Raw genomic sequence first — 50,757 nt, 5'->3', positions numbered from 1 at the left:
GGTCAGCCGATGAGCTGCCTCGCCGCGCTCGCCGTGAGGATGAACCCGATGACGGCGAGGCCCGTAAGCAATGTGGGGCGGAAGCGCTCCGGCGCGATGCGCTCATAGACGCGCTTGCCGACCTCGACGCCCAACAGCGATGCGGGCAGCAGGATCGCCGACTGAAGGAGAATCTGCGAGCCGAGCCCGCCCGTCGCTCCGAGATAGCCAAGCGCGAGAATATCGATGACGAAGAAATAGAGGATGATCGACCCGCGCAATCTCGGCGCATCGGGAAGTCGCGCGGAGAGAAACAGCACCGCAGGCGGCCCGCCCATGGCGAAGGCTCCGTTCATGAAGCCCGATAGGCTGCCCGCGGCAAGCGGCATCCATCGCGCGGGCCCGAGCGTGAGCTGTGGCGCGGCGAGCATGGTAAGCGTCGAACCCAGAATGGCCACGCCGAGCAGCATCTTGCAGAGCAGCACCGGCAGGCTTTGCAGCATGATGATGCCGATGACGGTGCCCGCCGCCGCGCTGACGACCATGGGGCTGATGACCGGCCAGGCGGTGTTCTTGAGTTCTCTCGGAACGAGCTGGAGCCCGAGCGCCAGTTCGATCACCAGCACCACCGGCACGAAGACCTGCGGCGGCAAGAGGAGAGTGAGGCCCGCGCCGGAAACGATGGCGAAGGCGAAGCCCGACCAGCCCCGAACGATGCCTGCCACGAACACAACGGCCATGCAGGCCGCCAGTTCGATCATGCCGAAAGACCACATTTCTGGCTCCCGCCCTGTTTTTCGGCGCGACGACTATACCTCGTCGTGAAAATGTGCAACTATAATTTCATTCCCATGAAACGATTTTCATTCGAGATCGCGTGTCTGAGCCGAAAAAATCACAGCCCGGCCCCGGGCCATCGCCATCCGGCGATCCGCGCATCGGCGACCAGATCCGCGAGCTTCGCAAGGTGCGGAACTGCACCATCGTGGAACTGGCCGAGCGGATCGGGCGTTCTGTCGGCTATCTCAGCCAGGTGGAGCGGAACATCTCGTCCGTCTCGATCCCGACCCTGCAGAAGATCGCCGACGCGCTCGGCGTTCAGGTGAGCTGGTTTTTCCACGGCGGCAGCGAGGCGCCGGAAGAGGAGCGCGGCTTCATCGTCAGGCGCGGCAATCGCCGCTCGCTGACCTTCGGCGATACGGGGGTTCACGAGGAACTGCTCTCCCCCAACCTGTCGGGTCAGCTCGAACTCATCATGACGACCTTCCAGCCGGGTAGCTGGACGGGCGAGGAGGATCGCATCCGCAAGGGCGAGGAGGCGGGCCTCGTTCTGGAAGGAACGCTGGAACTCTGGGTCGAGGGCCAGCACTTCGTTCTGTCGGAAGGCGACAGCTTCGCCTTTCGCCGCTCCGGCCCCCACCGTTGTCATAACCCCGGCAAGGTCGATACGCGCGTCCTCTGGATCATGACGCCGCCCTCCTACTGATCCGCCCTCCTGCTGATGCGGCCGACGCTGCGCCCCCTATGCGGCCGATGGCGGGCCGGGTTACAAACACCGGTCATTCCCCTGCGGAGACCCACACATGCCCATTTCGCCGGAAATCAGGCAACGGGCCGAAGCCATGAGTGCAGCCGAACGCGCGGAGTTCGCGGCGCGGCATCCTGTCTCCCGCCGTCTGGCGGAGGAGGCGGGAAAGCATTTTCCGGGCGGCGTGCCGCTCCACTGGATGCTCGATTGGGAGACGCCGTTTCCCCTCTTCGTGCGCGAGGCGCGGGGCTCGACCGTCATCGATGTCGATGGCCACAGCTATGCCGATTTCTGCCTCGGCGATACGGGCGCCATGTTCGGCCACTCTCCCGCACCCGTGGCGAAGGCGATCGCCGAACAGGCGGCGCGGGGGCTGACGGCCATGCTCCCCTCCGATCTCACGGCGGAGGTGGGCCGGCTTCTCTCCGCGCGCTTCGGGCTTGCCTTCTGGCAGGTGACGGCAACCGCGAGCGATGCGAACCGCGCCGTGGTGCGCTGGGCGCGCGCCATCACCGGCCGGCGCAAGGTTCTCGTCTTCGACGGCTGCTATCACGGCCAGGTCGAGGACGCCTTCGTCAAGCTCGAGGGCGGTGTGACGAGGGTGAAGCCGAGCCTGCTCGGTCAGGTGCAGGACATTGCCGCGACGAGCGTTGCCGCGCCCTTCAACGATCTCGACGCGGTGGAGAGGCTGCTTTCGGCTGGCGACATCGCGCTCGTGCTCACCGAGCCCGCGCTCACCAACACCGCCATGGTACTGCCGAAGCCCGGCTTCATCGAAGGGCTCCTTGCCGCCGCCCGCCGCCACGGCGCGCTCGTCTGCCTCGATGAGACGCATACCATCTCGACCGGGCCTGGCGGCTTCACCCGCGCTCATGATCTCGATCCCGATTTCTTCGTTCTCGGCAAGCCGGTCGCGGGCGGGCTTCCCGCCGCCGTCTTCGGTTTCACGGCGCGTGTGGAAGCCGAGATGCAGCGCGTGCTCGGCACGAAGGCGCCGGGCTATTCCGGCATTGGCACCACGCTTTCCGGCAACATGCTGGCGCTTGCCGCCATGCGCGCCTGCCTCGCCGAGGTGATGACGGCCGATGCCTACGCGCATATGACGCGGCTCGCCGAGCGCATTGCGGAGGGGCTTCGCGGCGAGGTTGCCCGCCGCCGCCTGCCATGGACGGTGACGCAGATCGGCGCCCGCGCCGAACTCGTCTTCTCCGCGCGCCCGCTCGAAAACGGCGCCGAGGCCGCCGCCGCCATCGACCATGCCGTCGAGCGCGCGATCCATCTTTTCCTGCTGAACCGCAATGTGCTCGTGACGCCGTTCCACAACATGACGCTCGTCGCGCCGACGACGAGCGAGGCCGATGTGGAACGGCTCGTTTCCGGTTTCGGCGAGGCTTTGTCCGTGCTCTGCGGTGAAAGGGAGTTGTGAGGATGGCGCGTGCGAATGAGAAGGAAGCGGCGGATTTTCTCGCGGCTCATCCGGAGATCGTTCAGTTTCAGGCTTTCCTCACCGACCCCTCGGGTGTCGCGCGCGGCAAGGTGCTGCGGCCGGAGGAGCTTCCCGGCGCCTATCGCGATGGGCGGCCGCTGCCCTGTTCGATCGAGTCCCTCGACATTCTGGGCGCCGACGTGCTCGAAACGGGGCTCGTCTGGGAGGAGGGCGATTCCGATCGTCCCTGCTTTCCCGTCGCGGGCACGCTGACGCATGCGCCCTGGCACGATGTGCCGACGGCGCAGCTCATTCTGGAATCCTGGGAGCGTGATGGTTCGCCGACGCCGGCCGATCCGCGCCATGCGCTTGCGCGAACGGTCGCCGCGCTCGAGGCTAAGGGCCTCAGGCCCGTCGTCGCCATCGAGCTTGAGTTCTATCTGATCGACCGCGAGGCGGCGCTTGCGGGCAGGCCGAAGCCGCCCGCCGCGGCCAACGGCTTCGCGCCGTCCCATCTCCAGGCCTATCTCATGCAGGATCTGGAGGACTTCGCGCCCTTCCTCAATGACGTCTTTGCCGGCGCGAAGAAGATGGGGCTCCCCGCGCGCACGCTCATTTCGGAATATGCGCCCGCGCAGTTCGAGATCGTGCTCGAGCATCGCGGCGATGCGATGCGCGCGGCGGACGATGCCGTTCTCTACAAGCGGCTGGTGAAGGGCGTTGCCGACCGCCACGGCTATGTCGCCACCTTCATGGCGAAGCCCTATGCGGAGCTGTCGGGCAGCGGCATGCATGTGCATGTCTCGCTCGCCGATGACGGGAACCCAAATCTCTTCGCGGGCGAGGGCACGGCGCTCACGCCGCATCTGCGCCATGCGATCGGCGGGCTCGAGCAGACCATGGCGGAGAGCATGGCGATCTTCGCGCCGAACGCCAATTCGTTCCGCCGCTTCCGCCGCAATTCCTATGCGCCGCTCGCTCCCGCATGGGCTTTCGACAATCGCTCCGTGCCGCTGCGCGTGACGGCGGGCCGGCCGGAAACGCGCCATCTCGAGCATCGCGTCTCGGGCGCGGACGCAAATCCCTATCTCGGGCTTGCGACGGTGCTGGCGGGCATCGCGGAAGGCATCGACAGGAAGATCGAGCCGAGCGCGCCAATCGTCGGAGATGGCTATGGGCAAAAGGAAGCGACGCTGCCGATCAACTGGTGGCGGGCGCTCGAAGTGGCGCGCCGGTCCGATTTCCTGCGCGAGCGGCTGGGCGAGCAATTCACGAATATCTTTCTCACCATCAAGGAAGCGGAATGCGACCGCTTCTTCGCTTCGGTGAGCGATCTCGATTTCGACTGGTATCTGAGGAACGCCTGACGCATCAGGGCCGCATCTCGGCGGCAAGCGCTCAATGGCGCGAGGCCGCCTCGCGTTCCATCGCAAGTTCCGCCTTGAGGCTTTCAAGGTCGCGGTAGATCGAAGCGACGGCGAGCACGCGGCCCTTGTGCTTGTATTTCAGCAGGCAGTCTCTGGCCTCGATGCTGCCTTCGGTTTCGATCTCGTCCCATTGCTCGGCATGGCCGACATAGTTGATCGGCACGTCGTAATGCTGGCTCCAGAAGAACGGCACGGCATCGAATATCCGTGCCTCTCCGAGCATGTTGAGGGCGGCCGTCTGCCCCTGACGCTGGGCCACGGCCCAGTGCTCGACGCGAATCTTCTGCCTGGAATGAGGGTCGGGCCAGCGCGCGATGTCGCCTGCGGCGTAAATACCGGCGATGCTCGTTTCGAGATGGCCGTTCACCGCTATGCCCCGGTCGAGCGCGAGGCCCGCTTTCTCGGCGAGCGCAAGGCGCGGCCTGACCCCGACACCGGCGACGACGACATCGGCATCGAGCCTGCCGCCGCCCGAGAGCGTCACCCTTCTGCCCTCGATGGCAGCCACCGTCTCGCCGAGATGGAAGATCACGCCATGTTCTTCATGCAGGGTACGGACGAAATCGCCCATCGCCGGTCCGAGTACGCGTTCCATTGGCCGCTTCTCCGGCGCCACCACATGCACCTCGATGCCGCGGGCGCGCAGCGACGCCGCGACTTCGAGCCCGATGAAGCTCGCCCCGATGACGAGGGCACGCTTCGCGCCTTCGGCGGCGGCGATGATGGCGCGGCAATCGCCAAGATCGCGCAGCGTGTGCACATGGGACTGTTCCGCGCCGGGAATGGGGAGCCGCACGGGCTCGGCGCCCGTTGCAAGCAGAAGCCGGTCGTAGCCGATCCTTTCGCCGCCTGCGGTCATGACATGGCGCGCATTTGTGTCGATCGAGGCGATCTCGGTTCCGAGCCGCAATCCGATACGTGCTTCCTCATAGAAATTGTCGGGCTGTAGCGGCACCCATTCCTCGGGTGCGCTGCCGGCGAGATAGTCCTTGGAGAGGTTCGGCCGGTCGACGGGCGCTGCCGCCTCGCCGCTCAGTATGGTGATGGTGCCGGCGAAGCTCCGCCGCCGCAGCATTTCGGCCGCGGCAAAGCCCGCCGCGCCGCCGCCGACGATGACGATCTTTTCCGGGGCGGAGGCCGGGGCGTGCGCACTCGCACGGCGTTGGGGCTGCGCGAGCTTCTCTCTCACGAAGACGCGTCCGTCCCTCTGCTCGACCCGCCAGCAGGCGAGCGGGCCGAAGGCAGGCGCGCGCGTCGCCTCGCCCGTGCGCAGATCGAAACAGGCATGATGCCAGGGGCAGCGAATGCCCTCGCCATCGACGAGCCCTTCCGCCAGCGGCCCGTGATAATGGCTGCAATAGGCGTCGATCGCGAAAATCCCGTCGCCTGCGCGCACCAGCAGAACGTCCTGGTCACCGACATGGCCGAGCAGTTTTCCATCGGCAAGCGCGGAAAGCGCGACGCCGCGGGCGAGGTCGGGGCCGCTGGGTGTTGGCTGCTGCTCCGTCATCTTTTCCTCCCCTGGCGACCGGCGGGCGGTCCCTTCATGGCAGAAAGACGGTTGCGAAGGCGGAATGGTTCCCATGTCCTTCGCGCAAACGAGCATAGCCCCGCGACGGGCTGCCGCCATCACGGATTCGCACCATCACGGATTCGTATGGGAGAGGCGGCGCTTCCCCGCCCAGGGGTCAATGGGCGGGTGCGCCTTCGGCCCGCGCCGGGCTCTCGCCCTCGTCCCGCTCCGCCATGAGCGCCATGCGCAGCCCCTCCCGCGCCGTCTGCAGGGCGGGTGAATCCGGCTGGGCGGAAGAAAGCGCGTAAATGGAGAAGGAGAACTCAGGCGCGTTCGCCACGCGATGGAGCCTTCCGCTATCGAGATGGGGTTTGACGGCGCGTGTGCGGAAATAGCCGCTGCCGCCAATGGTGAGGATGTATTGAAGCGCGAGCGGCCCGAGCCCCACAAACATGCCGGCGTCGCGAAGATGCGGAAAGACGATCTCGTGATGCGCGGCGAAATCGGGGCCCCAGTCGACATGAATGTAGTCGCCGCTCTGCATGTCGCTCGCACCCCGCTCGGTGCTGACGGCGATGAGCTTTTCTTCCAGCAGCAATTCGAACTTCATGCCCGGCCGCTGTGAGGGCGCGTACATGATCGCAAGATCGAGAACACCGGTCTGAACCTTCTCGATCAGCCGCTCGCCGAGATCGACATGGGTTCTGAGCGCGATCTCCGGCGCGTTCCGGTGCATCCAGATGAGCCAGTTGAGGAGCAGCGGGTTCCAGAGGCTGAGTTCGCCGCCAATGGTGACGATGGCCTCGCGCCCCGGCGGCAGCGCGACCTGCTGGCGCGCCCGCTCCCAGATCTGCACCATCGAGGCCGCATAGCGGATGAATTCGTTGCCCGCAGGGGTGAGGCGCGCCCCCGCCTTGTTTCTCACGAAAAGGCTCCGCCCGAGCTGTTCTTCCAGTGCCTTGATGCGGGCGCTGACGGCCGTCTGGGTGATGTTGAGCCGCTCGGCCGCCCTGACGAAACTCCCCGTCGCAACGACGTCAAGAAACGTGCGTGCCAGGTCAATATCCATTTCTCACCAAAAATATTGAGCTTAAGCACGAATAATATTCGTTTGCGGGCCTATAAGCCAAGTGCCACTTTCCATTTCGCGACGGGGTATTGGTCATAACCGCCGGCGAGCGCAGACTGCACCCCAAAAATACATTATTTTTTTGTATATCAATACAGAAAAATAAATCTCGCGGAAAAATAGATTCTTTCCGCAAGCCGGAATGTGAATTTACCCAGAGCCGGAGTTGAGCCCCTTATGAACATGCCCCTGTCCATCCTCCCCGGCATTGGCCTCACCGATCGGCAAATGGAGCAGCTCGAAGCGCTGGCGACCGCGCTGAGGCCGGATCAGCAGCTCTGGGCGAGCGGCTATCTCGCCGGCGTGGCGCAGGCCCGCCTGTCGGGAGCGGGTCTCGTGACCGAGACTGCTTCCGCCCCGGCGGGCGCCGTTGGCGAGGCGTCGTCCGCCGATGCCGTGACGCTGACGATCCTCTATGCGAGCGAGACGGGAAATGCGGCGGAGCTTGCGCGGCGCATTGAGGCGCGGGCGCAGGGGCTCGGTCTCAAGGCGAGCGCGAGCGATCTCGCGGCCTACAAGACGCGCGGCCTCAAGGACGAGAAGCTCATTCTCCTCGTCTCGAGCACGCATGGCGAAGGCGATGCGCCCGAGCCCGCGGCGGGCTTCTTTGAATTCATCAATGGCCGCAAGGCGCCGAAACTCGAAGGCGTACGTTTCGCCGTTCTGGGCCTTGGCGATTCCACCTACGAATTCTTCTGCGAGGCGGCCAGGATTCTCGACCGGCGCTTCGAGGAGCTTGGCGCGACCCGCATCCATGAGCGCGTCGATTGCGACGTCGATTATGAAGAGCCGGCGGAAGCCTGGATCGAGGCCGTGCTGGAAAAGCTGCGCGCCGATGCTGCCCCGGCAAGCGCGGGAGCGGTGAATGTGGCGCTGCCGGCCGCGGGAGCGGCGTTGGCCTCCGCGATACATGACAAGCGCAACCCGTTTCCGGCGCCGGTCATCGAAAACCTCGCCATCACGGGACGCGGCTCCAGCAAGGAAACGCGCCACATCGAATTCGCGCTCGATCAGTCCGGTCTTGTCTATCAACCCGGCGATGCGCTCGGCATCGTCGCCCGCAACGATCCGGCTCTGGTCGAGGAGCTTCTGGAACTGGGCGGCCTGACGGGCGGCGAAGCTGTCGCATCGAAGGGGGGCGAGGTTTCGCTCGCGGATGCGCTCTCCCGCGACTACGAGATCACGGCGCTTACGCCGAAATTCATCCAGCACTGGGGCGAGCTTTCGGCTTCCGATGAATTGCGCGCCCTTTCCGATGCCGCGAACCGCGCCGCGCTGACGGCCTTCATGAAGGGCCACCACATCGTCGATGTCATGCGCGACTATCCCGTCCCGGGCCTTAACGCCGAACGGCTCCTCGCGGGCCTGCGCGGATTGCAGCCGCGGCTCTATTCGATTGCGTCGAGCCACCTTGCCGTGCCCGACGAGGTGCATATCACCGTGTCGGCCGTTCGCTACGATCTTCATGGCAGCGAGAGAACGGGCGTCGCCTCCTGCTTCCTCGCCGACAGGATCAAGCCCGACGATTTCGTCCCGGTCTATATTCAGCACAATGATAATTTCCGGCTGCCCGAGGACCGCGAAGCGCCGATCATCATGGTCGGCGCGGGCACCGGCGTCGCACCCTTCCGCGCCTTCGTCCAGCATCGCGAGGCTGAAGGTCCGCAGGGAAAGGCGTGGCTCTTCTTCGGCGAGCGGAATTTCCGCACCGATTTTCTCTATCAGACCGAGTGGCAGGGCTGGCTCAAGGATGGTGTGCTCGATCGGATGGATGTTGCCTTCTCCCGGGACCAGGCGGAGAAGCGCTACATCCAGCACGTGATGCTCGAGCGCGGCGCCGAGCTTTTCGCATGGCTCGAGGAAGGCGCGCATCTCTATCTCTGCGGCGATGCCGAAAAGCTCGCGCCCGATGTGCATGAAGCGCTGCTTTCCATCGTGGAGAGCAATGGCGCCCTGACGCGGGAAGGCGCCGAGGAATATCTGCGCGATTTGCAGCGCGGCGGGCGCTACCAGCGCGACGTCTATTGAGGATCACGTCATGAGTGCCGAAACGAAACTCCCCGCTATCGACCGCAGCCACGACATCTCGCAGCCGCTCGAGAAGCTCCATCCGAATGAGCGCCTGAAGGATCAGAGCAACTATCTGCGCGGCACGATCGAGCAGAGCCTCGCCGCGCCGCTCACCGGCTCGGTCACGAGTGACGATACGAAACTGATGAAGTTTCATGGCATCTACCAGCAGGACGACCGCGATCTGCGTGAGGAGCGCCGCCGCCAGAAGCTGGAGCCCGCCTATCAGTTCATGGTTCGCGTGCGTCTGGCGGGGGGCGTGTGCAGCCCACGCCAGTGGCTGAAGATCGACGAGCTTTCCGAGCTCTATGGCGGCGCCACGCTCCGCATGACCACGCGCCAGACCTTCCAGTTTCACGGCATATTGAAGCCCAACCTCAGAAACACCATTCAGGGGCTCAACGAGGTTCTTCTCGACACCATCGCGGCCTGCGGCGACGACACGCGCGGCGTGATGTGCTCGGTCAATCCGCATCTCTCCGCGCTTCATGCGGAAGTCTACGATCTCGCCCGGCGCACATCGAACCGCGTCATCCCCAAGACGCGCGCCTATCACGAGATCTGGCTCAATGGCGAAAAAGTCGCGGCCTCCGACGCGGATACGCCCCCGGAAGACCCGATCTATGGCCGCACCTATCTGCCGCGCAAGTTCAAGTTCGGTTTCGTGATCCCGCCCGTGAACGACATCGATGTCTATGCGCAGGATGTGGGGCTCATTGCGATTGCCGAGGGCGAAAAGCTCCTCGGCTTCAATCTCAGCGTCGGCGGCGGCATGGGCAACACCGACAATGCGCCGGAGACCTTCCCGCGCCTCGGCGATGTCGTGGGATATTTCCCAAAGGAAAAGCTCTTCGACATCGCGGTCGCGACCGCCACCATCCAGCGCGACTATGGCGATCGCGTCGATCGCATGCATGCCCGCTTCAAATACACCATCGAGGACAGGGGAACCGACTGGTTCAAGGCCGAGCTCGCGAGCAGGGTCGGCTTTCCGCTCGAGGAGGCGCGGCCTTTCGAGTTCACGAGCAATGGCGACACCTATGGCTGGGTGCAGGGCTCGGATGGCATGTGGCACTTCACCATGTTCATCGAGAACGGACGCATCAGGAACACGCCACAGCGCCCGCTCAAGACGGCGCTGCGCGAACTGGCGCTCGTTCACAAGGGCGAGCTGCGCCTGACGCCGAACCAGAACCTCATCGTCGCCAATGTCAGCGAAGCGGAAAAGCCGCATATCGCCGACATGCTTGCCGCCTATGGGCTCGATTCCTCCATCCATGTGAGCGCGCTCAGGCTGAACTCGATGGCCTGCGTCGCGCTTCCCACATGCGGCCTCGCAATGGCCGAAAGCGAGCGCTACCTGCCGACCCTCGTCACCAAGGTCGAGCGCATCCTCGCTGATCACGGACTTCAGGACGTGCCGATCACCATGCGCATGACGGGCTGCCCCAATGGCTGCGCGCGGCCCTATATCGCGGAGATCGGTTTCACGGGCCGCGCCCCCGGAAAATACAATTTCTATCTGGGCGGCGGCTTCCACGGTCAGAGGCTCAATCGCCTCTATCTGGAGAATGTCGGCGAGGCGCGCATCCTCGAGGAACTGGGCAAGATCATCGCGCACTTCGCCAAGGACCGTCACGACAAGGAACATTTCGGCGATTTCGTCATACGCGCCGGCTATGTGCGCGCAGTGACGGGCGGAAACGATTTCAATAGCTGACGGCACCGCCGTCGCAAGGAGGATCAAATGAGCGGTTACATGCTGATTTCGTCGCGCGATCCGTTCGAGTGCGGCGATACGGAGAGCTTCTACCGACTGGCCACCGATCTGAAGGCGAAAGGGCGCGATGTGACGCTCTTCCTCGTTCAGAACGGCGTTCTGCCCGCCCGCGTCGGCGCGGACAATGCGGCGCTCCGCCAGGCGATCGGCGCAGGCGTTCGCGTGCTCGCCGACGACTTCTCGCTTCGCGAGCGCGCCCTCGACAAGGGTGTCCTTGCCGACGGCGTCAAATCGGCTCCGCTCGAAAGCGTCGTAGACGCACTTGCGGCGGGCGCCAAGGCCCTGTGGCACTGAACGGCTTTTTACGTTGACGCAGTTCCGGGCGGAAAAACGCTGCCGCGCTTTCCCGGAACTGCTCTGGGAGAAATCAGATGAGCAATCCTAAGACACTCGCTTTTGCGATCATGGACCCGCCCTATGAGAGCGCGCGTTCCACAACCTTCTTCCGCCTGCTCGAGATCGCGGCCGGCCGCGGCTACAATCTCAACGTCTTCGCCTATGAGGGCGGCGTGCACCTGTCATTCGAGCAGCAGAAGCCGCATGGCAACGGCGTCCACGGCACCGATGTGGAGGCCGAGAATCATCCGCTTCCGAAGATCTGGGTGAGCGAGATCATCGCCAAGGCCGAGAAGAATGGCGGAACGGTCAACTGGGTGAATTGTGGCCTGTGCGCCGATGAACGCGGCATCGACAAGGTTGTGGCCGGCGTGCGGCGCGGCGGACCCGCCGATTTCTGGAAGCTCGCTGCGGCTTCCGACAATTCACTCGTCATTGGAACAAGGTGAATGCGATGAAGGCACTTCAGATCATAGAGGCCGCCTTCCGCGGCACTCTCGAGGAACAGGACGATACGATCATCTGGCTGACCCACTCCATGCGCGATGCGGGCGGCGATCTTTCCGTGCTCCTGACGGGCAATGCCGTCAATTACGCGGTGAAGGGACAGGATGCGAGCGGGCTCCGCTTCGGCGGCTGGACCCAGACACATCCGCCCCGCATCGGCCACGAGCTTGAGAAGCTCGCCGGCAAGGGCGTGCCGGTCTATGCTGTCCGCGACGATCTCGACCGCCGCGGACTTGGGCAGGCGGCTCTCGTGCAGGGCGTGAAGGTCGTCGCGCGTGAAGCGGTGGCCGGTCTCTTCGATGAGCACGATCAGGTCTGGCACTGGTAGGACGGACGAAATGAGCGGCACTGGCTCGGAACGGACGGATCGGGCGGGCGCGTCTTCCGCGCGCTCCATCATCGACAATGCGGGGTCCGTGTTCCGGACCAGGGCTTGCGACATTCTCGGCTGCGAAGTTCCGGTCGTGCTCGCAGGGATGGGCGGCGTCGCCCGCTCGGAGCTGGTCGCGGCGGTGAGCGAGGCCGGCGGTTATGGCTTCCTCGGCATGGTCCGGGAATCGCCGCGTTTCATCCGTAGGCAGATCAATGAGGTGAGGGCGGCGACGAAACACGATTTCGGCGTCAACCTCATTCCCGCCGCAACGCCGCCCGCGGTCTTTGAGGAGGAGCTCAAGGTCTGCATCGAGGAAAAGGTCCATTCGGTCTGCCTTTTCTGGGATGTCGACCCGCTCGCCATCGCGAGATTGCGCGATAGCGGGATTCTGGTCGTCTGCCAGGTCGGCTCCCTGCGCGACGCCGAAGAGGCGCTGGCGGCGGGCGCCCAGATTCTCATCGCTCAAGGCGTCGAGGCGGGTGGCCATGTACGCGGAGAGGAAGCCCGCATGAGGCTTCTCGCCGAAGTGCTGAAGATTTCGGGCGATGTGCCCGTCCTTGTCGCGGGTGGCATCGCGACGGGCAAGGACTTCATCGAGGTGCTGGATCACGGCGCCTCGGGCGTGGTGCTCGGAACCGCGCTCCTCGCCACGCGCGAGTCCTTCGCGCATGACTATCACAAGCAGAGGGTTGTGGAAGGCTCGTCGGCCGACACGCTGCGCACCACGGCATTTCACATCAACTGGCCAGCCGGCGCTTATGTGCGTGTGCTGAAGAACAGCGTGACCGAAGGGCGCCATGGCGATCCCTTCCAGCCGCGCCTTCAGACTGTCGGCGAGGATTTCGGCCGCGCGCTCTATCGCTTCAGCACGGATTCTCCCTTACGCTCAACGACCGGCGATCTCGAGACCATGGCGATCTATGCCGGCGAGGGAACGGGCCGGATCAACGACATCGTTCCGGCGGAGGAGCGCATCGCCGGAATTCTGGACGAGGCGCTCGCCTTGCGCGCGGCCGCGAGCAAGGCGGATGCTTCCGCCGGTGAGCCTGCCTCGCCCGTCTGCTATGCCCGCGAAGCCGATGACGCCTATATGGGATTTCTCTCCCATGCGGAGCTTGTCGCCTTCCTGAACATGCTTCTGGAGGCGGAGCGGGCGGGCGCGCGCGCTGCCGCCCGGCTCGCGGTCGATCTGGCGGACCCGGCCGCGCAGGCCGCCATGCGCGAGCTTCACGCCAATGAAACCTATTGCTGCCGTCTGCTGCTCGATGAGATCGCCGCGCTCGGCGAATTGCCTTCGCCGCGAACGGGCGAGTTCTATGTCAAGCTGATGGCGGTCGAGGGCAATGACGCGCGAGTGGCCTTCCTTGCCAAGGGGCAGCGATGGGTGGCGCGAAAGCTTCGCGAGACGCTGCCGAAAATCCGCGCCGATGGGCTCCATGCGCGCCTGACCGAGATGCTGGCGCTGCACGAAACGGCCGAAACGTAGCGTAACCGCGCGTCTCCCCGCCCGGGCGCCAGAGTCGGCCGCCCGGCCCGCCGGGAGCCCTCCCGGCAGGGTCTCCTTTGCCTCTAGGAATGGGGCCGCACTATCCCTTAAGCTTGTGTCCATCGCTCATGGAGCGGACAAAACAACAAGACTTTCGGGAGGAGATCATGGGTGGCAAGCCGTCAGTGGCGGTGATCGGAGCGGGTCTCGGCGGGTTGTGCGCCGCGATCAAGCTCAAGGAAGCCGGCTTCGAGGACATCGTCATTCTGGAAAAGGCCGACAAGGTCGGCGGCACCTGGCGCGACAATTCCTATCCGGGCTGCGCCTGCGACACGCCGGTGGCGATGTATCAGTTCTCCTTCGCGCCGAGCCTCGCCTGGAGCCATATCTTCCCCCGCGCGGCCGAGGTGCAGCGCTACTCGGAATATCTGGTCGATAGTTTCGGCCTCGCCCCGCATCTGAAACTCGGCACGGAGACGAAGAAGGCCCAGTGGGACGATACGAAGTCGCTCTGGCGGATCGAGACGGGCGCGGGCGAGACGATCGAGGTGCAGGCGATCGTGCCGGCGCTCGGCCAGCTCAACCGCCCGACCATCCCCGAGATTGCGGGCCGCGAGAGCTTCGCGGGCCCGGCCTTCCATTCCGCGCGCTGGGACCATTCGGTCAGCCTCAAGGGCAAGCGCGTCGGCGTCATCGGTTCGGCGGCAAGCGCCGTGCAGCTCATTCCCGAGGTCGCCAAAGAGGCGGCGCATCTCACCGTCTTCCAGCGCACGCCGAACTGGGTGATCCCGCGCCTCGACCGCCCGATCACCGAGGAAGAGAAGGCGCTGATGATGACCGAGCCGCATGTCGCGCAGCTCGGCCGCGAGCAGATTTACGCGGGTGCGGATTATCTTTTCTGGCAGGTCTTCAGCTGGACGAAGGAAGGCCGTGCCGCCTATACGCGCGTCGCGCTCAACCATCTGGAAGAGCAGGTGCCCGATCCCGAGCTTCGCAAGAAGCTGACGCCCGACTATCCGATCGGCTGCAAGCGCATCCTCATCACCGATGATTTCTATCCCGCTCTCATGCGCCCCAACGTGTCGCTGGTGACGGAGGGCGTCTCGCGCATCACGCCGAAGGGCGTCGAAACCGCCGATGGCGCGGCCCATGATCTCGACGTCATCGTCTATGCGACAGGCTTCGAGACGACCGGCTGGCACTGGTCGATGGATGTCGTCGGCCGCGAGGGCCAGCGCCTCAACGATGTCTGGAACGAAGCGCCCGAAGCCTATCTCGGCATCACGACCGCGGGCTTCCCCAACATGTTCATGCTGTACGGGCCCAACACCAATCTCGGCCACAACACGATCACCTTCATGATCGAGCGCCAGGTCGAATATGCGGTGCGCGCTCTCCAGCAGATGCAGGCCGCGGGTGCTGTTTCGATCGAGGTGACGAAGGCGGCGCAGGAGCGCTTCAATCGCGAGCTTCAGGCGGCGCTGGCCAAGACCACCTGGGCCGATCCCGGCTGCAATTCCTGGTACAAGACCGCCGATGGCCGCATCACCCAGAACTGGTCCTCGCATACGCGCGATTACGCGAAGGCGACGGCCGAGCTGGCGCTGGAGGATTACACGCTGCGGCAGCGTCAGGCGGTGCCCGCTCAATAACCGCGAATGACATGCGGGCGGGCTCGAATGTGAGCCCGTCCGTATCCATCGGAACGAGGTTCATCCCTGCTTGCGCGGCACGAGCCCCTTCGTCAGCAGGCTGATATACTCGTCGACTATCCTCTGTTCGGAAAGATCGGCATCGCGATTGCGCCAATGGCCGAGCGAATTGAGCGCTCCTGCCAGCGCAAAAGCCGTCACTTTCGGATCGGATGAGGCGATGGAGCCATCGGCAATGCCATCCGAAACGAGTTCGCGGATCTTGTGGTCGATGTCGGATTTGATGCGCCTGATCTTCTTGCGGCTCGCATCCGACAGTTCCGTATCGCTGATGCGGACGGCGCAGCGCCCGAAATCCGTGTCGATGAGGCGCGCATATCGCCGCAGATAGGCGACGAGGCGCTGGAGGCCCGTTGCCTTCGCTTCCTCGTCATCGGCCACGGCCGCCTCGTCGTCCAGCCGGTCGAGCACATGTTCGATACAGGCGAAGAGCATCGCCTCCTTGTTCTTGAAATAATAATAGAGCGTCGGCTTCGTCACATTCAGTAGCCGCGCCACTTCGTCGAGCGATGTGCGGTGATAGCCGTATTCGGCGAAGACATGCGCTGCCGCCGCGAGAACCGCATCCCGCTTCAGCTCCTTTTCGCGCTTTCGCTCCCGCGATTTCTTCCAGGGTGAGGTGATCGCCGCGCCCGGCATCCTGTTCTCTCCGATTGGGGTTCGCGAGCATAGGAACCCGGCCCCCTGTTTGACAAGATACTACAGGGAATATAAGTTACTCATCAGTAGAATTTTGGCAAAAGGCCGGAACGGCGGGGGGAAGCGTTGTATCTGACACAAGCCATCCATCGGGCGGCGGCCACGACGCCCGATGCCGTCGCCACGATCTGCGGCGAGCGCAGGCATAGCTGGGCGGAGATGAAGGACAGGATCGCTCGCTTCGCGGGTGCGCTTCTCGATCTCGGCATCAAGCCGGGAGATCGCATCGCCGTGCTGGCCATGAACTCAGACCGCTATTTCGAGATTTATGCGTCGGTCTACTGGGCGGGCGCGGCCATCGTGCCGATGAACACGCGCTGGTCTGTGCCCGAGCACGTCTATTCGATCGAGGATGCGGGCGTGACGATCCTCATTGTCGATGACACCTTCCTTGAGATGGGTCGCGCGATCAAGGATGTCTGCGAGGGCATTGCCTGCCTCATCCATGCCGGCGACAAGCCGGCTCCCGACGGCCTCATGGATTACGAGGCGCTGATCGCCGATGCCACGCCCGCACCCGACGCGCTCCGCTCGGGCGGCGACCTCGCCGGCATCTTCTACACGGGCGGCACGACCGGCTTCCCGAAAGGCGTGATGCTGTCCCACCAGAACCTCTGGACCGGGGCGCTCTGTGTCGGCGCTGGCATCCACTACGATTCCTCGGTGCGCTATCTCCATGCGGCGCCGATGTTCCACCTTGCCGATGTCGGGCTGGGCAATGCGGCTTCCATCTTCGGCGGTTCGCATGTGTTCATGCCGTCCTTCGAGCCTTCGGCCTTTCTGCGCCTCGTCGAGAAGGAGCGCGTGACCCACACCCTGCTCGTGCCGACCATGATCCGGATGCTGCTCGATTGCCCGGACTTCGGAAAGCATGACCTCTCCTCATGGAAGGGCCTTCTTTACGGCGCATCGCCCATGGCGGAAGCGCTGCTCGAGGCGGCGCTGAAGGCGCTTCCCGGCGTCGCCTTCACGCAAGGCTACGGCCAGACGGAGCTTGCCCCGCTCGCAACCCTGCTCGGGCCCGAATGGCATGTGCTGGAAGGGCCGCGAGCCGGCAAGCTGCGCTCGGCGGGGCGTCCGGGCATCTGCGTCGAGGTGAAGATCGTCGGCGCCGATGGCGAGGAGCGTCAGTACGGAGAGGTCGGCGAGGTCGCCGTTCGCGGCCCCAATGCAATGATGGGCTACTGGAACAAGCCGGATCAGACCGCCGCCACGCTCGTCAATGGCTGGGTGAGAACAGGTGACGGCGGCCATCTGGATGAGGACGGGTTTCTCTACATCGTCGATCGCGTGAAGGACATGATCGTCTCCGGTGGCGAGAACGTCTATTCCGCCGAAGTCGAGAACGCGCTCATGAAGCATGAGGCCGTCGTCGAATGCGCCGTCATCGGCGTACCGGACGCAAAATGGGGTGAGCGCGTCCACGCCATCGTCGTGACGCGGCCCGGCCGTCAGGTTTCGGCCGACGATCTGATGCAGCACTGCAAGGCGCTCATCGCCGGTTACAAATGCCCGCGCAGCGTCGAGTTCAGTGCCGAACCCCTGCCGAAATCGGGCGCCGGAAAAATTCTGAAAGCCGACCTCCGCAAACGCTTCTGGGCCGGTGAAGCCCGGAATGTCAGCTAAAGGACAATTCGAATGAACCGTGTCGTCGTGGCGGGCGTGGGCATGCTCCCATTCGTGAAACCGGGAGCCGCAGCGCCATATAATGAAATGGGGGCGGAGGCGATCCGTCTCGCGCTCAAGGATGCGAACCTCTCCTATGAGCATGTGGGGCAGGCCTATGCTGGCTGGGTCTATGGCGATTCGACCGCAGGTCAGGCCGCACTCTACAAGGTAGGTCTTTCGGGCATCCCGGTCGTCAACGTCAACAATAATTGCTCGACCGGCTCCACGGCGCTCTTTCTGGCGCGCCAGGCCGTCGAAAGCGGCATCGTCGATTGTGCGCTGGCCTTCGGCTTCGAGCAGATGGCGCCCGGCGCGCTCTCGACCCTTTTCAACGATCGCCCCGGCCCGCTCGACGATTTTCTGGAAGTCGCGAACGAAGCCTTCGAGGGAGCCGAAACCGTGCCCATGGCGCTGCGTCTGTTCGGCGGTGCCGGATATGAGTATCAGCAGAGATATGGGGCGCGCAGCGAGACTTTCGCCAAGGTGCGCGAGAAGGCGAGCCACCACGCCCGGCATAATGAACGCGCGATCTTCCGAACGCCGCTCAGCGTGGAAGACGTGCTGCAATCGCCGACGATGTTTCTCAATCTGACCCGGCATCAATGCTGCCCGCCAAGCTCAGGCGCGGCCGCGGCCATCCTCTGTAGCGAGCAGTTTGCGCGCAAGCATGGGCTCGATGCGCGGATCGTCATAGCGGGGCAGGCGATGACGACCGACCGGCCCTCGACCTTCGCCGAGCGCAGCCTCATCAAGGCGGTCGGCGCCGACATGACGAAGGAGGCCGCCCAACTCGTCTATGAGCAGGCGGGCATCGGCCCCGATGATGTCGATGTCATCGAGCTCCATGACTGCTTCACGACGAATGAAGTCATCACCTATGAGGGCCTCGGCCTTTGCGCTGAGGGCGCCGCCGAAAAATTCATCTGGGATGGCGACAACACCTATGGTGGAAAGGTGGTGACGAACCCGTCGGGCGGCCTTCTCTCCAAGGGACATCCCCTCGGCGCGACCGGTCTCGGCCAGTGCGCGGAACTCGTCTGGCAGCTTCGCGGAACCGCAGGCGTGCGCCAGGTCGAGGGCGCGCGTATCGGGCTTCAGCACAATCTCGGGCTGGGCGGCGCCTGCGTTGTCACCCTTTATGAGCGCAAGGAGTGAGCCCCATGATCGATCGCAAGTTCATCGGGCATGAATTCGCCCCGATTACCGCCGAGGTCGAGAAGGGACGATTGCGCTTCTTCGCCAAGGCGACCGGCAATAAGGACGCCATCTATTCCGACGAGGAGGCGGCCCGGCAGGCGGGATATGCCTCGCTGCCCGTACCGCCCACATTCCTCTTCTGCCTCGAGATGGATCGCGAAGATCCCATGGATTTTCTCACTCTGCTCGGCGTCGATCTCGGCCGCGTCCTTCATGGCGAGCAGAATTTCGTCTATCGCGCGCCGGTCTGCGCGGGTGATCGCATCACTTTCCGCACCCGCATTTCCGACATCTACGACAAGAAGGGTGGGGCGCTCGAATTCATCGTCACCGAAACCGAGGCTCGCAATCAGCATGGCGTCCATGTCGCCGACATGCGCCGCTCGATCGTCGTGCGCAACGGCTAGGAGAAGAAAGATGACGGATCTCACGACCGCGCCCGAAGGCGCCATCGTCGGCAGTATCACCGCCGACAGGATCACGCGCCACATGCTCGCGCTCTATTGCGGCGCCTCCGGCGATCACAACCCCATTCATGTCGACATCGATTTCGCGAAGGCGGCGGGCATGCCCGATGTCTTCGCCCACGGCATGTTGTCGATGGCCTTTCTCGGACGCCTCCTCACGGACCTCGCGCCGCAATCGGCGCTGCGGAGTTTCGGCACGCGCTTTGCCGCCATTACGCATCTTGGGTCCGAGATCACCTGCACGGCGAAGCTCGTCGAGCGTTTCGCCGTCGATGATGAGCGGCGCGTGAGGCTCGAACTCGTTGCCAGCGATCAGAGCGGCGACGTGAAGCTTGTCGGAGAAGCGGTACTCGCGCTCCAGGAACGGGAATGAAACGATGAAGAAACTCGAAGGAAAGGTTGCGCTCATATCGGGCTCGGGCCGCGGCATTGGCCGTGCGCTGGCGCTGAAACTCGCACGCGAGGGCGCCTGCGTCGTCGTGAACGACATGGATCAGGCGCCGGCGGATGAGGTCGTTGCCGAAATCCGCAAGGAGGGCGGCGAGGCGACCTCATGCGTGGGGAGCGTCACGGCGCTGGATTTTGGCGAGCGCTTCGTCCAGACGGCGCTCGACAGCTACAAGGGCCTCGACATCATCGTCAACAATGCGGGCTACACCTGGGACAACGTCATTCAGAAGATGAGCGACGAGCAGTTCCAGGCCATGCTCGATGTGCATCTGACGGCGCCCTTCCGGATCCTTCGCGCGGCTGCCGAGCCTATTCGCGTCTTCGCGAAGAACGAAGCGCAGCAGGGCAAGGAAGTGTTCCGCAAGATCGTCAACATCTCCTCGGTTGCGGGCCTCGGCGGCAATACGGGACAGGTGAGCTATTCGTCGGCGAAGGCCGGTCTCGTCGGCATGACGAAGACCATGTCGAAGGAGTGGGGCAGGTTCAAGGTCAATGTGAACTGCGTGGCCTTCGGCTTCATCAAGACCCGCCTGACACAGCCGCTGACGGAAGCGGGCGCGAGCATCGATGTCGAGGGGCGCAAGATCGCCGTGGGCGTGCAGCCGGCCTTCATCGACGCGATGGAAAAACAGATGATCCCCCTCGGCCGCGCCGGCACGCCGGAGGAAGCGGCGGACGGCGTCTATCTCTTCTGCACGCCGGAGTCGAATTACATCAGCGGGCAGGTCGTCATCGTAGGCGGCGGAGTCTCGCTCTGAATGAGATGGGGCGGGTTCGACGCCCGCCCCATTGCCCCCTCACATTGCCTTGCGCCGCTAAACCTGCCGCGCATGCCGCGCATGAGCGGCGCTCACAAGCTCCTGAAACTGGATGACGCCATTCTCATGTACCGATGAGAGACGTCCCCTGTCATAGATGCCGGCCTGAAGGTTCGCCTGCACGGCCTGACAAATGGCGAGGTCTTCCTTCGCCACGGTGTAGGCCCACTCGATCAGCTCATCCCGTTCCTTCTCCTTCGCCGGGTCGAGTTCGTTGAAGAGATAGCGATAGGTCAGCCGCATTCTGGTCGGGCCCAGCGGCTCGACCTGCCCGATATTCATGCCCCAATTGTACATGTTGAAGAAGAGCCCCGGCAGACGCCATACCCATAGCCCGTCCGTCTGCCCGCCGTCGCGCGCGGGCGCATAATGCCGCTGCACGCGCAGGCCGATCGCGTCGATGCGATAGCCGCGCATGTCGATCGCGCCATTGAGACCCGGATGTATGGTCGGGATGTGCCATGCCTCGGCGTAATTATCGCAATAGGTCTTCCAGTTGATATCGGCTTCGACGGAAAACTGACGGGCGAGCTTCATGGTCTCGATCGGGTGGCGGAGCGCGACGGTCGAGATGTCGCTGAGCCATGCATCGAGCGGCTCGACATCCGCATCGAGCGCCACAAAGACGAATCCGCGCCACGTTTCGCAGCGCGCGGGCACGAGGCCATAGGCGCTCTTGTCGATCTCCATGTCCGGCGCGCCGCGAAGATTGCCCTCGAAATCATAGAGCCAGCGATGATAGGGGCATGAGAGACGGTCCGTGTGGCCGGTGCAGTCTCCGCCTACCAGCGGTGAGGCGCGGTGGCGGCAAACATTGTGGAAGCAGCGCAAGGCCCCGTCCTTGCCGCGTATCGCAAAGACCGGGTATCCCGCAATGGTCGCGGAAATATAGTCTCCGGGCGCTTCAAGCTGCGAGACGCGCCCGATGAGTACCCAGCTCTTCGCCCAGATTTCGCGCCGTTCTATCTCCCAGGCTTCCGCGCTCCAGTAGAGTTGCGCGGGCAGCGTTTCGGGATCAGGCGATGTGGTGCCTGCCGTCATGTGTTTTCCCCTCCGGCCAGCGGATGTGGAGCCGCCATTCTGTTGCCGGCTGACGGTATCGGCGGGGTGGCGCGCGCGGTATATCCTCGTTGGGATAGTCAGGCCGAGGTTTCGACCATCGCCGCTTCCTGCAGCGTTTCGAAGAACAAGGCGAGCAATTCGGCCTGCGAGCGCACATCGAGTTTGATGTAGATGCGCTTGATGTGATTGCGCACTGTGCCTGGCGCGATCTTCAGCATGCGCCCGACCGATTTCGGCGGCAGTCCCTTGAGAAGGAGATGGGTGACTTCCTTTTCGCGCTCGCTCAGCGCATCGGCACCGAAACTTTCATAGGCGGCCGAGAGCATCTGGTGCAGCCGGTGAGAGGGGCTGGCGCCGCCATGGTTCTGTTCCTGATAGAGGTTCCATATGCGCCGTGCCGCGATCTCGACGCTGTCGGTCACGGCGACGAGCCGCCGGAATTCGCTCGCGTTGAAATGCGGCGCGCCGACGAAACGCATGAGCGAGAAATAGGCCGCGAAATCGTCGGTCAGGTAGAGCAGATAGCAGATCTCGTCGATCATGCCATAGGGGCGATAATAGGAAATGTAATAGGCGCTATCGCGGAAATCTGGCGGAAACATTTCCTTCGGTGACAGGCAGACGCTCTGCCTGCGTTTCAGAAACTGCTCATAGCTCGGGTCGAGCAGGTACTGACCCTCCTTGTAGTCGCGGTTCCACTCATATTCCCCGTCAAGGTCGATGACGAGAGGCGGCGCATCCCTGAGATAGAAGCCCGCATAGAGCGTCGTATCGGGAACGAGCGCGCTGAGACCTCTGCCGAGCTTGCGGATGCTTTCGACGGCATCCGTCTCGGTGAGCGCATCGCCGAGATGCCGGCTCCATGATGCCGTGAGCGTGAGCGGGAGTGTGCCTTTGAGGTCGATTCCGGAATTCATGCATACCTTCCATTCGTCCCGGAAATAGTTCAGCGGGAGAGGCCGATTGTCCAGCCTTCCTGGCGCATGTCTCGCTGCCTCGCCACCCTAATAGCCTACCAAGGACACAGATCGGAGCTGATGCCCTGCGATAGAAATGTCTTCGGCCGTTCAGGCCGGAACACGAACGACGTTTTCAGCGGGTGCCCCTCGTGGGTACCGGGAGCACGACATGACCCTCGCCGGCATCAAGGCCCAGCCGATGGCAACCGCGGATATGGACAGGCGGTACAATCTTCATCCCTTCACCAATCTCGGGCTGATGGAAAAGTCCGAGCGGACGGTGATCGTCGGGGCCAAGGGCAATTATGTTTTCGGTGAGGATGGCCGGAAATTCCTCGACGGCCTTGGCGGCATGTGGTGCGTCAATATCGGGCACGGTCGCGAGGAGATGGCCGAAGCGATCGCCGATCAGATCCGCACGCTCGATTACTACTCGCCCTTCGATGATCTGACGACACCCGCCATGGCGACCCTCGCCGCCGCGCTCGCTCGCCATACGCCGGGCTCGCTCAACCGCGTTCTCTTCACGACGGGTGGGTCGACTGCGGCTGATTCGGCCATTCGGATCGCGCATCACTATTTCGAGCAGCTCGGGCAGAAGTCGCGTCGGCACATCATCTCCCGCGACCGCGCCTATCATGGCAGCACCTATCTGACGGCATCGCTGAGCGACCGGAGCTATTGCGATGGCTGGCTCAGGGAGGCCGGCTTCATCCATCATCTTCGCGCGCCGGGGCTCTATCGCCGCCCCGATGGCATGTCGGAGGCCGAGTTCGCGGACAGCCTCATCGAGGAATTCGAAGCGAAGATTTCCGAACTCGGCGCCGAGAACATCGCCGCCTTCATCGCAGAGCCGATCCAGGGCTCGGGCGGCGTCATTGTTCCGCCCGAGGGTTATCTGAAGAGGATGCGCGAGACATGCCGGAAATACGGCATCCTCTACATCTCCGATGAAGTCGTGACCGCCTTCGGCCGCCTCGGCCACATCTTCGCTTCGGAAGCGGAATTCGGCATCGTGCCGGACATCATCACCTCCGCGAAGGGGCTGACCTCGGGCTATATTCCGCTCGGCGCGGCCATCATTTCGGACGAGATCTACGAAGTGCTGCGCGGAGCACACTCCTACTTCAATACGGGCTTCACCTATTCTGGTCACGCGGTCGCCTGCACGGCGGCGCTCAAGAGCCTCGAGATCATCGAGCGCGAGAAGCTCTGCGATCATGTGCGTGCGATCGGCCCGCGCTTTGAAGGCGCGCTCGCCGGGCTCCGCGATCTGCCGCTTGTCGGTGATGTACGTGGCCGCAGGCTGATGATGTGCGTCGAATATGTGGCGGACAAGGCGCGCAAGGAGCTTTTCACCGACGAGACGCGCATCGGAAAGCGCATCTGGCGCCACTGCCAGAAAAGGGGGCTTCTGGTACGGCCGCTGGCGCATCTCAACGTGCTGTCGCCGCCGCTGACGCTCAACGAAGGCGAGATCGACTTTATCGCGGAGGTTTTGCGTGCCGCCATCATCGATACGGCGGATGAACTCGTCCGTGAAGGTGTGCGCGTCGCGTGATCACTATCCCATCTAGGCCATTTCGTTCTGGCCTGATGGCTTTAGTCTGGCAACCTCGGCTTCCATGCCGGGATTTTGTAAAGGGCCGCTCGGGAGGCGGGCCCGCATGAACGAGGGGGGCTTAATGCTGGGGGAGTACGGGAATCGGAAGGTGGGGCTTCTGGGGCTATTCGCCGGAGCAGGTCTCATCTTCGCAACAGCCATGCCGGAAGCGGCCATGGCCATGAAGTTCAAATCCGGCGCGTTCGACATCGCCATCGACACGACGCTGTCCGCGAGCGCCATGGTGCGAACCTCGCCGCGCAATTGCGCCTTCATAAGCTCCACCAATCCGCAGGGCTGCGCCTCGGATGGCCTGACTGACAATTATGATGACGGCGATCTCAATTTCGACCGCTGGGACATTGTCAGCGCGCCGCTCGGGGGCCTCACCGAAATCGAGGTGAAGTCCGGCGACTATGGTGTCTTCCTTCGCAGCAGCTATTTCGTCGATGCGATTCTCGCCGACAGGGATTCGACCCGGCGAACCGACCTCAGTGACACGGCGGTTCATCGCGAAGGCCGCCGCATCCGGCTCCTCGACGCCTATGTCTATGGCGAGGTTCCCGTCGGTGACATGTCGATGAATGTGCGCCTGGGCAATCAGGTGCTGAACTGGGGCGAAAGCCTCTTCTTCGGCGGCGGTATTGCCGAAACCAATTCCTATGATACCTCGAAGCTGCGCGGTGCCGGCGCCGAGATCAAGGAGGCGTTCCTACCGGCGCCCATGGGCCTCGTGCAGTTCTCGCCCTTCGATGGCCTCGACATCTCTGCCTATTATCAGGTGCGGTGGAATCCGACCGAGCTTGATCCGGTCGGCACTTTCTTCTCTCAGGAAGACATCATCGGCCCCGGCCATCAGGGTATTTTCTACGGACCCGCTCTCGGCGGTATCGGCGATCCGGGTGCGTCCGGCGTTCCGGCCGATGCTCAGTTCCTTCTTGGCACGGCCATCCCCGATGTCGGCGGCGGCGAGCCGCGCCATTCCGGCCAGTGGGGCGTTTCGGGCCGCTATTTCGCCGATGCGCTACAGACGGAATTCGGCCTCTACTACATGCGCTATCACCAGAAGGTGCCGGCAGTCGGCGTCAACGCGCAGTGCTTCGGCACGCCTGTCGACTGCTACCCCATGTCCTATTTCCTCAATTACGCCGAAGATCAGAACCTCTATGGCGTGACGGCGAGCTATGTGTGGCAGGGCGTTTCCTTCGGTGCCGAGGTCGCGCATCAGCCGGGCTATGCCGTACCGCTCGCCGACCCCTTCACGCCCGCCGCGATCAAGGCGATGGAAGCGGACCCCGTCACCTTCCTTGGCGGGGCGAGGGAGGAGGGTTTCGCCCGTGCGAACCGTACACAGACGATCCTCAACGCGATTTACATCTCGCCGCCGACGGATCCTGTTTTCGGACCGCTCATCCGTGGGCTCGGCATGGACGATCTGACCGTGATGGCCGAAGCCGCATGGACGCATTTCGACCGGAAGCCCGCCTACACATTCGGCGACGTCAATGCGGCCGGTTACGTGCTCGATGTGACGGGCAGCTATCAGGGCGTCTGGGGCACGCCATGGGTTCTCTATCCCGGCGTGAGCTTCAAGCATGATGTGCGCGGCACGGCGCTCGACTATGCGCTCACCGATACGCATATCGATGGGCGCAAGTCCATCACGCTGCGCCTGACGGCGGACTACCAGTCCGTCTGGAGCATCGGCGTTGCCTACACCAACAATTTCGGCGGCGGGATGATGAACTTCGCGAGCGATCGCGACTTCGCCTCCGTCAGCGTCGCCTATTCGTTCTGAACGCGGCACGATCCAGAAATCTGAAAGGGTCAAGAAAATGTCGAAAGGGTATTTTGCCGCCGCGACTCTGCTCGCCTGTGCGGTTGCCGGTAGCGCTTTGGCAAGCGATGCGTCGGATCTCGGCGGCAAGCTCACGCCGGTGGGTGCGGAGCGCGCCGGCAATGCCGCGGGCACCATTCCGGCCTGGGATGGCGGCATCACGACGCCGCCGGCGGGCTACAAGCCGGGCGGGGATTATGTCGATCCCTATGCCGGGGACGCGAAGCTCTTCTCGATCGAGAAGAGCAATGTCGATCAATACAAGGACCAGCTGACCGCCGGGCAGCGCATGCTCTTCGCGCGCTACCCCGAATACAGGATGGACGTCTATCCGACGCATCGCAGTTGCTCCCTTCCGGCCAGCAATTACGAGAAGACGAAGCAGAATGTCGGCGTCGCGAAGCTCGATCCCGCGAATTCCGATCTCGTGAACGCTGTGCCGGGTGGGCTTCCCTTCCCGCTGCCGCAATCTGGTGCCGAAGCGATGTGGAACCACCGCCTTGCCTTCGAGGGTGTCGGGCGCAATGTGGCCGGCACATCGGCCGTGGTCGATGAGGGCGGCAAGTTCGTGCCCCAGAAATGGGAGGAAGTTCGCCTCTCGAGCTACTACAACCCGGCGAACACGACGTTTGAGGCGCTCAACAACGTTCAGCTCAAATATTTCACGATCTATACGGAGCCGGCGCGGCTTGCGGGCGAGGAATATCTCGTTCACGAGACGCTGAACGGCGAGCGCAACGCCTGGATCTACACGCCCGGTCTTCGCCGCGTCCGCCGCGCTCCGACGCTCGCCTATGACAATCCTTCCTCGGGCTATGAGGGGCTTGCGACGAACGATCAGCTCTACATGTTCAACGGCAGGCTCGATCGCTACGACTGGAAGCTTCTCGGCAAGAAGGAAGTTTTCATTTCCTACAACAACTATGCCTTTGCAAGCTCCGCTCATCGCGTTCGCGATCTGACGAAGAAGAACTTTCCCAATCGCGACCTCGTCCGCTACGAGCTTCACAGGGTCTGGGTGGTGGAGGCGAATCTCAAGCCCGGCATCAGGCACCTCTTGCCCCGCCGCGTCTTCTATATCGATGAGGATAGCTGGCGTGTCGTCGCGACCGATATCTATGACAGCCAGGGCGCGCTCTGGCGCTATCAGGAGGAGACGACCGTAAACGCTTATGACGTCCCCACCTGCTTCAGCTTCGGCCAGACCTTCTACGATTTCCAGGTCGGCCGCTACATTCTCGACCTCGCCTACAATGACGACCGCCGCCCCGATTTCCACGCCGAGGCAACGGGTGGCGCGACCGATGATATGTTCACCATCGGCTATCTGCGCAAGCGGGGTACGCGCTGAGCTTATCTCCCGTCGCGTGCATGTGCATGTTGATCCTCCTACTTGGGCGGGACTTCAGGATCCCGCCCATTTTTTCGTCATCCCGTGTAAGCTCGCCGTGACCACGGCGGAAGAGGCGTTGAGCAATGGAAGCGAGTGAGCCTTCGGGGCAAGCCTGGTGGGCGTCCATCGATCATCGCCGCCCGGCGGTGCTGTTCCTCATCGCGCTCGCAGGCAGCTATGGCATGCTCTTCGCTTCCATGTTGCCAGCACTGGTCAACACATGGCTCGTGCATCTGAAGCTCACGGAGCAGGTGGCAGGCTTCATCGCGACGGCCAATATTCTCGCGGCGACCGTCGGCCTCGCCCTTTCGATCGTCCTCGTTTCCCGCTGGCCGCTCGTCCGTATCGCGCGGGCTGGTATCGCCATTGCCGCGGCGGGCGACATCGCCTCGATCTTTGCCGCATCCGCCGTCGAGCTTGGCGTGCTGCGCCTCATTGCAGGCTTCGGACTCGGCCTTCTCGCTGGCGCCATGACCAACTGGTTCGGCCGTCATGAACATGCCGAGCGCGGATTCGGCATCTCGGTCATGCTTCAATTCGTGCTGACGGCGCTGCTTTTTGCGCTCATTCCCGTGATCGAGCCATGGTTCGGCGATGCGAGCATCTATGTGGCGCTGCTGACGCTCGGCCTTGCCGCCATTCTTCTTTCACCACTTTTCAATCTGAATGGCGGTTTTGCGCCGCTCGTCGCTCCGGCGGAGGAAACCGATGCCGCGAGTGATCGAAGATCGCTCGGGCTCATGGTTCTTGCCGTGCTGGCCTTCGCGCTCTTCGAACTCGCGGTTGTCGGGCTGTGGAGCTACATGCTGCGCTATGCAGAGCTGAGCGGCCTTTCGTCCGCATCGGCAGCGCGCGTGCTTGCGCTCTCCTCGCTCTGCGGCATTCCCGGCACCGTGCTCGTTCTCGTTTTCGGGAGCCGCTATGGGCGATGGCGCCCCCTGCTTGTCTCGCTCGCCCTCTATGTCCTGCCGACGCTCGTGCTTGCGCTGTCGAGTGCTTCGAGCGCTCTTCTGATCTTTGGCCTCGTGCTGCAGAATATCGCCTGGGCGATCGCCGTTCCCTATTTTCAGGCCGTGCAGGCCTGTCTCGACAGGTCGGGCCGGCTCGCGATCTGGGGCATGCTTGCCGCTTCGGTCGGGGCGGGTTTCGGTCCCGCCCTTCTCGGCGCGGCGATAGATGGCGGTTCCTTCGCCATGGCCTTCGGGGCGGCCGTTCTGATGCTCGCAGTCTCGGCAATGATCGTTGCCCGGCCAGCGATTGTCGCCGACCGGATCGAGCCATGAGGTTCAGCTTCTTCCGCGAAAATCGGGAAAGGCATCGCCGCTGAAAAGCGGCGGCGCCACGCGCTCATAGGCGGCGGCGAGCGCGAATGCCGTCACATCGTCATAGCGGTTCGCGATGATCTGGATCGAGGTCGGAACGTTGTTCGATGCGCGTCCCGTCTGTGCCACGACGATGGGATGCAGATAGAGCAGATTGAAGGGGTGTGTGAGCCACCAGCCCGTGAACCCGTCCACCTTCACGCCATTGATGACGAGTTCGTCGGCGAAAGCTTCATGCTCCGCCGGAACGGAAGGAACGGCGGCGGTCGGACAGACGATCGCATCGAAACCGGCGCCATAGATGGCGCTGATCTCCCGGTTCATCTCGGCGACGAGATCCGCCGCGCGCTCCACTGTGCCCTTCGGCATTGCGGTGGCCATGGCGTGCATGTGCCTGAAATGATCGGACACATCGTCCGGCTTCGTCACGAGATCGACGACATTGTCGATGAAGTTGCGCCAGTAGCTCGTGAGCGCCGTTCCGACAAAAGCGTCGTAAACCATCTCCGCAGTCCAGCCGATTCTGACCTCTTCAACCGCAGCGCCCAGAGCCTCGAAGTGCCGGAGGGCGGCTTCGGTGTTGCGGCGGACCTCCGGATCGACCTGCGCGTAGCCGAGATCGGGACTATAGGCGATGCGCATCCCCGCGGGATCGGGAAGGCGCGTGGGCAGGCTGCGTTTCGGAAGCGCTGTGTGATCGTAAGGCGCAGGCCCGTTGCCGAGATCATACATCATGGCAAGGTCGCCAACGCTGCGCGCCATGGGCCCATAGACCGATTGCGGCGCCAGCGCCCATGGCACAACAGTCGGAAAGCGGCCGTAAGGTGCCTTGAGGCCATAGACGCCGTTGACGCTCGCAGGCAGCCGGATGGAACCGGCAGAGTCGCTGCCCGTCGCCAGCGTGCACATGCCCGCCGCGAGTGCGGCGCCCGAACCGCCCGAGGAGCCGGCCGGCGTATAGTCGAGGTTCCACGGATTGCGCGTGACGCCCCAGAGCGCCGACTTCGTGACGCCCGCCATGCAGAACTCCGGCACGGTCGTCTTCATATGGACGATCGCGCCCGCGTCGACATAGCGCTGCACCATCGGGTGTGAGACGGGCGCCACGTAATCCTTGAAAAGGACGGAGCCCGATGCCGTCACCTTGCCTTCGACATCCGTGTCGTCCTTGACCGCGAGCGCGACCCCCTCGAGCGGCCGCGCTTCGCCGCGCATATAGCGATCTTCCGCATGCTTCGCCGCCACGCGCGCCTCATCGAAGAATTGCCAGGCGGTGGCATTGATCTTCGGTTCGACCTCGTTGGCGCGCGCGATCTGCGCATCGAGCATTTCAACGGGAGAGAGTTCGCGTGCCCTGAAGAGGCGCAATTGCGCCGCCGCGGACAAATAGACGAGATCGAGATCGGCGGCCATGCTGCATTCCCCCGGAATTTTATGAACATGGAGAATAGGCCGGAGGCAGACGCCCTGCCCATGTCCCATGTAGGGCAATGAGCCCTCAGGCCATGATCACGGCCTTGACCTCGGTGAACTCCTCGATGCCGAAAACTCCCTGCTCGCGGCCATTGCCCGATTGCCGGTAGCCGCCGAAGGGCGCCGACGCCTCGAGCGCCGCGCCGTTGATATGCACGTTGCCAGCGCGGAGCCGCGCCGCGACGCGGAGCGCGCGTTCCGTATCGGCCGAAGAGACATAGGCCGAAAGCCCGTAGCGCGTGTCATTGGCGATGGCGATCGCTTCTGCCTCGTCGCGATAGGGCATGACGGCGAGCACAGGCCCGAAGATTTCTTCCTGCGCGATCGACATGGAAGGGCGGACGGCGCCGAATATGGCCGGCGCCATGAAGTATCCACGCTGCTGCCCTGCCATGTCGCCACCCGTGACGAGGACCGCCCCCTCGCGGCTGCCGGCATCGATATGACGCCTCACCCGCTCGAACTGGATGGCGGAGGCCAGCGGTCCGATTTCGGTGGCAGGGTCTTGAGGGTCGCCGACAATGAGCTTTCTCGCCGCGGCTTCCGCCATGGCGAGAACCTCGTCATGGCGCGCCTGCGGCACGAGGAGGCGCGTCGGCGCGTTGCAGGACTGGCCCGTATTGTCCATGCACATGGCGACGGCCTGCGGCACGGCGTGTTCGAAATCTGCATCCGGAAGCAGGATGTTCGGGGATTTGCCGCCGAGTTCCTGACAGACGCGCTTCACCGTCGGCGCGGCCCTGATTGCAACCTCGATGCCCGCTGCCGTCGAGCCCGTGAAGGACACCATGTCGATGCCGGGATGTGCGGCGAGCGCGCTGCCGACCGTGCGGCCATCGCCATGCACGAGGTTGAACACACCGGGTGGCACGCCCGCCTCTTCGAGCACGCGCGCGAAGAGTTCCGCCGAATAGGGCGTCATCTCGCTCGGCTTCAGCACCATGGTGCAGCCTGCGGCAAGCGCAGGCGCGACCTTGCACACGATCTGGCTGATCGGCCAGTTCCAGGGCGTGATGAGCCCGCAGACGCCGATGGCTTCGCGATGGATCGCCGCATTGCCGATGCGCCGGACAGGCTCCATCGCGGCGAGCGCGGCGATGGTCGCTTCGAGCTGGTCGGGGCCCGCCGCAGCCTGCGCCTCGCGCGACAATGTGACGGGCGCGCCCATTTCGAGCGTGATCGCGGCTACGAATTCCTCATAGTGCCGCCTATAGGCGGCGAGGATGTTTTCGAGCAGCGAGAGGCGTTCTTCCCTCCGGGTCGCAGCGAAGGATGGACAGGCGCGCCGTGCCGCGGCGACTGCCCGCTCGACATCTTCATCCGTACCGAGAGCGACCTGTCCGTAGATCTCCTCGGTTGCGGGGTTGACGAGTTCGCGAACGTCTCGCCCGCCGGTGTCGATCCAGCGGCCGTCCATGTAGCAGGGTTTGATGCGGATCAAGGGGCGCGCTCCGTCCGAGTTTGCAACCGGCCTAGGGTCCGGCACCGCGCCCGGCGAGGAAATAGCCCGCCGAGGCTAGGCGAAGCGAGATGCGCAGCCTGCCTCAGACCAGCCGCACGCCCTTGGTCGTGAATTTCTGCGTCCTGTGCTTCTGGCCGAAGCGCTTTCCCTCGCCGCCGCTCTTGCCCGTGCCTGCGGGCTGCCAGGCCGGAACGAGCTGATGCTTGCCCGGCCCGATGAGGTCGGCCCGGCCCATGCGCTTCAGCGCCTCGCGCAAGGTGGGCCAGTTTTCCGGGTCGTGATAGCGCAGAAAGGCCTTGTGCAGCCGGCGCTGCTTCAGCCCCTTGACCGTCTCGACGGATTCCGACGCGCCGCGGCGCACGGGGCGGAGCGGATTCTTGCCCGAATGATACATGGCCGTTGCGAGCGCCATGGGCGAGGGCAGGAAGGTCTGCACCTGATCGGCGCGGTACTTGTTGCGCTTGAGCCAGAGGGCGAGGTTCATCATGTCCTCATCCGTCGTGCCGGGATGCGCGGCGATGAAATAGGGGATGAGGAAATATTCCTTGCCCGCCTTCTTCGCCGCTTCGTCGAACATCTTCTTGAAGCGGTCATAGGCGCCGATGCCCGGCTTCATCATCTTGGAGAGCGGGCCGTCCTCGGTGTGCTCCGGCGCGATCTTGAGATAGCCGCCGACATGATGCGTCACCAGCTCCTTCACATAGGCCGGGCTCCTGACGGCAAGGTCGTAGCGCACGCCCGAGGCGACCATCACGCGCTTGACGCCCGGAATCTCGCGCGCCTTGCGGTAGAGATTGATAAGCGCCTCATGGCTCGTGTTGAGGTTCTTGCAGACATCGGGATAGACGCAGGAGGGACGCCGGCACAGCGCCTCCGTCTCTTTGTCCTTGCAGGCCATGCGATACATGTTGGCCGTCGGCCCGCCAATGTCGGAGATGACGCCGGTGAAACCTTCCACCTTGTCGCGTACCTCCTCGATCTCCTTGAGGATCGAGCCTTCGGATCGGCTCTGGATGATGCGCCCTTCATGTTCCGTGATCGAACAGAAAGAGCAGCCGCCGAAGCAGCCGCGCATGATCGTGATCGAGAAGCGGATCATCTCCCAGGCGGGAATTTTCGCATCGCCATAGGCGGGGTGTGGCGCGCGGGCATAGGGAAGCTCGTAGACCGCGTCCATCTCCGGTGTCGTCAGCGGAATGGGCGGCCGCGTCACCCAGAGTTCCTGGTGCCCGTGCCGCTGCACCAGCGTGCGCGCATTGCCGGGATTGCTCTCGCGGTGAAGCACGCGCGAGGCGCGCGCATAGGCTTCGGGATCGGCCTCCACCTGCTCGAAGGAGGGAAGCCGTACGACGGTGTTCTCGCTGCGGATGCGCCCGCCTTCATCGCCTGAATCGAGATCGTCGGCATGCGCCTCCGTCCAGCCTTCCGGCACGGCGGGCTTCATCAGCGCGACGCCGCGCACATCGTCGAGTTCGGCGGGCTTTGCGCCTTTGGCGAGGCGATGCGTCACCTCGACGATGGAGCGCTCCGCATTTCCATAGAGCAGAATGTCGGCCTTGGCGTCGACCAGGATCGAGCGGCGCACCTTGTCCGACCAGTAGTCGTAATGCGCGATGCGCCGAAGCGAGCTTTCGATGCCGCCAAGCACGATCGGCACGTCCTTGTAGGCTTCGCGGCAGCGCTGTGCATAGACGATCGCCGCGCGGTCGGGCCGCTTGCCCCCTTCGCCGCCCGGCGTGTAGTTGTCGTTATGGCGAAGGCGCCGGTCGGCCGTGTAGCGGTTGACCATCGAATCCATGTTGCCGCCCGTGACGCCGAAATAAAGCGCGGGACGACCCAGCGCCTTGAAGGGCTCGGCGCTCTGCCAGTCGGGCTGGGCGATGATGCCGACGCGGAAGCCCTGCGCCTCGAGCAGCCGGCCGATAATGGCCATGCCGAAGCTCGGATGGTCGACATAGGCATCGCCCGTGACAAGGATCACGTCGCACTGATCCCAGCCGAGTTCGTCCATCTCCGCGCGGGACATGGGCAGAAAAGGCGCCACGCCGAAGCGGTGGGCCCAGTGTTTCTTGTAGGAAAAGAGCGGCTTGGGATCGGTCATGCCGGGAAGATGCGTGTGAACGGCTCCCCCGTCAATGGCGTGCGGCTCAGGCCGCGCCCGCGCTCATCATGGCTGCCTGATCCGAAACGATGCGATCGAGCCCCAGCAGCATCTCGCTCCAGGCCTCGTCGAACTCGGCCGTCCAGTCGCCTCCCGCGATTTCGCGAAAGGTCTCCATAACCGTTCTGAAAAAGGTCGCGAAAACCTCGGGCGGCACGCCCAGATTGTCGTGATTGCGCAATTCGCTCGAAATGAGATTGGCGGCATAGGCGCGCGGGCCCGCATAATCGAGGAAACACTCGATGACGCGGAAGAGCATCTCGCCCTTTGCGAGATTGCTGGTGTCGCTGAGGAAGAGCGGCTTCATCTCCGGGCTCTGCCGGAAAAGCCGTTCATAGACGAAAGGCGCGGGATCGGCGCATTTCCCGGCGACGAGATCGAGGCTCCGCATGATCGCTTCGCTGTTCATGGGGCTGTCCAAGGATCGCTCTCCGCTCTTTCGCGATGCTGCCTCCCTCGCAGCGGGTGGAAATGTCCGCTTCGAGGGAGGGCAGGCGTCGGTGTTCCCGATGGGAAAACCTGAGGCCGCGTCAGGCCGGGATTCGCACCATCATGCGCTCATAGCCCTTCACGAAGCTCGAAAGCACGCGGGTCGGCTCCTCCACCACTTCGATATGGGTGGTGGGCCAGCGCTTCAGGATCTCTTCCCAGACGATCCGGAGCTGCATTTCCGCGAGCCGGTTGCCGACGCAGCGGTGAATGCCGAAGCCGAAGGAGAGGTGCTGGCGCGGACGCGGACGATCGACGATGAGTTCGTTCGGGCGCTCGATCACTTCATCGTCGCGATTGCCCGAGACGTACCACATGACGACCTTGTCGCCCTTCCTGATCGTCTTGCCGCCAAGCTCCGCATCGGCGAGCGCCGTGCGTCGCATATGCGCGAGTGGCGTTTGCCAGCGGATGATTTCCGGGACCATGTTGGGAATGAGGTCCGGATTGTCGCGCAGCTTCTTGTACTGATCCGGGAACTGGTTGAGCGCGTAAAGCCCGCCGGAGATCGAGTTGCGCGTCGTGTCGTTGCCGCCGACGATGAGCAGGATCACGTTGCCGAGATATTCCATCGGCTCCATGTTTCGCGTCGCATCCGCATGCGCGAGCATGGAGATGAGATCGCCCTTGGGCTCGGAATTGACGCGCTGGTTCCACAGATCGGTGAAATAGGCGCCGCATTCGAGCAGCTCCTTTTCGCGCGCCTCCTCCGATTCGACGATGTTGGAGTTGAGGTCCGCGGTCGCCACGTCCGACCAGCGCGTGAGCTTGCGCCGGTCCTCGAAGGGGAAGTCGAAGAGCGTGGCGAGCATCTGCGTCGTCAGCTCGATCGAAACCCTGTCCACCCAGTCGAAGGGCTCGTTGCGCGGCAGTTCGTCGAGAATGCGCCCGGCGCGCTCGCGGATCGTGCCCTCGAGCCGCGCGAGATTTTCCGGCGCGACGATCGGGCTAACCACCTTGCGCTGGGCGTCATGCTTGGGCGGGTCCATGGCGATGAACATCGGCAGGCGGAAATCCTCGCGCCCGTCGCGAATGGTGATGCCGCCCAGCGCCGCTTCCGAGGAGAAGACGGCGTGGTTCGTATCGACCGCCATGATGTCGTGGTACTTGGTCACCGACCAGTAAGGCCCGAACTGGCTGTCGGCGCAGTAATGCACCGGGTCCTCGCGGCGCAGCCGCTCGAAATGGGGCCACATCGCGTTGGAGCGGAACAGCTCCGGATTGGCGACGTCGATTTCCTCGATCGGAATCGAATAGGGGTCGAACACTGCTTTTCTAGGTGTATTGGGCGCGGCCTGGCTCATCCGCTGTCCTCCCGTTTATTGTACACCGGCCCTTTTTCCTCGGGCCGTTTCTGGCGCGATGGTAGCCGTTGGGGCAGGCTGTGGCCAGCGCCTCCATGCAATGGCGGAATACTGTCGGTTTGCCATCATCGTTGGCGTCGCGCGCGTGGGGTTCGGCGCCAGCGCTCGGCACTTGCGATGCGCGCGCCGCTGGCCCATTCTCCGCCTCTTCAAGTTCCTGAACACGAACCCGCGAGATGCCGATGACCGAGAATGCAACCGCTCAGGGCGCAAAAGCCAAATGGCCGGCGATGACGATTGCCGAAGCCCATGCCTTTCTGACCGCGCCGGGAATTCCTTTCGAGATGGAGGAAAAGGTCATTCGCGGCGTCAAGATGCGCGTCTGGAAGAACGCGCCGCCGACCTTGCGCGAGGCATTCATCGCGGGCCGCGCGCATGGCGCGAAGGATTTTCTCGTCTATGAGGACGACCGCGCGACATACGAGTCCTTCGCGCGTGCCGCCATCGCTTTCTCGCATGAGCTGATCGCCCAGGGCGTGAAGAAGGGCGACCGCGTCGCCATCATCATGCGAAACCTGCCCGAATGGCCGGCGGTTTTCTACGGCGCCGCGCTCGCAGGCGCCATCGTCACGCCGCTCAACGCCTGGTGGACGGGGCCCGAGCTTGAATACGGTCTCACCGATTCCGGCGCCAGGATCGCCATCGTCGATGCCGAACGGCTGGAGCGCATCAGCGCGCATCTGAAGAACTGCCCCGATCTCAAGCGGGTCTATGTCACGCGCGAGAACGAGGAAGTGACGGATCCGATGATCGTCAAGCTCGAGGCGGTGCTTGGCGCGGTGAACGACTGGAGCAAGCTCCCCGAGGGGGCGCTTCCCGATGTGCCGCTCGATCCCGAGGACGACGCCACGATCTTCTATACTTCCGGCACGACCGGAAAGCCCAAGGGCGCGCTCGGCACCCATCGCAACATCGTTTCCAACATCATGGCATCGGGCATTTCCATGGCGCGGACCTATCTGCGCCGGGGAGAGATGCCGCCCCAGCCCGATCCCTCGGCGCCGCAGAAGGCGACGCTCATCTCCGTGCCGTTCTTCCACGCGACGGGCTGCCACGCCATCATGTCGCCCTCGCTCTTCGGCGGGGCGAAGCTCGTGATGATGCGCAAATGGGACCCCGAGCTTGCCATGCAGCTCATCGAGCGCGAGCGCATCACGGGCGCGGGCGGCGTGCCGACCATCGCCTGGCAGCTCATCGAGCATCCGAACCGGCCGAAATACGATCTCTCCTCGCTCGAGGGCATTTCCTATGGCGGTGCGCCTTCCGCGCCCGAGCTTGTGCGCAAGATCAAGGAAGTCTTCCCCAAGTCGCAGCCGGGCAATGGCTGGGGTATGACGGAAACCTCCGCCACCTTCACCAACCATCAGGGCGAGGATTACGAGAACCGCCCCTCGAGCTGCGGTCCGGCCGTGCCCGTCTGCGAGCTCAAGGTCGTCGGCCCCAATGGCGAGACGCTGCCTCCGGGCGAGGTCGGCGAGCTTTGGGGCAAGGGGCCGAACGTCGTGAAGGGCTACTGGAACAAGCCGGAAGCGACCGCGCAGACTTTCGTCGATGGCTGGGTCAAGACCGGCGACCTCGCGCGCCTCGATGAGGAAGGCTTCTGCTACATCATCGACCGCGCCAAGGACATGCTCATCCGCGGCGGCGAGAACATCTACTGCGTCGAGGTCGAGAACGTCCTTTACGAGCATCCGGCGGTCATGGATGCGGCGCTGGTGCCGATCCCGCACAAGACGCTGGGCGAGGAGCCGGGAGCGGTGGTGCATCTGAAGCCCGGCACCACGGCGACGGAGGAGGAGCTTCGCCACTTCGTGGCCTCGCGCCTTGCCGCCTTCAAGGTGCCGGTGAAGGTCGTCTTCTGGCCGGAGACGCTGCCGCGCAATGCGAACGGAAAAATCCTCAAGACCGAACTGAAGAAGATCTTCGCCGAGCCCTCGGCCTGAGGTTTTCTGACCGGAACTCCCATCTCCCGGCTTTCGGCCGGGAGATGTGGAGCGTCAGCCTGTTTCTCCTGATGTCTGGCCCGTCGTCGCGGGCCGCCCGTCACCGCCGCCTTGCGGGAACGCGTGCGAGGCGAAGCGCCGGTTTTTCGACCGGAACGAACCTGCCGCCGCGCGGGCCCTTGTCCTCGTAAGGCACGGTCATGATCGCCGTGGCGCAGACCACGCCGCCGAATGTCGTCATGAAGCCGCCGAAGAGGAGCACGAGCCCGGCCCACATCTGGTCGGAGCCGAAGAGAAGGCCGCGCACGCCGCCAATATCGAACCCGAGCACGACCGCGCCGCAGATGACGCCGACCGTCGCGCCGAGAATCCAGTTCATGACGACGAGCCGCACCACTGATTTCTCGTGCTGCCTGCCGTTTTTGCCTGTTCCCGTCCACCCGGTCATGACGCGCCTCGTAACATTATTGCTGCGATGTCGAGATTAGTCCCCTCGCGCCCGCCCCGCCAGAGGGTAGAGCGTCGCGCGGGTTCCGCGCCTATTTGCCACGATCGGGGCTGAGGCCCGCCCGACGCAGCGCCTCCGCCATGGCGCCGCCAATGGCGCTCTCGCCCTTGCGCTCCTGCTGCGGCTTCTGAGCGGGGCGCCCGCCCCGCTGTCCGCCTGCGCTCGTGCGCGGCGCGCGCGGCTCTGGCGTATCGTCGAGCCGCATGGTGAGGCCGATGCGCTTTCGCGGAACGTCCACCTCGATCACCTTGACGCGCACGATGTCGCCGGGCTTCGCCACGTCGCGCGGGTCCTTCACGAAGCTCGTCGACATGGCCGAGATGTGCACGAGTCCGTCCTGGTGGACGCCGATATCGACGAAGGCGCCGAAGGCGGCGACATTGGTGACGACGCCCTCGAGCACCATGCCGGGCTCGAGGTCGCTGAGCTTCTCGACGCCCTCCCTGAACGCCGCCGTCTTGAAGGCGGGGCGGGGGTCGCGCCCCGGCTTTTCCAGTTCCTTGAGGATGTCGCTCACCGTCGGCACGCCGAAATTCTCGTCGGTGAAATCCTGCGGCCTGAGCCCGCGCAACGTCGCCGTGTTGCCGATGAGGTTTTTCAGTTCGTCGCCGGTCTTCTCGATGATGCGGCGCACGACCGGATAGGCTTCCGGATGCACGCTCGATGCGTCGAGCGGATCGTCGCCATTCGGAATGCGAAGGAAGCCCGCGCAAAGCTCGAACGCCTTGGCGCCGAGGCGCGGCACCTCCTTGAGCGCGGCGCGCGTGCGGAAGGGGCCGGTCCGGTCGCGATGGGCGACGATCGCCTGCGCCAGGCTCTCGCCGATGCCCGATACGCGGGCGAGCAGCGGCACGGATGCCGTGTTCGCATCGACGCCGACGCCGTTCACGCAATCCTCGACCACTGCGTCGAGCGAGCGCGAAAGCTTGTGCTCGCTGATGTCGTGCTGATACTGGCCGACGCCGATCGACTTCGGATCGATCTTGACGAGTTCGGCGAGCGGGTCCTGAAGCCGCCGCGCGATCGAGACCGCGCCGCGCAGCGACACGTCGAGTTCGGGAAGCTCGCTCGAGGCATAGGCGGAGGCCGAATAGACCGAGGCGCCCGCCTCCGAGACCATCACCTTGGTCAGCCGCAATTCGGGATGCTTCTTGATGAGTTCGCCAGCGAGCTTGTCGGTTTCGCGCGAGGCGGTGCCGTTGCCGATGGCGACGAGTTCCACCTTATGCGTGCGTACAAGGCCCGCAAGAATGGCGATCGCTTCGTCCCAGCGCCGCTGCGGCTCATGCGGAAAGATGGTCGATGTGGCGACGACCTTGCCCGTCGCATCGACGACCGCGACCTTGACGCCGGTGCGATAGCCGGGGTCGAGGCCGAGCGTCGGCCGTGTGCCGGCGGGGGCGGCGAGCAGCAGGTCGCGCAGGTTTCCGGCGAAGACCTTCACCGCCTCGTCCTCGGCGAACTGGCGCAGCCTCGTCCGCATGTCGACATCGATGTGGATCTGGATCTTGGTGCGCCAGGCCCAGCGCGCCGTGTCGAGGAGCCAGCGGTCGGCGGGCCTGCCGAGATCGGCAATGCCGAACTGATGCGCGATGCGCCGCTCGAAGGTGCTGGGCTGCCCCTCGACGGGCTCTTCCGGCACGATCTGAAGCTGCAGTGCTTCTTCCTTCTCGCCGCGATAGAGCGCGAGAATGCGATGGGAGGGAAGTTTCGTCAGCGGCTCGCTGAAGTCGAAATAGTCGGAGAATTTGACGCCTTCCGCTTCCTTGCCCTCGCGCACGCGCGAGACGAGGCGGCCGCGCGTCCATACTTCCTCGCGCAGCGAGCCGATGAGTTCGGCATGTTCCGCGAAACGCTCGACGAGAATGGCGCGCGCGCCGTCTAGCGCCGCCGCGACATCGGCGACGCCCTTGTCCGCATCGACATAGGCCGCCGCAGCTTCGGCGGGATCGAGCGTCGGCGTCGAGAGAAGCGCGTCGGCCAGCGGTTCGAGCCCCGCCTCGCGCGCGATCTGGCCCTTGGTACGCCGCTTCGGCTTGAAGGGGAGGTAGATGTCCTCGAGCCGCGCCTTGTTGTCGGCGGTTTCGATCGACTGGCGCAGCGCGTCGGTGAGTTTCCCCTGCGACGAGATGCTTTCGAGAATGGCCTTCCGCCGTTCCTCGAGTTCGCGCAGATAGCGCAGCCTTTCCTCAAGCGTGCGGAGCTGCGCGTCGTCGAGCGCGCCGGTCACTTCCTTGCGGTAACGGGCGATGAAGGGCACCGTTGCGCCGCCATCGAGAAGATCGACTGCCGCCGTGACCTGTCGTTCCTGAACGCCGAGCTCCTCGGCAATGCGCTGCTGGATGGATTTCATCGGACCTGTGGAAAAGCTGACGCGGGGTGGAAAGGGAGAGGCGGGTTTTACCCGCGCCCGCGCCGCCGGTCAAAGCGCGTGGGCGCTACTCCATCCGTTCGATAAGGCGCGCGCGCTCGGCGGCGGCGTCGCGCAGATGATGCGAGCGCAGTTCCCTCACCTCCGCTTCGCTATAGGGCGCAAAACTCTCGGGCATATGCGCCGCGTCGAAATGGACGACGAGCCAGTTCAGGAGATCGGCGACCGCCTTGTCGGAGAGCACGGACTGGCGCGTGCCCGGCACCTGCACGAGATAGGCGCGCCCGCCCTCGACGGAGAGGAAACGCGCGACGTGATTCTTGAGCGGCGGCACCTTGTCCGGCGTCTCCGCGCCGTCGGGCAGATGGCAGCCCATGCAGCGCAGCATGTAGTCCGTGCGCGGGGAGGCGAGCGCGGCCGAAGCGCCGAGGCAGAGAAGAAACACGAGCGCCGCGAGCCGCAAGGTCACTCTCCCGTGGCCACGCCCATGAGCACGGCGGTGGAACAATTATAGACGATGTCGGCGCCGCTTCCCGCGCACCAGTTGATGTCGTTCGCCGTGTCGGTGCGATAGAGCGGCCGGTCGCCTTCGTCGCGCTGGCAGGTGCAGCGGCCGCAGCCGCTCCGCCCGCAGCAATCATTGTAGGAGATGATGTAGTCCTTGCCGTCGTTCGGGTTGCGGCATGTGCCGACCCATGTGATGGCCGAGGCGACCGTTCCCGGCGGGCAGGTGCTGGTGCTGCCGCCGCAGCAACTGCACAGAAAGCCGTCAATGGCGCAGTAGCGCCAGTAATCGCAGCGCGTGGGGTCGCCGTCATCCTTTGCCGCCGCCCCGGCGCGCGAGACCGGAAGGAGCGGCGCGACACCGGCGCCGATGAGAAATGCGCCCGCCCTTGCGAGAAAGCCGCGCCGGGAGGAGCCCCGCGCGAGCATGCGCGCCGAGCGCTCCGTCCATCTGTCGATCGCCCCCATCACTCACCTCCCCGCGCGGCTTCGGCCGCCGCCCTTTCGCGTTTCATGTAGTCCTGGATCGAGGCGACGCCCTCGCGTTCCGCCTCGATGAGGCTTTCGAGATGTTCGCGCGTATTGACGAGCCCATGCGCGCGGACGATGCCTTCGCCGTCGATGAGCACGGCATAGGGAAGCTTGCTCACGCCGAAGCCGAGCCCGAGCTGTTCGGAGAGCACATAGGGCAGGTCATCGAGCCCCTTGCGGGCGATGAAGGCTTGGTGCTCCGCCGCTTCGCCGTCGCTTGCGAGCACGAGCCGGAGGCCCGGCGTCTGCCGCGCGAGGGCGCGTGCGGTCGGCAGCAGCGTCGTGCAGACGGGGCAGGTCGGCGAGAGGAAGAAGGCGAGCGTGCTCGCGCCATCCGCCTGTTTGCCGCCGATGGTCACCTCGCCGCCCGTGAGGCTTGCAAGGCGGAGGAGGGGTGCGGCTTCGCCCACGCGCACGGACTTCGCCACCATCAGCGCGCCGACAGGCGTGATGCGCTCATGCAGAACGCCCACCTGCCGCGCGAGCAGGATCACCGCGCCGCCAAGCCCGATGACGAGCAGCCAGAGCAGGATGTTCGAGACGATGAGGGTCTGTTCCATGTGCTCAGGCTTTCAGGCGCGTATGGGATGAGAGATTGGCGATGAGCGCATTCACCGCCTCGTAAAGCGCGAGAAGCGCGATGGCCGCGAGGATGCCGACCGCGTAATCCGCGATCGAAAGCACGCGCCCCGCGAGCGGAAGTTGCGCCGTCGCTGCGGCGATGGCGAGGACGAGATTTCGCAGCACGAGCGCCGGATGGAGCATCTGCTTGCGGCCGGGGCCGCCGCAGCCGCAATCGATGTCACGCCGCCCCCGCGCGAGATTGATGCCGATCGCGCCCGCATAGGCGATGAAGATCGCGGCCGAGAGCAGGGCGGCATGTTCTGACCGCGCCACGAGAAAGAGCGCCGCTGCCCCCTCGATGAGCGGAAGCGCGCGCGACATGGGGTGCACGAGTCCTTCGGGAAGCAGCGCATAGGCCGCGATCTGCGCCTCGAATGTGGCGCGGTCGCGCAGCTTGTGAAAGGCGGCGATCGCCAGTACGGCGGCGAGCGCCAGTCGAAGCGCAAGATCCGCGACGGGATCGATCGTCAGCATCGCCATGCTCATGGTTGTTGCAGCGATGTCGCGAAGGACGCGACATGATCGACGGTTCTGAGATGCGTTCCGGCATGCGCGTCGTAAACGTCGAGAGCCGGTTTCACGAGATCGAGTATATCGCCGATCTTGCCGAGAACCGAAAGAACCGCGAGCGACCAGTAGGGAATGACGGGCTGCATGGAGGCGGCATAGACGATCGGCTTTTCGTCCTGGCTGACCTCGATGGCGAGCGTCGGGTTTGCGAGATCGAATTTTGCCACGCGCCTTTGGGCCGCGATGTCATAGACCCAGACCTCGTCGCCCGGCTCCTCATAGGTGCTCTCCGGCCCCTTGCGCATGAGCGCGTAGAGGCGGCCGTCCCGCCGGCCGATGGCAAGCGGCTGATAGCCGCCTGTGCGCCAGCCCTTCTTTCGCTCGCTGTCGCTGAGGAGCGACCATTTCGCCCGAAGCGTCACCTCCGCTCCCGACGCATCGAGCTGATAGATGTCGCCGTTGAAGGAGACGAAAAGCCAGTCATGGCCGATACGCGCCGCATGAACGATGACGGGGTCCTCGAAAGGATCGAAAAAGGCCTTGCCGTCTTTCTGACCGGCGACCTTGCCGCTGTCGTCGAGCGTCAGAACCTTGATGCCGCCATCTCCGCATATGAGGAACAGGCGCCGCGCATCCATGGGATAGATCTGCCCGCAGCCCGGCGTGTCCACTTCCTCCACGAAGCGGTTTTCGCCGAGATCGACGATACTCACCGATTGCTTCGGCGTGAAATTGGTGATGGCGAGGAAGCGGTCGTCATCGGTCATGCCGGCCATGCGCGTCTGCACGAGCGCCGTCATGCGCCGGGGCGGCACCTCGATCTCGTGAAGCGGCAGCAGCGTGCGCGGATCGTAGACGGTCACATAGTCGTGGCGGGTCCCGCGCGTGCCCTTCTCGAAATAGGTTTCGAGCGCGACGATATTGCCGGTCGATCTTTGCGGCAGCACGCCCGCGCTCCAGAAGCCTGTGCTCAGCATGCCGAGCATCTTGCCCTTGTCGGCATCGACGAGCACCGCGCGTGTGTCAGGATTGTGCTGGGCGCCGAGATCGCCGACCCAGACCCAATGGTCCCTGGGCCCGTCCGGCAGCACCTCCACGCGGAGCGTTTCCGGCTCGAGATCGGCCGCAAGCGCGGGCGCCGCCGTAAGCGCAAGCACGGCCGCCGCAATCGAAGCCAAGGCGCGCATGTGTCCTCCCCGAGATTCCCGCCGGCCCGGCAGGCAGGCCCCTTTGCCTTATTTGGCGTCAGATTTGGGTTTCGGGAAAGTCCTGATTGGGGTTTGCGCCACGTTTCAGCCGACCGGCTGGTCGGGAAAGGCGAGTTCGTGGCGCGCCCGCCACTCGGGTTTCACATAGTTGACGATGATCGACTTGCGCACGCCCTTGAAGCGGCGCTGCTCTACGCCGTGCCATGTGTCCGGCCCCGGAACGAAAATGAGCCCGCGATTGAAGCCGCCGGGCGCCGAGCCCGCATGGCGAAGCTCGTCGTCGTAAATATCCGTGCCCCAGCCCGCCGCCTCCGGGCTCTCCGAGAGATAGATGAGCATGGTGAAGAGCTTGGCGCCGATATCCGTATGGGGCGCGAGCCAGAAACCGTCCGTGTCCTGGCAATATTCGATGCGCAGCGAGCTGCCTGTGAGCGTCGCGCCCGTCTCGCGCTCGATCTGCCGCACGGTTTCAGGCGCCTGAAAACAGTCGGCCATCGCGCGTGCGACCGGAAAGCGCGAGAGGTTTTCGCCCGCGAAGAAGCTCCGCGTTGCATTATGCGTCTCGCGCTTTCCTTGCGTATCGTCGATCGCGGGTGGCGCGATGGGAAGCGCAGGGATGGCGCGCGCCGCATCGGTCGGCAGCGCATCGCACAGCAGCCAGTGACGGAAGGGGAAGCCTTCCGTGTCCGCCTCGCCGAGCGCCTTGAGGAAGTGGTGGCCGATCGCCTCGCCGCCTGCGGAAATTTTCGTCATGGCCGTGCCTCCGCCCTGTCCGGTATTCGCCCGAGACCGAAGAAGCGCTTCAGTCTTTTGACATTGCCCGATACGCGGTGGCGCGCTTCCTCGCGCCTCAGCACGTCTTCGTCGCGGCAGTAGTTAAGCATCACATAGCGGCGCGGGCCGACGAAAGGCGCGTGCCCGTGCCAGGAATTCGGCTGCACCCTGAAGCAGACGAGCGTGCCTCCTTCGGGCGGCACCTCAGTCGCATAATCGTCGAGATCGTCCGGCCCCCGCAGCACGCGCAGCCGCCCGCCCGTCGGCGCCCACGCATTGTGGGGAGATGGCTCGTTCAGATAGAGAAGGAGCGTTGCGAGCTTGAAGGACGAATCCGAATGGATCTGTCCGTCCTGCGCCTGACAGCAGCTTCTGATCGTGAGGAGGGGCGGCCGGTCTTCGAGATCGAGGTCGAGCTTCTCGCCGATGATGCGGGCAAGCTCCCCGCTTCGCAATTCCTGAAGCAGCCTGTTGAAAACGGGTCCGCCGCTTGCGGCTTCGGGCAGGAAGAGCCCCGCCATGTCGAGATCGGGAAAATCCCGGATCACTTTCCTCAGCATCTCGCCCGGTATGAAATCGCGCACGACGAAATGCGGATAGGGGTCCGGTTCGACCTTTGCAGCCTTGAGAGCTTCGTAATCGATCATGTCTCGCACCCTTCGCCGGACATATGTGCGGCACGCGGCCGATTGGTGCGATGCTAGTGTCGGGGGTTTCCCGCGAACAATGTGTCACTTTGTCAATCGCCGCGACCGGCCGTCGCATGCGCGATTGATTATCAGTGTCTCAGTGTCTTGGATGCTCGCGGGGAGCGGCGATGGAGCGGGCGATGATGTTGCGGTGAGTTTCGTTCGTACCCGAATAAATGCTCGCCGCGCGCGTACTGAAATATTTATGCGCCGCATGGGCGGCCTCTCCGGCGAAGGCGGGGCTGTTGCCGTTGAGCGTGCCCGCCACGGCGGCATAGGGCCCGGCGAGGTCGAGCGCGATTTCGGTGATGCGCTGGTGAAGCTCGCTCGCCATGCATTTCATGAGCGAGGAGGAGACTTCGTCATCGCCCGCAAGCCGTCCCTCCGACATCAGGCGAAGTTCGAAACTCTCGAAGGCGCGAAGCTCGGTCCCGATGGCGGCAAGGCGAGCGGGGAAGCCGGCATCGGCTTCGGGACCCGCCGCCAGCAGGCGTTCCAGCGCGCGATAGGCGCGCCGCAGCAATCCGCTCGTCGTGTTGTTCGAGCGCGCGAAACGCATGAGATGCTTTGCGACCGCCCAGCCCTCGCCCTCGGCGCCCACGCGATTGGCGAGGGGTACGCGCACATCGTCGAAGATGACCTGATTGAATTCGTGATCGCCGTCGAAGGAAAGGATGGGCTCGACCTTGAGACCCGGCGTCGCCATGTCGATGAGAAGAAAGGTGATCCCCTCCTGTGGGCGCGCGCCGCGCGCGCTGCGCACCAGCGCGAACATGCGGTTCGCGTGATGGGCCCCGGTCGTCCAGATCTTCGCGCCGTTGACGACGTAAGCGTCGCCGTCGCGCACCGCGCGCGTTCCGAGCGCCGCGAGATCGGAGCCCGCGCCCGCTTCCGAGAAGCCCTGGCACCAGAGGTCGTCGCCGGTCAGGATGGGCGCGAGGTAGCGTTCGCGCTGCTCGAGCGTGCCCATGGAAATGAGGAGAGGCCCGATGCTCCTGATCCCTCCGGCAAACAGGATGGGCGCATCGTTGAGCGCGCATTCCCGCTCGAAGAGAAAGCGCTGCCTCGCCGACCAGCCCGTGCCTCCATGGGCGAGAGGCCAGGCGGGCGCGATCCAGCCGCGCTCGTAAAGGCGGCGATGCCAGATGCGGCAGGCTTCGATGTCGGAATGCGTGCCCGTCGTGCGCTGTCCCGCCGCCCTGAGGTCCGGCGTGAGTCTTTCCGAAAGGAAGGACCGCACTTCGTCGAGAAAGGCCTGATCGTTCTCCATTGCGCGGGCGCCCGTTGCGATGTGTTGCCTTGAGCCTGAACCGGACCTGGCCCGCGAGGAACGTGGCATGAAGCCGCGTCGGCCCGGTGGGGCAGCCGCAGCGTTTGGGGCGCGGACCCGCGGCCAGCCGGCGACAAGCAGAAAATTTGTTTAAAAACAGCGATTTGGCGATGGGTGTGATGCGGCTTGCATGGGGCGCTGGCAATCCCCACATTGATGCCAAGCGGTGCCGCTTCAGGGCCGCGAATGAACCGGGTCGCTTTTGCGAAGGACTTTGGGAATGACGCGCATGATGCAGTTCAACAGCCCGTTCCTGCTTGGCTTCGATGACATGGAACAGCTGCTTGAGCGCGTCGCGAAGGGATCGGATGGCTATCCTCCCTATAATGTGGAGGAGGTGATCGCCGGAAGCGGCGACACGCAGAAGCGGGCGCTTCGCATCACGCTTGCCGTCGCCGGATTTTCCCGCGACGAGCTTTCGGTCACGCTGGAGGACAATCAGCTTGTCATTCGTGGCCGCCAGCGCGACGGGAACGAGCGCGTCTTTCTCCACCGCGGAATTGCGGCGCGCCAGTTTCAGCGGGCATTCGTTCTTGCGGATGGAATGGACGCCGTGGGTGCGAGGCTCGAGAACGGCCTTCTTTCGATAGATCTCGTAAGGCCGGAGCCCTCGAAACTGGTGAAGACGATCGAGATCAGCGGCCAGTGACGCGCGTCGCCTCGAATGGGACCGCGTGAAAGGAGCGTAAAATGCGTAACGACAACGACGAATTCGATACCGGGACGAAGACGGGATGGGGTGCCGAGGACCTGCGCCACCTGACGCCGGAGCTTTTCGCCAATATCGGCATGCCGAACATCGTCTATGTGCGTGAGATTCTGGCCGGCGAGCTCGCGGGCGAACTTGGCTCGGAAATCGACGTGCCGGCGGATACGCGGCTTTATGCGGTTCACGCTGCGAACGGCCAGCGCATGGCCGTGCTCGACAACCGCGCCGCTGCCTTTGCAGGCGCGCGCCAGTACGACCTCGAGCCCGTGAGCGTGCACTGATCCAGGTGCTTTGACTATCAAGTGCCGGACTATCGAAAGACCGTCAGGGCTGGCAGTCGCTGTTGCTTGGCCGGGTGAGAAGAAAAACGGCGACGCCGCCGCACATCACGCCCTGAACGGCCAGCACGGCCACATGGAAATCCATCCAGACGCTGAAGGCGAGGGACCAGGCGAGCAGCAGCAGCGCAAGGACCTTCGCCCGAAGCGGAATGACGCCGTAGCGCTCCCAGTTCACGATGATGGGGCCGAGCATGGAATGGTTGAGAAGCCAGCCATGCAGCGATGGCGAGCTGCGCGCGAAAAGATAGGCGGCCAGAAGCAGGAAGGGCGTGGTCGGCAGCAGCGGCAGGAACGCGCCTGCTATGCCCAATCCGACCGAGACGAGCCCGCCCGCGATCAGGAGAATTCTTCCGATCGGGTTCATTGCCGTTCCGTCCGGGCGGGCGGCATTTCCACGCTCAGACGGCGCTGGTGGCCGCCGGTTCGGTGAGAATGGCGAAGAGCGCCGCCGGATCGTCGCTCGCCCTCAGCTTTTCGACCACGGCCTGATTGCGCAGGAGCCGCGAAATGCGGGCCAGCGCCTTCAGATGGTCGGCACCGGCCGATTCGGGCGCGAGCAGCAGGAAGATGAGATCGACCGGCTGGTCGTCCACGGAATCAAAATCGACCGGCGTGTCGAGCCTCGCGAAGAGGCCATGGAGCCGTGTGAGCTGCGAAAGCTTGCCATGCGGAATGGCGATGCCCTGGCCCACGCCCGTCGAGCCGAGGCGCTCGCGCTCAAGCAGCGTCTCGAACACCGTGCGCTCGGAAACGCCGGTGAGCGCGGCCGCGCGCTGGGCAAGCTCCTGCAGTGCCTGCTTCTTGCTGGTGACTTTAAGGTGAGCGATCACCCCCTCGGGCGACACCAGATCTTCAAGCTCCATGGTCCGCGTCCTGTCCTGCTCGTCAGCCGTCCGCCGAGGCGGCGAACGGCTCTGGCCTTGTGTTTCTGGTTATTGTGCTTTGTCGCGACCGGCGTCGATCCAGCCGATATGTCCGTCGTCACGGCGATAGACGACATTGAGCCCGTCATTCGCCCCGCTGCGGAAGACGAAGAAGGGAGCGTCGATCAGATCCATCTGCATGACGGCATCGCCGACGCTGAGATGCGGGATGGAGGTCGTCTCCTCGGCGATGATGACGGGTTGGCCGTCGATCGCCGCCTCTTCCTGCTCGTTGCCTGCCTCGATGACGAAGGAAGGCACGGACTGGGCGGGCAGCGCCGTCCTTGCGCCGTTGGTGTGGCTCTTGAGGCGGCGCTTGTAACGGCGCAGCCGCTTGTCGAGCTTCTCGATCGCGGCGTCGAAGGAGGCGTAGGGCTCGCCAGCGCGGCCCTGCGTCTGGATGCGCATGCCGGAATTGAGATGCACCGAGCAATCCGCACGGAACTCGTGCCCGTCCTTCGAGAAAATGACATGGCCGACGATCGACTTGTCGAAATACTTTCCGACGCTCTGTTCGAGGCGCTCCGTGACATGGGTGCGGAGCGCATCTCCGACGTCGAGATGATGGCCGCTGACCTGAACCTGCATGAGAGACCTTTCCGGGTCACATTCGCGTCAAAACGCCGGCAATCGAATGGCCGTCAGACCACCTTCGGCCCCGTTGCCCCCAGCCGGACGTTGCGTTCGCGCCTCGCGCCGCGCCGCACGCCCGTTTTGCTCCTCGCTGCGTTCCCTCTGGGGGGGGCTTGAGCGCGTGGCAAACTAGTGGCCCGCTCCGGGGGTGTCAACATGGCTCGGCCTTTCGGCAAAAACCCGTTTTATCTCAATTATATAGGCTCGAATTACCGGCTTTGAAGGGGGCCCTGCCTCCCTCAGGCATAGGCTTTCTTGTCCCGCCGCCGCTGGACGGAGGAGGGAATGTTCAACGCTTCCCGATACTTGGCGACCGTGCGCCGCGCGATGTCGATGCCCGAGCGTTTCAGGATGTCGACGATATTGTCGTCCGAGAGCACGGCGTCCGGCAGCTCGGCGTCGATCAGTTCCTTGATGCGATGGCGGACCGCTTCGGCCGAATGTGCTTCGCCGCCCTCGCTGGAGGCGATGGCCGAGGTGAAGAAATACTTCATCTCGAAGATGCCGCGCGGCGTCGCGATGTACTTGTTCGAGGTGACGCGGCTGACCGTCGATTCATGCATGGAGATCGCGTCGGCGACGGTCTTCAGATTGAGCGGCCGCAAATGCTGGATGCCATGGACGAGGAAGGCGTCCTGCTGGCGCACGATCTCGGACGCGACCTTGAGAATGGTGCGCGCGCGCTGGTCGAGGCTTTTGACGAGCCAGTTGGCATTGTTGAGACATTCGGAGAGATAGGCTTTCGCCTTCGGATCGCCGGAAAGCCTGCTCACCTCGGAATAATATTGCTGGTTCACCAGCACGCGCGGCAGCGTTTCCGAATTGAGTTCGACGCTCCATCCGCCATCGGGGCGCGGGCGCACGAAGACGTCGGGGATCACGGGCACGGTCGGTTCGCCGCCAAAGGCGAGGCCCGGCTTCGGATTGCAGCCGCGAATATCCTCGATCATGCTCGCGATGTCCTCGCGGTCAGCGCCGCAGAGTTTCATCAGGAGATCGAAATCGCGCCGCGCGAAAAGCTCCAGATGGTCGAGAAAGATCTGCATGGCAGGGTCGAGCCGGTCGCGCTCCCTGAGCTGGATCGCGAGGCACTCCTTGAGATTGCGCGCGCAAATGCCGGAAGGCTCGAAGGTCTGGAGCACGGCCAGCACGCGCTCGACTTCCTCTGGCGCCGCGCCGAGCCGCCCGGCAACCTCGTCGAGATCGGCGGTGATGTAGCCCGCCTCGTTCACGAGATCGATGAGATGGGCGCCGATGAGCCGCTGGCGCTCGTCCTTCAGCGCCATGTTGAGCTGCGCGGTGAGGTGCTCGGCGAGTGTGGCTTCATGCGCGAGCGTGGCTTCGAGGCTGAACTCGCCGTCGCCGCCCGCGCCGCTCCCTGATTTGAGGCTCTGCCAGTCAGAGCCCGTGGGGCCGGGCGCCTCGGCTGCCGCGTCGTTCGCCGCGTCGCTGCGGCTTTCGTCGGCATA

Annotated in this window: 47 protein-coding genes; 22 read left to right on the top strand and 25 right to left on the bottom strand. The window is 64.2% G+C overall.

Going from position 1 to position 50,757, the window contains the following annotated elements; genetic code table 11:
* Positions 1 to 2: 2 nt before the first annotated feature.
* Positions 3 to 755, bottom strand: coding sequence for a sulfite exporter TauE/SafE family protein (locus PKA57_RS08985; protein WP_324299694.1), 753 nt, complete (start codon positions 753 to 755; stop codon positions 3 to 5).
* Positions 756 to 856: 101 nt separating this feature from the next.
* On the opposite strand from PKA57_RS08985, the gene PKA57_RS08980 reads away from it, so the two are divergent.
* The 3 genes from PKA57_RS08980 (at position 857) to PKA57_RS08970 (ending at position 4,300) form a co-directional block, all read left to right on the top strand.
* Complete coding sequence (locus PKA57_RS08980; RefSeq protein ID WP_324299692.1) at positions 857 to 1,465, top strand: cupin domain-containing protein; 609 nt, start codon at positions 857 to 859, stop codon at positions 1,463 to 1,465.
* A gap of 97 nt (positions 1,466 to 1,562) precedes the next feature.
* The gene (locus PKA57_RS08975) at positions 1,563 to 2,933 is read left to right on the top strand and encodes an aspartate aminotransferase family protein (protein WP_324299690.1); all 1,371 of its coding nucleotides are present in this window, start codon (positions 1,563 to 1,565) and stop codon (positions 2,931 to 2,933) included.
* A gap of 2 nt (positions 2,934 to 2,935) precedes the next feature.
* On the top strand, positions 2,936 to 4,300 hold the full coding sequence (locus tag PKA57_RS08970; protein WP_324299687.1) for a glutamine synthetase family protein: 1,365 nt from the start codon (positions 2,936 to 2,938) through the stop codon (positions 4,298 to 4,300).
* 31 nt (positions 4,301 to 4,331) lie between these two features.
* Here the strand turns inward: PKA57_RS08970 and PKA57_RS08965 are convergent, their stop codons facing one another.
* Both PKA57_RS08965 and PKA57_RS08960 read right to left on the bottom strand, forming a co-directional pair.
* A complete protein-coding gene (locus PKA57_RS08965) occupies positions 4,332 to 5,870 on the bottom strand; it encodes an FAD-dependent oxidoreductase (RefSeq protein WP_324299685.1) in 1,539 nt (512 codons plus the stop codon).
* A gap of 178 nt (positions 5,871 to 6,048) precedes the next feature.
* Positions 6,049 to 6,942: a LysR family transcriptional regulator gene (locus tag PKA57_RS08960; RefSeq protein WP_324299684.1), complete on the bottom strand. Its 894-nt coding sequence runs from the start codon at positions 6,940 to 6,942 to the stop codon at positions 6,049 to 6,051.
* A 237-nt stretch (positions 6,943 to 7,179) separates the two neighbouring features.
* Between PKA57_RS08960 and PKA57_RS08955 the strand changes: the two genes are divergently transcribed.
* From PKA57_RS08955 to PKA57_RS08925, 7 genes are all read left to right on the top strand, one after another.
* Positions 7,180 to 9,030: an assimilatory sulfite reductase (NADPH) flavoprotein subunit gene (locus PKA57_RS08955; RefSeq protein WP_324299683.1), complete on the top strand. Its 1,851-nt coding sequence runs from the start codon at positions 7,180 to 7,182 to the stop codon at positions 9,028 to 9,030.
* A gap of 10 nt (positions 9,031 to 9,040) precedes the next feature.
* Positions 9,041 to 10,792 (top strand): NADPH-dependent assimilatory sulfite reductase hemoprotein subunit, encoded by a 1,752-nt coding sequence (locus PKA57_RS08950; RefSeq protein ID WP_324299681.1) that lies wholly within the window; start codon positions 9,041 to 9,043, stop codon positions 10,790 to 10,792.
* 27 nt (positions 10,793 to 10,819) lie between these two features.
* Positions 10,820 to 11,146 carry a hypothetical protein gene (locus tag PKA57_RS08945; RefSeq protein WP_324299679.1) on the top strand — a complete coding sequence of 109 codons (327 nt, stop codon included), beginning with the start codon at positions 10,820 to 10,822 and terminating at the stop codon, positions 11,144 to 11,146.
* Between the two features lie 77 nt (positions 11,147 to 11,223).
* Positions 11,224 to 11,637, top strand: coding sequence for a DsrE family protein (locus PKA57_RS08940; RefSeq protein ID WP_324299677.1), 414 nt, complete (start codon positions 11,224 to 11,226; stop codon positions 11,635 to 11,637).
* Between the two features lie 5 nt (positions 11,638 to 11,642).
* Positions 11,643 to 12,023: a DsrE family protein gene (locus PKA57_RS08935; RefSeq protein ID WP_324299675.1), complete on the top strand. Its 381-nt coding sequence runs from the start codon at positions 11,643 to 11,645 to the stop codon at positions 12,021 to 12,023.
* Between the two features lie 10 nt (positions 12,024 to 12,033).
* The gene (locus PKA57_RS08930; protein ID WP_324299673.1) at positions 12,034 to 13,554 is read left to right on the top strand and encodes a nitronate monooxygenase; all 1,521 of its coding nucleotides are present in this window, start codon (positions 12,034 to 12,036) and stop codon (positions 13,552 to 13,554) included.
* A gap of 167 nt (positions 13,555 to 13,721) precedes the next feature.
* Entirely contained in the window at positions 13,722 to 15,206 is a 1,485-nt protein-coding gene (locus PKA57_RS08925) for an NAD(P)/FAD-dependent oxidoreductase (protein ID WP_324299671.1), read from the top strand.
* 60 nt (positions 15,207 to 15,266) lie between these two features.
* Here PKA57_RS08925 and PKA57_RS08920 read toward each other — a convergent pair whose 3' ends face one another.
* Positions 15,267 to 15,905, bottom strand: a complete 639-nt coding sequence (locus PKA57_RS08920; protein ID WP_324299669.1) for a TetR/AcrR family transcriptional regulator — start codon at positions 15,903 to 15,905, stop codon at positions 15,267 to 15,269.
* A gap of 126 nt (positions 15,906 to 16,031) precedes the next feature.
* Here PKA57_RS08920 and PKA57_RS08915 point away from each other — a divergent pair, with 126 nt between their 5' ends.
* The 5 genes from PKA57_RS08915 to PKA57_RS08895 are packed head-to-tail and all read left to right on the top strand — an operon-like array spanning position 16,032 to position 20,505.
* The gene (locus tag PKA57_RS08915; RefSeq protein ID WP_324299667.1) at positions 16,032 to 17,591 is read left to right on the top strand and encodes a long-chain-fatty-acid--CoA ligase; all 1,560 of its coding nucleotides are present in this window, start codon (positions 16,032 to 16,034) and stop codon (positions 17,589 to 17,591) included.
* A gap of 12 nt (positions 17,592 to 17,603) precedes the next feature.
* Positions 17,604 to 18,788, top strand: a complete 1,185-nt coding sequence (locus tag PKA57_RS08910; protein ID WP_324299665.1) for a lipid-transfer protein — start codon at positions 17,604 to 17,606, stop codon at positions 18,786 to 18,788.
* Between the two features lie 5 nt (positions 18,789 to 18,793).
* Complete coding sequence (locus PKA57_RS08905; RefSeq protein ID WP_324299663.1) at positions 18,794 to 19,237, top strand: MaoC family dehydratase N-terminal domain-containing protein; 444 nt, start codon at positions 18,794 to 18,796, stop codon at positions 19,235 to 19,237.
* Positions 19,238 to 19,247: 10 nt separating this feature from the next.
* On the top strand, positions 19,248 to 19,670 hold the full coding sequence (locus PKA57_RS08900) for a MaoC family dehydratase (RefSeq protein ID WP_324299661.1): 423 nt from the start codon (positions 19,248 to 19,250) through the stop codon (positions 19,668 to 19,670).
* Positions 19,671 to 19,674: 4 nt separating this feature from the next.
* On the top strand, positions 19,675 to 20,505 hold the full coding sequence (locus PKA57_RS08895; RefSeq protein WP_324299659.1) for an SDR family NAD(P)-dependent oxidoreductase: 831 nt from the start codon (positions 19,675 to 19,677) through the stop codon (positions 20,503 to 20,505).
* 57 nt (positions 20,506 to 20,562) lie between these two features.
* Here the strand turns inward: PKA57_RS08895 and PKA57_RS08890 are convergent, their stop codons facing one another.
* Together PKA57_RS08890 and PKA57_RS08885 are read right to left on the bottom strand one after the other, a co-directional pair.
* Complete coding sequence (locus tag PKA57_RS08890; protein ID WP_324299658.1) at positions 20,563 to 21,606, bottom strand: aromatic ring-hydroxylating dioxygenase subunit alpha; 1,044 nt, start codon at positions 21,604 to 21,606, stop codon at positions 20,563 to 20,565.
* Between the two features lie 98 nt (positions 21,607 to 21,704).
* A complete protein-coding gene (locus tag PKA57_RS08885) occupies positions 21,705 to 22,544 on the bottom strand; it encodes a helix-turn-helix transcriptional regulator (protein WP_324299655.1) in 840 nt (279 codons plus the stop codon).
* A gap of 211 nt (positions 22,545 to 22,755) precedes the next feature.
* Between PKA57_RS08885 and PKA57_RS08880 the strand changes: the two genes are divergently transcribed.
* The 4 genes from PKA57_RS08880 to PKA57_RS08865 all read left to right on the top strand — a co-directional run bounded on the left by PKA57_RS08880 (position 22,756) and on the right by PKA57_RS08865 (position 28,702).
* Entirely contained in the window at positions 22,756 to 24,147 is a 1,392-nt protein-coding gene (locus PKA57_RS08880) for an aminotransferase (protein ID WP_324299653.1), read from the top strand.
* 64 nt (positions 24,148 to 24,211) lie between these two features.
* Positions 24,212 to 25,987, top strand: coding sequence for a DUF1302 domain-containing protein (locus PKA57_RS08875; RefSeq protein WP_324299651.1), 1,776 nt, complete (start codon positions 24,212 to 24,214; stop codon positions 25,985 to 25,987).
* 37 nt (positions 25,988 to 26,024) lie between these two features.
* On the top strand, positions 26,025 to 27,377 hold the full coding sequence (locus PKA57_RS08870; protein ID WP_324299649.1) for a DUF1329 domain-containing protein: 1,353 nt from the start codon (positions 26,025 to 26,027) through the stop codon (positions 27,375 to 27,377).
* Positions 27,378 to 27,502: 125 nt separating this feature from the next.
* A complete protein-coding gene (locus tag PKA57_RS08865) occupies positions 27,503 to 28,702 on the top strand; it encodes an MFS transporter (protein WP_324299647.1) in 1,200 nt (399 codons plus the stop codon).
* Positions 28,703 to 28,705: 3 nt separating this feature from the next.
* Here the strand turns inward: PKA57_RS08865 and PKA57_RS08860 are convergent, their stop codons facing one another.
* The 5 genes from PKA57_RS08860 to PKA57_RS08840 form a co-directional block, all read right to left on the bottom strand.
* Positions 28,706 to 30,154, bottom strand: coding sequence for an amidase (locus PKA57_RS08860; RefSeq protein WP_324299644.1), 1,449 nt, complete (start codon positions 30,152 to 30,154; stop codon positions 28,706 to 28,708).
* A gap of 85 nt (positions 30,155 to 30,239) precedes the next feature.
* Positions 30,240 to 31,655, bottom strand: a complete 1,416-nt coding sequence (locus PKA57_RS08855) for an aldehyde dehydrogenase family protein (RefSeq protein ID WP_324299642.1) — start codon at positions 31,653 to 31,655, stop codon at positions 30,240 to 30,242.
* A 103-nt stretch (positions 31,656 to 31,758) separates the two neighbouring features.
* Positions 31,759 to 33,777, bottom strand: a complete 2,019-nt coding sequence (locus PKA57_RS08850; protein ID WP_324299640.1) for a YgiQ family radical SAM protein — start codon at positions 33,775 to 33,777, stop codon at positions 31,759 to 31,761.
* A 46-nt stretch (positions 33,778 to 33,823) separates the two neighbouring features.
* Positions 33,824 to 34,246 carry a globin gene (locus PKA57_RS08845; protein WP_324299638.1) on the bottom strand — a complete coding sequence of 141 codons (423 nt, stop codon included), beginning with the start codon at positions 34,244 to 34,246 and terminating at the stop codon, positions 33,824 to 33,826.
* 121 nt (positions 34,247 to 34,367) lie between these two features.
* The gene (locus tag PKA57_RS08840; RefSeq protein WP_324299636.1) at positions 34,368 to 35,630 is read right to left on the bottom strand and encodes a cytochrome P450; all 1,263 of its coding nucleotides are present in this window, start codon (positions 35,628 to 35,630) and stop codon (positions 34,368 to 34,370) included.
* A gap of 242 nt (positions 35,631 to 35,872) precedes the next feature.
* Here PKA57_RS08840 and PKA57_RS08835 point away from each other — a divergent pair, with 242 nt between their 5' ends.
* On the top strand, positions 35,873 to 37,633 hold the full coding sequence (locus PKA57_RS08835) for a class I adenylate-forming enzyme family protein (RefSeq protein ID WP_324299635.1): 1,761 nt from the start codon (positions 35,873 to 35,875) through the stop codon (positions 37,631 to 37,633).
* A 100-nt stretch (positions 37,634 to 37,733) separates the two neighbouring features.
* Here the strand turns inward: PKA57_RS08835 and PKA57_RS08830 are convergent, their stop codons facing one another.
* The 10 genes from PKA57_RS08830 to PKA57_RS08785 all read right to left on the bottom strand — a co-directional run bounded on the left by PKA57_RS08830 (position 37,734) and on the right by PKA57_RS08785 (position 46,622).
* Positions 37,734 to 38,081: a hypothetical protein gene (locus PKA57_RS08830; protein ID WP_324299633.1), complete on the bottom strand. Its 348-nt coding sequence runs from the start codon at positions 38,079 to 38,081 to the stop codon at positions 37,734 to 37,736.
* Positions 38,082 to 38,172: 91 nt separating this feature from the next.
* Entirely contained in the window at positions 38,173 to 40,494 is a 2,322-nt protein-coding gene (locus PKA57_RS08825) for a Tex family protein (RefSeq protein WP_324299631.1), read from the bottom strand.
* A gap of 85 nt (positions 40,495 to 40,579) precedes the next feature.
* The gene (locus PKA57_RS08820) at positions 40,580 to 40,975 is read right to left on the bottom strand and encodes a hypothetical protein (RefSeq protein WP_324299629.1); all 396 of its coding nucleotides are present in this window, start codon (positions 40,973 to 40,975) and stop codon (positions 40,580 to 40,582) included.
* A gap of 2 nt (positions 40,976 to 40,977) precedes the next feature.
* Complete coding sequence (locus PKA57_RS08815; protein WP_324299627.1) at positions 40,978 to 41,484, bottom strand: methylamine dehydrogenase light chain; 507 nt, start codon at positions 41,482 to 41,484, stop codon at positions 40,978 to 40,980.
* A complete protein-coding gene (gene mauD / locus PKA57_RS08810) occupies positions 41,484 to 42,107 on the bottom strand; it encodes a methylamine dehydrogenase accessory protein MauD (RefSeq protein WP_324299625.1) in 624 nt (207 codons plus the stop codon). Before mauD ends, PKA57_RS08815 begins: the two co-directional genes overlap by 1 nt.
* A gap of 4 nt (positions 42,108 to 42,111) precedes the next feature.
* Positions 42,112 to 42,645: a MauE/DoxX family redox-associated membrane protein gene (locus tag PKA57_RS08805; RefSeq protein WP_324299623.1), complete on the bottom strand. Its 534-nt coding sequence runs from the start codon at positions 42,643 to 42,645 to the stop codon at positions 42,112 to 42,114.
* A gap of 8 nt (positions 42,646 to 42,653) precedes the next feature.
* Positions 42,654 to 43,868 (bottom strand): amine dehydrogenase large subunit, encoded by a 1,215-nt coding sequence (locus tag PKA57_RS08800; protein ID WP_324299621.1) that lies wholly within the window; start codon positions 43,866 to 43,868, stop codon positions 42,654 to 42,656.
* A gap of 105 nt (positions 43,869 to 43,973) precedes the next feature.
* The gene (locus PKA57_RS08795; protein WP_324299619.1) at positions 43,974 to 44,642 is read right to left on the bottom strand and encodes a 2OG-Fe(II) oxygenase; all 669 of its coding nucleotides are present in this window, start codon (positions 44,640 to 44,642) and stop codon (positions 43,974 to 43,976) included.
* Positions 44,639 to 45,310 carry a 2OG-Fe(II) oxygenase gene (locus PKA57_RS08790; RefSeq protein WP_324299617.1) on the bottom strand — a complete coding sequence of 224 codons (672 nt, stop codon included), beginning with the start codon at positions 45,308 to 45,310 and terminating at the stop codon, positions 44,639 to 44,641. The genes PKA57_RS08795 and PKA57_RS08790 overlap by 4 nt, the downstream gene beginning before the upstream one ends.
* Positions 45,311 to 45,449: 139 nt before the next feature.
* On the bottom strand, positions 45,450 to 46,622 hold the full coding sequence (locus PKA57_RS08785) for an acyl-CoA dehydrogenase family protein (protein ID WP_324299615.1): 1,173 nt from the start codon (positions 46,620 to 46,622) through the stop codon (positions 45,450 to 45,452).
* A gap of 280 nt (positions 46,623 to 46,902) precedes the next feature.
* On the opposite strand from PKA57_RS08785, the gene PKA57_RS08780 reads away from it, so the two are divergent.
* Together PKA57_RS08780 and PKA57_RS08775 are read left to right on the top strand one after the other, a co-directional pair.
* Positions 46,903 to 47,331 carry an Hsp20 family protein gene (locus PKA57_RS08780; protein ID WP_324299613.1) on the top strand — a complete coding sequence of 143 codons (429 nt, stop codon included), beginning with the start codon at positions 46,903 to 46,905 and terminating at the stop codon, positions 47,329 to 47,331.
* A gap of 41 nt (positions 47,332 to 47,372) precedes the next feature.
* A complete protein-coding gene (locus tag PKA57_RS08775) occupies positions 47,373 to 47,672 on the top strand; it encodes a DUF1150 domain-containing protein (protein ID WP_324299611.1) in 300 nt (99 codons plus the stop codon).
* Positions 47,673 to 47,715: 43 nt separating this feature from the next.
* Here PKA57_RS08775 and PKA57_RS08770 read toward each other — a convergent pair whose 3' ends face one another.
* The 4 genes from PKA57_RS08770 to rpoN all read right to left on the bottom strand — a co-directional run.
* Positions 47,716 to 48,096, bottom strand: a complete 381-nt coding sequence (locus PKA57_RS08770) for a YbaN family protein (RefSeq protein WP_324299609.1) — start codon at positions 48,094 to 48,096, stop codon at positions 47,716 to 47,718.
* 34 nt (positions 48,097 to 48,130) lie between these two features.
* On the bottom strand, positions 48,131 to 48,595 hold the full coding sequence (gene ptsN / locus PKA57_RS08765; protein WP_324299607.1) for a PTS IIA-like nitrogen regulatory protein PtsN: 465 nt from the start codon (positions 48,593 to 48,595) through the stop codon (positions 48,131 to 48,133).
* Positions 48,596 to 48,664: 69 nt separating this feature from the next.
* Positions 48,665 to 49,243, bottom strand: a complete 579-nt coding sequence (raiA, locus tag PKA57_RS08760) for a ribosome-associated translation inhibitor RaiA (protein ID WP_324299605.1) — start codon at positions 49,241 to 49,243, stop codon at positions 48,665 to 48,667.
* 284 nt (positions 49,244 to 49,527) lie between these two features.
* Positions 49,528 to 50,757: RNA polymerase factor sigma-54 (gene rpoN / locus PKA57_RS08755; RefSeq protein WP_324299603.1), on the bottom strand; the 1,230-nt coding region annotated here is incomplete at its 5' end.

The sequence above is a fragment of the Parvibaculum sp. genome, from assembly GCF_035325945.1.
Classification (GTDB): domain Bacteria; phylum Pseudomonadota; class Alphaproteobacteria; order Parvibaculales; family Parvibaculaceae; genus Parvibaculum.
The sequence above is the reverse complement of the archived record's forward strand: the minus strand, read 5'-3'. Positions and strand labels throughout refer to the sequence as shown.

Excerpts from the sequence above, each read along its gene's own strand:
- PKA57_RS08985 (WP_324299694.1), bottom strand. The coding sequence starts at position 755 with ATGTGGTCTTTCGGCATGATCGAACTGGCGGCCTGCATGGCCGTTGTG.
- PKA57_RS08975 (WP_324299690.1), top strand. The coding sequence starts at position 1,563 with ATGCCCATTTCGCCGGAAATCAGGCAACGGGCCGAAGCCATGAGTGCA.
- PKA57_RS08970 (WP_324299687.1), top strand. The coding sequence starts at position 2,936 with ATGGCGCGTGCGAATGAGAAGGAAGCGGCGGATTTTCTCGCGGCTCAT.
- PKA57_RS08965 (WP_324299685.1), bottom strand. The coding sequence starts at position 5,870 with ATGACGGAGCAGCAGCCAACACCCAGCGGCCCCGACCTCGCCCGCGGC.
- PKA57_RS08960 (WP_324299684.1), bottom strand. The coding sequence starts at position 6,942 with ATGGATATTGACCTGGCACGCACGTTTCTTGACGTCGTTGCGACGGGG.
- PKA57_RS08955 (WP_324299683.1), top strand. The coding sequence starts at position 7,180 with ATGAACATGCCCCTGTCCATCCTCCCCGGCATTGGCCTCACCGATCGG.
- PKA57_RS08950 (WP_324299681.1), top strand. The coding sequence starts at position 9,041 with ATGAGTGCCGAAACGAAACTCCCCGCTATCGACCGCAGCCACGACATC.
- PKA57_RS08945 (WP_324299679.1), top strand. The coding sequence starts at position 10,820 with ATGAGCGGTTACATGCTGATTTCGTCGCGCGATCCGTTCGAGTGCGGC.
- PKA57_RS08940 (WP_324299677.1), top strand. The coding sequence starts at position 11,224 with ATGAGCAATCCTAAGACACTCGCTTTTGCGATCATGGACCCGCCCTAT.
- PKA57_RS08935 (WP_324299675.1), top strand. The coding sequence starts at position 11,643 with ATGAAGGCACTTCAGATCATAGAGGCCGCCTTCCGCGGCACTCTCGAG.
- PKA57_RS08930 (WP_324299673.1), top strand. The coding sequence starts at position 12,034 with ATGAGCGGCACTGGCTCGGAACGGACGGATCGGGCGGGCGCGTCTTCC.
- PKA57_RS08925 (WP_324299671.1), top strand. The coding sequence starts at position 13,722 with ATGGGTGGCAAGCCGTCAGTGGCGGTGATCGGAGCGGGTCTCGGCGGG.
- PKA57_RS08920 (WP_324299669.1), bottom strand. The coding sequence starts at position 15,905 with ATGCCGGGCGCGGCGATCACCTCACCCTGGAAGAAATCGCGGGAGCGA.
- PKA57_RS08910 (WP_324299665.1), top strand. The coding sequence starts at position 17,604 with ATGAACCGTGTCGTCGTGGCGGGCGTGGGCATGCTCCCATTCGTGAAA.
- PKA57_RS08905 (WP_324299663.1), top strand. The coding sequence starts at position 18,794 with ATGATCGATCGCAAGTTCATCGGGCATGAATTCGCCCCGATTACCGCC.
- PKA57_RS08900 (WP_324299661.1), top strand. The coding sequence starts at position 19,248 with ATGACGGATCTCACGACCGCGCCCGAAGGCGCCATCGTCGGCAGTATC.
- PKA57_RS08895 (WP_324299659.1), top strand. The coding sequence starts at position 19,675 with ATGAAGAAACTCGAAGGAAAGGTTGCGCTCATATCGGGCTCGGGCCGC.
- PKA57_RS08890 (WP_324299658.1), bottom strand. The coding sequence starts at position 21,606 with ATGACGGCAGGCACCACATCGCCTGATCCCGAAACGCTGCCCGCGCAA.
- PKA57_RS08885 (WP_324299655.1), bottom strand. The coding sequence starts at position 22,544 with ATGAATTCCGGAATCGACCTCAAAGGCACACTCCCGCTCACGCTCACG.
- PKA57_RS08880 (WP_324299653.1), top strand. The coding sequence starts at position 22,756 with ATGACCCTCGCCGGCATCAAGGCCCAGCCGATGGCAACCGCGGATATG.
- PKA57_RS08875 (WP_324299651.1), top strand. The coding sequence starts at position 24,212 with ATGCCGGGATTTTGTAAAGGGCCGCTCGGGAGGCGGGCCCGCATGAAC.
- PKA57_RS08870 (WP_324299649.1), top strand. The coding sequence starts at position 26,025 with ATGTCGAAAGGGTATTTTGCCGCCGCGACTCTGCTCGCCTGTGCGGTT.
- PKA57_RS08865 (WP_324299647.1), top strand. The coding sequence starts at position 27,503 with ATGGAAGCGAGTGAGCCTTCGGGGCAAGCCTGGTGGGCGTCCATCGAT.
- PKA57_RS08860 (WP_324299644.1), bottom strand. The coding sequence starts at position 30,154 with ATGGCCGCCGATCTCGATCTCGTCTATTTGTCCGCGGCGGCGCAATTG.
- PKA57_RS08850 (WP_324299640.1), bottom strand. The coding sequence starts at position 33,777 with ATGACCGATCCCAAGCCGCTCTTTTCCTACAAGAAACACTGGGCCCAC.
- PKA57_RS08845 (WP_324299638.1), bottom strand. The coding sequence starts at position 34,246 with ATGAACAGCGAAGCGATCATGCGGAGCCTCGATCTCGTCGCCGGGAAA.
- PKA57_RS08840 (WP_324299636.1), bottom strand. The coding sequence starts at position 35,630 with ATGAGCCAGGCCGCGCCCAATACACCTAGAAAAGCAGTGTTCGACCCC.
- PKA57_RS08835 (WP_324299635.1), top strand. The coding sequence starts at position 35,873 with ATGACCGAGAATGCAACCGCTCAGGGCGCAAAAGCCAAATGGCCGGCG.
- PKA57_RS08830 (WP_324299633.1), bottom strand. The coding sequence starts at position 38,081 with ATGACCGGGTGGACGGGAACAGGCAAAAACGGCAGGCAGCACGAGAAA.
- PKA57_RS08825 (WP_324299631.1), bottom strand. The coding sequence starts at position 40,494 with ATGAAATCCATCCAGCAGCGCATTGCCGAGGAGCTCGGCGTTCAGGAA.
- PKA57_RS08815 (WP_324299627.1), bottom strand. The coding sequence starts at position 41,484 with ATGGGGGCGATCGACAGATGGACGGAGCGCTCGGCGCGCATGCTCGCG.
- mauD (WP_324299625.1), bottom strand. The coding sequence starts at position 42,107 with ATGGAACAGACCCTCATCGTCTCGAACATCCTGCTCTGGCTGCTCGTC.
- PKA57_RS08805 (WP_324299623.1), bottom strand. The coding sequence starts at position 42,645 with ATGCTGACGATCGATCCCGTCGCGGATCTTGCGCTTCGACTGGCGCTC.
- PKA57_RS08800 (WP_324299621.1), bottom strand. The coding sequence starts at position 43,868 with ATGCGCGCCTTGGCTTCGATTGCGGCGGCCGTGCTTGCGCTTACGGCG.
- PKA57_RS08795 (WP_324299619.1), bottom strand. The coding sequence starts at position 44,642 with ATGACGAAAATTTCCGCAGGCGGCGAGGCGATCGGCCACCACTTCCTC.
- PKA57_RS08790 (WP_324299617.1), bottom strand. The coding sequence starts at position 45,310 with ATGATCGATTACGAAGCTCTCAAGGCTGCAAAGGTCGAACCGGACCCC.
- PKA57_RS08785 (WP_324299615.1), bottom strand. The coding sequence starts at position 46,622 with ATGGAGAACGATCAGGCCTTTCTCGACGAAGTGCGGTCCTTCCTTTCG.
- PKA57_RS08780 (WP_324299613.1), top strand. The coding sequence starts at position 46,903 with ATGACGCGCATGATGCAGTTCAACAGCCCGTTCCTGCTTGGCTTCGAT.
- PKA57_RS08775 (WP_324299611.1), top strand. The coding sequence starts at position 47,373 with ATGCGTAACGACAACGACGAATTCGATACCGGGACGAAGACGGGATGG.
- PKA57_RS08770 (WP_324299609.1), bottom strand. The coding sequence starts at position 48,096 with ATGAACCCGATCGGAAGAATTCTCCTGATCGCGGGCGGGCTCGTCTCG.
- ptsN (WP_324299607.1), bottom strand. The coding sequence starts at position 48,595 with ATGGAGCTTGAAGATCTGGTGTCGCCCGAGGGGGTGATCGCTCACCTT.
- raiA (WP_324299605.1), bottom strand. The coding sequence starts at position 49,243 with ATGCAGGTTCAGGTCAGCGGCCATCATCTCGACGTCGGAGATGCGCTC.